Origin of the sequence: Luteimonas sp. TWI382, from assembly GCF_039674545.1 — a bacterium.
Taxonomy (GTDB): domain Bacteria; phylum Pseudomonadota; class Gammaproteobacteria; order Xanthomonadales; family Xanthomonadaceae; genus Luteimonas.
Genome location: NZ_JBDJNS010000006.1, coordinates 112775 through 169666 on the forward strand (window position 1 = coordinate 112775; position 56892 = coordinate 169666).

48 protein-coding genes (2 of these 48 only partly in view) are annotated in these 56892 nt (G+C 66.7%); 15 read left to right on the top strand and 33 right to left on the bottom strand.

The genetic code is table 11. The annotated features are described in order from the left end of the window. The 4 genes from ABE505_RS06105 to ABE505_RS06120 form a co-directional block, all read right to left on the bottom strand. Window positions 1–184, bottom strand: partial view of an alpha/beta fold hydrolase gene (locus ABE505_RS06105; RefSeq protein WP_346442451.1) — the 5' portion only. The gene continues 815 nt to the left of window position 1, outside the view; 184 of the gene's 999 nt are visible here — the first part of the coding sequence; it begins with the start codon at window positions 182–184; its stop codon lies beyond the left edge, outside the window. Further along, the gene (locus ABE505_RS06110; protein ID WP_346442450.1) at window positions 184–1581 is read right to left on the bottom strand and encodes a serine hydrolase domain-containing protein; all 1398 of its coding nucleotides are present in this window, start codon (window positions 1579–1581) and stop codon (window positions 184–186) included. Before ABE505_RS06110 ends, ABE505_RS06105 begins: the two co-directional genes overlap by 1 nt. Before the next feature lie 4 nt (window positions 1582–1585). Further along, window positions 1586–3811: a TonB-dependent receptor gene (locus ABE505_RS06115; protein WP_346442449.1), complete on the bottom strand. Its 2226-nt coding sequence runs from the start codon at window positions 3809–3811 to the stop codon at window positions 1586–1588. Window positions 3812–4213: 402 nt separating this feature from the next. Further along, entirely contained in the window at window positions 4214–5125 is a 912-nt protein-coding gene (locus tag ABE505_RS06120) for a LysR family transcriptional regulator (protein ID WP_346442448.1), read from the bottom strand. Window positions 5126–5439: 314 nt separating this feature from the next. Here ABE505_RS06120 and ABE505_RS06125 point away from each other — a divergent pair, with 314 nt between their 5' ends. Genes ABE505_RS06125 through ABE505_RS06145 form a run of 5 tightly spaced genes read left to right on the top strand, consistent with a single transcriptional unit; the run spans window position 5440 to window position 11593 of the window. After that, window positions 5440–6690: a 3-methyl-2-oxobutanoate dehydrogenase (2-methylpropanoyl-transferring) subunit alpha gene (locus tag ABE505_RS06125; RefSeq protein WP_346442447.1), complete on the top strand. Its 1251-nt coding sequence runs from the start codon at window positions 5440–5442 to the stop codon at window positions 6688–6690. Window position 6691: 1 nt separating this feature from the next. Then, window positions 6692–7735 carry an alpha-ketoacid dehydrogenase subunit beta gene (locus tag ABE505_RS06130; protein ID WP_346442446.1) on the top strand — a complete coding sequence of 348 codons (1044 nt, stop codon included), beginning with the start codon at window positions 6692–6694 and terminating at the stop codon, window positions 7733–7735. A 3-nt stretch (window positions 7736–7738) separates the two neighbouring features. Further along, window positions 7739–9073, top strand: coding sequence for a dihydrolipoamide acetyltransferase family protein (locus tag ABE505_RS06135; RefSeq protein WP_346442445.1), 1335 nt, complete (start codon window positions 7739–7741; stop codon window positions 9071–9073). A gap of 7 nt (window positions 9074–9080) precedes the next feature. Continuing rightward, entirely contained in the window at window positions 9081–10487 is a 1407-nt protein-coding gene (gene lpdA, locus ABE505_RS06140) for a dihydrolipoyl dehydrogenase (RefSeq protein WP_346442444.1), read from the top strand. A gap of 8 nt (window positions 10488–10495) precedes the next feature. Continuing rightward, entirely contained in the window at window positions 10496–11593 is a 1098-nt protein-coding gene (locus tag ABE505_RS06145; RefSeq protein WP_346442443.1) for a branched-chain amino acid aminotransferase, read from the top strand. Window positions 11594–11792: 199 nt separating this feature from the next. On the opposite strand, the gene ABE505_RS06150 is transcribed toward ABE505_RS06145, so the two are convergent. The 6 genes from ABE505_RS06150 to ABE505_RS06175 form a co-directional block, all read right to left on the bottom strand. Continuing rightward, the gene (locus ABE505_RS06150; RefSeq protein WP_346442442.1) at window positions 11793–14231 is read right to left on the bottom strand and encodes a M20/M25/M40 family metallo-hydrolase; all 2439 of its coding nucleotides are present in this window, start codon (window positions 14229–14231) and stop codon (window positions 11793–11795) included. A 243-nt stretch (window positions 14232–14474) separates the two neighbouring features. Next, window positions 14475–15380 carry a hydroxymethylglutaryl-CoA lyase gene (locus tag ABE505_RS06155; RefSeq protein ID WP_346442441.1) on the bottom strand — a complete coding sequence of 302 codons (906 nt, stop codon included), beginning with the start codon at window positions 15378–15380 and terminating at the stop codon, window positions 14475–14477. Then, window positions 15380–17419, bottom strand: a complete 2040-nt coding sequence (locus ABE505_RS06160) for an acetyl/propionyl/methylcrotonyl-CoA carboxylase subunit alpha (protein ID WP_346442440.1) — start codon at window positions 17417–17419, stop codon at window positions 15380–15382. The genes ABE505_RS06155 and ABE505_RS06160 overlap by 1 nt, the downstream gene beginning before the upstream one ends. Beyond that, window positions 17416–18204 (bottom strand): enoyl-CoA hydratase-related protein, encoded by a 789-nt coding sequence (locus ABE505_RS06165; protein ID WP_346442439.1) that lies wholly within the window; start codon window positions 18202–18204, stop codon window positions 17416–17418. The genes ABE505_RS06160 and ABE505_RS06165 overlap by 4 nt, the downstream gene beginning before the upstream one ends. A gap of 22 nt (window positions 18205–18226) precedes the next feature. Then, the gene (locus ABE505_RS06170) at window positions 18227–19834 is read right to left on the bottom strand and encodes a carboxyl transferase domain-containing protein (RefSeq protein ID WP_346442438.1); all 1608 of its coding nucleotides are present in this window, start codon (window positions 19832–19834) and stop codon (window positions 18227–18229) included. Between the two features lie 13 nt (window positions 19835–19847). Further along, window positions 19848–21011, bottom strand: coding sequence for an isovaleryl-CoA dehydrogenase (locus ABE505_RS06175; RefSeq protein WP_346442437.1), 1164 nt, complete (start codon window positions 21009–21011; stop codon window positions 19848–19850). 131 nt (window positions 21012–21142) lie between these two features. On the opposite strand from ABE505_RS06175, the gene ABE505_RS06180 reads away from it, so the two are divergent. After that, window positions 21143–21778: a TetR/AcrR family transcriptional regulator gene (locus tag ABE505_RS06180; protein WP_346442436.1), complete on the top strand. Its 636-nt coding sequence runs from the start codon at window positions 21143–21145 to the stop codon at window positions 21776–21778. A gap of 60 nt (window positions 21779–21838) precedes the next feature. On the opposite strand, the gene ABE505_RS06185 is transcribed toward ABE505_RS06180, so the two are convergent. The 7 genes from ABE505_RS06185 to ABE505_RS06215 all read right to left on the bottom strand — a co-directional run bounded on the left by ABE505_RS06185 (window position 21839) and on the right by ABE505_RS06215 (window position 27643). Next, complete coding sequence (locus ABE505_RS06185) at window positions 21839–22027, bottom strand: hypothetical protein (RefSeq protein WP_346442435.1); 189 nt, start codon at window positions 22025–22027, stop codon at window positions 21839–21841. 102 nt (window positions 22028–22129) lie between these two features. Next, on the bottom strand, window positions 22130–22561 hold the full coding sequence (locus ABE505_RS06190; RefSeq protein ID WP_346442434.1) for a carboxymuconolactone decarboxylase family protein: 432 nt from the start codon (window positions 22559–22561) through the stop codon (window positions 22130–22132). Window positions 22562–22630: 69 nt separating this feature from the next. Further along, window positions 22631–23902, bottom strand: a complete 1272-nt coding sequence (gene glyA / locus ABE505_RS06195; RefSeq protein WP_346442433.1) for a serine hydroxymethyltransferase — start codon at window positions 23900–23902, stop codon at window positions 22631–22633. Window positions 23903–23911: 9 nt separating this feature from the next. Then, window positions 23912–24871 (bottom strand): pyridoxine/pyridoxal/pyridoxamine kinase, encoded by a 960-nt coding sequence (gene pdxK, locus ABE505_RS06200; protein ID WP_346442432.1) that lies wholly within the window; start codon window positions 24869–24871, stop codon window positions 23912–23914. Next, a complete protein-coding gene (locus tag ABE505_RS06205; protein WP_346442431.1) occupies window positions 24868–25590 on the bottom strand; it encodes a glutamine amidotransferase in 723 nt (240 codons plus the stop codon). Before ABE505_RS06205 ends, pdxK begins: the two co-directional genes overlap by 4 nt. Further along, window positions 25587–26402, bottom strand: coding sequence for a YggS family pyridoxal phosphate-dependent enzyme (locus ABE505_RS06210; protein WP_346442430.1), 816 nt, complete (start codon window positions 26400–26402; stop codon window positions 25587–25589). Before ABE505_RS06210 ends, ABE505_RS06205 begins: the two co-directional genes overlap by 4 nt. Beyond that, complete coding sequence (locus ABE505_RS06215) at window positions 26402–27643, bottom strand: benzoate/H(+) symporter BenE family transporter (protein ID WP_346442429.1); 1242 nt, start codon at window positions 27641–27643, stop codon at window positions 26402–26404. The genes ABE505_RS06210 and ABE505_RS06215 overlap by 1 nt, the downstream gene beginning before the upstream one ends. Before the next feature lie 103 nt (window positions 27644–27746). On the opposite strand from ABE505_RS06215, the gene ABE505_RS06220 reads away from it, so the two are divergent. After that, entirely contained in the window at window positions 27747–29243 is a 1497-nt protein-coding gene (locus ABE505_RS06220; protein ID WP_346442428.1) for a PLP-dependent aminotransferase family protein, read from the top strand. A 230-nt stretch (window positions 29244–29473) separates the two neighbouring features. On the opposite strand, the gene ABE505_RS06225 is transcribed toward ABE505_RS06220, so the two are convergent. Together ABE505_RS06225 and ABE505_RS06230 are read right to left on the bottom strand one after the other, a co-directional pair. Next, a complete protein-coding gene (locus ABE505_RS06225) occupies window positions 29474–29848 on the bottom strand; it encodes a GFA family protein (protein ID WP_346442427.1) in 375 nt (124 codons plus the stop codon). Between the two features lie 133 nt (window positions 29849–29981). Beyond that, window positions 29982–30695, bottom strand: a complete 714-nt coding sequence (locus tag ABE505_RS06230) for a methyltransferase domain-containing protein (protein ID WP_346458268.1) — start codon at window positions 30693–30695, stop codon at window positions 29982–29984. 22 nt (window positions 30696–30717) lie between these two features. On the opposite strand from ABE505_RS06230, the gene ABE505_RS06235 reads away from it, so the two are divergent. Next, window positions 30718–31140, top strand: coding sequence for an Rrf2 family transcriptional regulator (locus ABE505_RS06235; RefSeq protein ID WP_346442425.1), 423 nt, complete (start codon window positions 30718–30720; stop codon window positions 31138–31140). Between the two features lie 125 nt (window positions 31141–31265). Here the strand turns inward: ABE505_RS06235 and ABE505_RS06240 are convergent, their stop codons facing one another. Beyond that, on the bottom strand, window positions 31266–32216 hold the full coding sequence (locus ABE505_RS06240; RefSeq protein ID WP_346442424.1) for an IS481 family transposase: 951 nt from the start codon (window positions 32214–32216) through the stop codon (window positions 31266–31268). Between the two features lie 246 nt (window positions 32217–32462). On the opposite strand from ABE505_RS06240, the gene ABE505_RS06245 reads away from it, so the two are divergent. From ABE505_RS06245 to ABE505_RS06255, 3 genes are read left to right on the top strand one after another with little or no spacing between them, the layout of a single operon-like run. Then, window positions 32463–33647, top strand: coding sequence for an efflux RND transporter periplasmic adaptor subunit (locus ABE505_RS06245; RefSeq protein ID WP_346442423.1), 1185 nt, complete (start codon window positions 32463–32465; stop codon window positions 33645–33647). Window positions 33648–33649: 2 nt separating this feature from the next. Further along, entirely contained in the window at window positions 33650–35596 is a 1947-nt protein-coding gene (locus tag ABE505_RS06250) for a MacB family efflux pump subunit (RefSeq protein WP_346442422.1), read from the top strand. A 2-nt stretch (window positions 35597–35598) separates the two neighbouring features. Next, a complete protein-coding gene (locus ABE505_RS06255; RefSeq protein ID WP_346442421.1) occupies window positions 35599–36969 on the top strand; it encodes an efflux transporter outer membrane subunit in 1371 nt (456 codons plus the stop codon). A 44-nt stretch (window positions 36970–37013) separates the two neighbouring features. On the opposite strand, the gene ABE505_RS06260 is transcribed toward ABE505_RS06255, so the two are convergent. Continuing rightward, window positions 37014–38813 (bottom strand): ABC transporter ATP-binding protein, encoded by a 1800-nt coding sequence (locus tag ABE505_RS06260; protein WP_346442420.1) that lies wholly within the window; start codon window positions 38811–38813, stop codon window positions 37014–37016. Between the two features lie 463 nt (window positions 38814–39276). Here ABE505_RS06260 and ABE505_RS06265 point away from each other — a divergent pair, with 463 nt between their 5' ends. From ABE505_RS06265 to ABE505_RS06280, 4 genes are all read left to right on the top strand, one after another. Then, window positions 39277–39900 (top strand): GntR family transcriptional regulator, encoded by a 624-nt coding sequence (locus ABE505_RS06265; protein WP_346442419.1) that lies wholly within the window; start codon window positions 39277–39279, stop codon window positions 39898–39900. A 154-nt stretch (window positions 39901–40054) separates the two neighbouring features. Continuing rightward, on the top strand, window positions 40055–40195 hold the full coding sequence (locus tag ABE505_RS06270; protein ID WP_346442418.1) for a hypothetical protein: 141 nt from the start codon (window positions 40055–40057) through the stop codon (window positions 40193–40195). 50 nt (window positions 40196–40245) lie between these two features. Beyond that, entirely contained in the window at window positions 40246–40911 is a 666-nt protein-coding gene (locus ABE505_RS06275; protein ID WP_346442417.1) for a lasso peptide biosynthesis B2 protein, read from the top strand. Beyond that, entirely contained in the window at window positions 40911–42653 is a 1743-nt protein-coding gene (locus ABE505_RS06280) for an asparagine synthase-related protein (protein ID WP_346442416.1), read from the top strand. The genes ABE505_RS06275 and ABE505_RS06280 overlap by 1 nt, the downstream gene beginning before the upstream one ends. A 17-nt stretch (window positions 42654–42670) precedes the next feature. Here ABE505_RS06280 and ABE505_RS06285 read toward each other — a convergent pair whose 3' ends face one another. The 12 genes from ABE505_RS06285 to ABE505_RS06340 form a co-directional block, all read right to left on the bottom strand. Then, the gene (locus tag ABE505_RS06285) at window positions 42671–44719 is read right to left on the bottom strand and encodes an Atxe2 family lasso peptide isopeptidase (RefSeq protein WP_346442415.1); all 2049 of its coding nucleotides are present in this window, start codon (window positions 44717–44719) and stop codon (window positions 42671–42673) included. Between the two features lie 5 nt (window positions 44720–44724). Continuing rightward, the gene (locus ABE505_RS06290; protein WP_346442414.1) at window positions 44725–47043 is read right to left on the bottom strand and encodes a TonB-dependent receptor; all 2319 of its coding nucleotides are present in this window, start codon (window positions 47041–47043) and stop codon (window positions 44725–44727) included. Between the two features lie 237 nt (window positions 47044–47280). Continuing rightward, window positions 47281–47523 (bottom strand): hypothetical protein, encoded by a 243-nt coding sequence (locus tag ABE505_RS06295; protein ID WP_346442413.1) that lies wholly within the window; start codon window positions 47521–47523, stop codon window positions 47281–47283. Between the two features lie 89 nt (window positions 47524–47612). Next, window positions 47613–47837, bottom strand: coding sequence for a DUF4880 domain-containing protein (locus ABE505_RS06300; RefSeq protein ID WP_346442412.1), 225 nt, complete (start codon window positions 47835–47837; stop codon window positions 47613–47615). Between the two features lie 89 nt (window positions 47838–47926). Beyond that, a complete protein-coding gene (locus tag ABE505_RS06305; RefSeq protein WP_346442411.1) occupies window positions 47927–48496 on the bottom strand; it encodes an RNA polymerase sigma factor in 570 nt (189 codons plus the stop codon). A 270-nt stretch (window positions 48497–48766) separates the two neighbouring features. Then, the gene (locus tag ABE505_RS06310; RefSeq protein WP_346442410.1) at window positions 48767–49483 is read right to left on the bottom strand and encodes a SprT family zinc-dependent metalloprotease; all 717 of its coding nucleotides are present in this window, start codon (window positions 49481–49483) and stop codon (window positions 48767–48769) included. Continuing rightward, complete coding sequence (locus tag ABE505_RS06315; protein ID WP_346442409.1) at window positions 49480–52695, bottom strand: HsdR family type I site-specific deoxyribonuclease; 3216 nt, start codon at window positions 52693–52695, stop codon at window positions 49480–49482. The genes ABE505_RS06310 and ABE505_RS06315 overlap by 4 nt, the downstream gene beginning before the upstream one ends. Next, window positions 52692–53531 (bottom strand): DUF3800 domain-containing protein, encoded by an 840-nt coding sequence (locus ABE505_RS06320; RefSeq protein WP_346442408.1) that lies wholly within the window; start codon window positions 53529–53531, stop codon window positions 52692–52694. The genes ABE505_RS06315 and ABE505_RS06320 overlap by 4 nt, the downstream gene beginning before the upstream one ends. Continuing rightward, window positions 53528–54739 (bottom strand): restriction endonuclease subunit S, encoded by a 1212-nt coding sequence (locus ABE505_RS06325; protein WP_346442407.1) that lies wholly within the window; start codon window positions 54737–54739, stop codon window positions 53528–53530. The genes ABE505_RS06320 and ABE505_RS06325 overlap by 4 nt, the downstream gene beginning before the upstream one ends. Then, window positions 54729–55154 (bottom strand): hypothetical protein, encoded by a 426-nt coding sequence (locus ABE505_RS06330; protein WP_346442406.1) that lies wholly within the window; start codon window positions 55152–55154, stop codon window positions 54729–54731. Before ABE505_RS06330 ends, ABE505_RS06325 begins: the two co-directional genes overlap by 11 nt. Next, entirely contained in the window at window positions 55147–56664 is a 1518-nt protein-coding gene (locus ABE505_RS06335) for a type I restriction-modification system subunit M (protein ID WP_346442405.1), read from the bottom strand. Before ABE505_RS06335 ends, ABE505_RS06330 begins: the two co-directional genes overlap by 8 nt. Next, window positions 56661–56892: the 3' portion of a restriction endonuclease subunit S gene (locus ABE505_RS06340; protein ID WP_346442404.1), read on the bottom strand. Its footprint extends 359 nt past the window's final position; the window shows 232 of its 591 coding nt (coding positions 360–591); its start codon lies beyond the right edge, outside the window; it ends in the stop codon at window positions 56661–56663. The genes ABE505_RS06335 and ABE505_RS06340 overlap by 4 nt, the downstream gene beginning before the upstream one ends.

Genomic DNA, 56892 nt, shown 5'->3' on the forward strand with positions numbered 1-56892 from the left:
TGCGCAGACCATCGACATCGGCGTTGCGCAACGTCGCCGCGAACGGCAGCGAGGCACTGCAGCTGCCTTTGCGGATCTGCAGGTGCAAGGTGAGCACCGCGCCGACCAGCAGCAAGGCCCCGACCGCCAGCAGGATCCGCAGCCAACGCCGGCGACGGCGCGGGGACTTGGGGGGATTGGTCATCAGTGAGGACTCCGCTGCAGGGACAGTGTGCTGCTGTTGATCGAGACCTCGAGCGTGGCGCCGCCAGGCGGGATGCGCAGGCGGATCGGCCGCACCGGGTCCTCGGCGATGAAGCCGCCACTGCTGTCGCGCCGGAACATCTGCATCGTGCCGTCGGCAGGCGTCAGCGCCGAGAAGATCCGCACCGCAAGCCGATCGCCTTCGGGTGCGGGCACGCGGTAGCGCAGGCCGAGCGCAGCATCGACGTACTCGCCCGGATGCACCGCGGCCACTGCCGGTTCGGTCCACAGACCGGCGGGCACAAGCGCCGCAGCAATCGCATCGGCACGCGGAATCGGGTCTTGGTCGCCGCGGTTGCACAGCACCGCGACGCCCAGCCTGTGCTCGGGCAGCCGCAGGTACTGCAGGCGGAAGGCTTCAGCCGCGCCCGCGTGCTCAATGACGCGCTGGCCGTTGCGCTCGCCCACGCGCAGCCCCCCCGCATAGCCCAGCCCGTCCGGGACGCCGGCAAAGCCACCGTCGGACAGCTGCGCCGGCGTCCACATGATCTCGCGCACCGCATCGGTCCACACTCGATGGCCGACCTCGATGTCGTACTCGTAGCGGGCCAGATCCTTCGCAGTGAGCATCAGCCCGCCCGAGCCGCCGATCAGCGGATAGGTGTCGCGCACCTGGAAACCGCCCTTGGCAGGCACGTATCCGTGGGCGACGGCGGCACCCGTCGGGCGTTGCCCGGCGAGGAAGAACGCATCGCGCATGCCCAGCGGCTCGAAGATGTGCCTGCGGACATACTCGGCGAAGGGCAAGCCGGTGGTGCGCGCCACGATCTCGGCCAGCAGCAGGTAGCCGCCGTTGGAGTACTCGAAGCGTGTCCCCGGCGCGAACGCGGTGTCCGGGCGCGCGGTCACCAGCCCGACCGCGCCTGCCTGGTCGAGAACGCCCCAGTCCGAGACGCCGGCCATCGCCGCGAGCATCAGCCAGTCCGGCAGGCCGGACGTGTGATGCATCAGCATCCGCGGCGTGATCGTGCCCGACTGGCCCGGAAGTTCGGGGATGTACTGCCGCACATCCCCGTCCAACTCGATCGTGCCGGCCGCCGCCAGTTGCGCGACCGCCAGTGCGGTGAACTGCTTGGACACCGAGGCCGCGTAGAACAGCGTGTCACCGTCGATCGGGCGACCGCGATCGAGATCGGCCAGACCCGCGGACGCCGCCAGGATCACCTGCCCTGCGCGCGAGGCGGTGATCGCACACCCGGGCCCGTCCGCCGCGATGCCGTCGACGGCCACTGCCGTCGCCGGCGATGGCTCGGCCGACTGCACCTGGCATGCCAACAGCAGCCAGGGCAGCGACCACGACAAGGACTTCAGGACCCGCGCGCGCGATGGAACGGGCATGGCATCAGAACCGGTAATCGAAGGACACGCCGATGGTACGCGGTTGCAGCATCACGCCATTCCAGCGCGTCAGACGCGCCGATCCCAACAGGGTCCGACTGGCCGCGGTGAAGGTATCTTCGTTGGTCACGTTGTTGACGAAGAAGCGGAACGAGGCGTCGGTGCTGCCCAGTTCGGCGCTCAGATCGAGCAGGCTGTAGCTGGACAGATCGATCGACTGCGACGCCGCCACCGACAGCGGACGGCTGCCGTAGTAACGCAAGGCGCCGGCCAGGCTCCAGGCCCACTCGCCCCGGGTCGGGAACTGGTAGTGCGCCTGCACGCTGCCGCTCCACTCGGGGACCTGCGGCAGCGGCGTGCCCGCCGGCGCCTGACCCGGAATCGACGCCGTCAGTTCGGCATCGGTATAGGTCAGCGTCCCGCTCAGGCGCAGGCCGTCGCTCGCCGCGATCGAGCCGCTGAACTCGACACCCTGGCTGCGTGCGCTGCCACCGTTGAGGCCATAGGAAATGCCGCTGGGCGTTGCCAGGTTGAGACGGATGTCGTCCCAGTCGATGCGAAACACCGCAGCCTCGACCAGGGCACGCCGGTCCCACAGATGACTTTTGATCCCCAGTTCGTAGTTGACCAGCGTATCGGCGTCGACCTGTCGCGGCACATCGGGCGCATTGGCGATCAGCGGGTTGGGACTGCCGGCGCGATAGCCGCTGGCGGCCCGCAGATAGGCCATGCTGTCCTCGCCAAAGAACAGGCGCGGACTGACGCTCCAGGTGGTCACACTTTCCGAGGAGGTGCCGTTGTAAGCCTGTCCGCCGCCCAGCAGGCCGCCCAGGCTCTGGTCGAACACCTGGTCGTTCTGTGCATGGCGCAGGCCCAGGGCCAGGTCGAAGCGGTCGCTGAACTTCCAGGTCGTATTGCCGAACAGCGCCTTCTCGCGATACGTGGTCAGCACATCCGCGGTGAACAGCGAGGCCACCGGCGTCATGGTCGCGCTCATGACGTCGCCGAACTCGATGTAGTCGGCGTCCTCGTCGGTGTAGAACGCGCCGATCTGCCACGCCAGCCTGCTGGTGTCCTTGGAAGTCAGGCGGACTTCCTGGGTGAACTTGCGCAGACCGATCTTGGTGTCGAGCGCCGCGTAGGCCAGCGGGCCACGACCGGGCGTGCCCCCGAGCAGCGGCACGTACTCGGCCGACAGGTCCTGCACGCGCCAGGTGCGCGAGTCGAGCCAACTGCTCGATGCATTGAAATCGGCCCAGCCCAGATCCCAGTCGACGCTCAGCCCGTAGACATCGGCATCGATGGTGCTCGGCTGCAGCAGCAGATAGTCGCTGGCGTAGCCCGGCAGCGAGCGCTCGAGCGTCACCGGATCGAGCGAGACCACGCCAAGGTTGTCGGCCCGGTTCTGCTGGGTGATCGCGCTGAGCACCACCTCGAGCGTGTCGATCGGCTGCCACAGCAGCGACAGGCGCCCGGCCTTCTGGCGCACGTCGTTGGTGTCGCGGCGCTGGAGCACGGTGTTGTCGATCCAGCCCGGCGTCGCCTGCTCGGCGTAGCTGGCGCGCATTGCCAGCTTGCCCTCGGCCAGTGGCGCGTTGATCGAGACGCGTCCGGCGTAGCCCACGTGCCCCCCGTCGTCGATGACGCTGACCGTGCCACCGGCCCGGCCTTCGAAGTAGTCCAGTTCGGGGCGACGGGTGACGTACTTGACCAGACCGCCCAGCGCACTGGCGCCATACAGCGTGCCCTGCGGACCACGCAGCACTTCGACATGCTGCAGGTCATAGGGCAGCAGATCGAACATGCCCGACGTGCCGCCCGACAGCGACCCGTTGGGGGTCAGCGGGATGTCGTCGACGTAGATCGCGGTCGATGCCGTGTTGCCCATCGGCACGATGCCGCGCAACGACACCTGCGCGCGGCCGGGCCAGCCCAGGTTGTTGACCTGCAGGCCGGGAATCACACCGGCCAGGTTGTTGACGTTGTTGATCTGCAGGCGGTCGAGGGCTTCCTCGCCCAGTACGCTGATCGACATCGGGATTTCAGTGGGCGATTCCACACGCTTTTGTGCGGTGACCTGGATCACATCGAGCGTGCGCGGGGCCGACGGGGACGCCTCGGCGTCTTCGGGCGCGTCCTGCGCCAATGTCTGGAACGTGGTGCCGGATGCCAAGAGCCCGCAGAGGCAGGCCAGTGTCAGCAGGGAGGGACGGAGTGTGTGGTTGCGCATCGTGTTCAGTCTCGACAAGTGGGGAGGCCCCTGAAAGGACGGACAGAACCCGGTTCTTGGGGGAGGAGCGCGGTGGGAAACACACAGTGAGGGGGTCCATCCCGCGGCGGCCGGTTTCACGGCGGACATCTCGATCCGATCGCGCGAAGAATTGGCCTGATCCGAGAAAATGCAATGAAATTCTCTGATGGGAACTTAACCGGGCCCGATGGCCCGGCTCCATTGCGAATACTTGGGTCATGCATAACCCAAAGCTATGGGCCGATCGGCGTGGCGTCGCAGCCACGTGTCGTTCCCATCCAACCCGCCCCCACACGTGGGAAGGGCCTGGTCCTGCCCGACCTGACGCAAGCCGCCGACGCGCGGGCGGAGGGCTTGATCAACGCGCACGCAGCAGTGCGCTCAGCCGTCGCAGGCGAAGACCAGGAACTGGTGCAGCGCATGGGCGGGCGCCGACAACGGGGCGTCGGGGCGCCAGACCAGCCCCACTTCCATCGGCGGCACGGCCACCTCGAGCGTACGCACGTCGATCCGGCGGCCGTCCAGCGACCAGGGCCGGTAGACCATGTCCGACAGGATGCTGACGCCGAATCCGTAGGCGACCAGGCCGCGCAGGGCTTCGAGCGACGAGGTACGAAACGCCACGTTCGGCGCATGGCCCACCGAGTGCCAATAGCGCATCGCCGAGGCCTCGCCCTCGTCCACTTTCAGCATGATGTAGGGATACGGCGCCACATCGGCCGGCCCGATGGTCGGCAACTGCGCCAGCGGATGCGATTCGGCGATCCACAACTGGCGGCGCGAGCGGATCAGCGCCTGGCGCCGGAGCACATAGGGCTCGACCATGTTGGAGATGATGCACAGTCCCAGATCGAGCGCGCCGTCGGTCACGCCGCGTTCGATCTCGGCGCGGTCCATGTCGATCAGATCGATCTCCACCAGTGGGTAGGAGCGCTTGAAACGCGCCAGCAGGCTGGGCAGGAAGTAGCCCAGCACCGTGTACGACGCGCCGACCCGCACTGTCCCGGTGAGCGCATTGGCCAGCAGCGTCGGCTCGCTGAGCGCGTCCTGCAGCGTGTCCAGCACGTGGCGCACGTGCTGGTGGAAGCGATGGCCTTCCGCGGTCAGCGCGACCCCGTGCGGCATCCGGTCGAACAGACGCAGGCCCAGCATCGTCTCGAGCTGGGCGACCGCAGTGGTGATCACCGATTGCGAGACGTGCAGCTTGCGGGCCGCCTGCGAGAACTGGCCCAACTCGGCCGCTTCGGCGAAGTAGCGCAGTTGCCGCAACGACAGGTTGGCCGGAATCTGCATGTCACACTCCGAACAGCGGCAGGCATCGGATTTTACGATACCTCGTAAAGAATTAAACAAATTTACGATAGCCGGCCGGCGCCGTAGACTTCACGCCTGGCGGAATGCGGCGCGCCGCGCCCGCCTGAGTGCCGCGGGCCGAGCCCGCCCCGACCGGGAGAAGCGTTTCTTGTCCTGTGCCCCGTCCCGGCACGCGCCCCGCGCGTGCCCCCTCGCGTCGATCGCCCGTCCGGGCATCGGCCGCGCCCTCGCCGACGCCCCCCGCCGCCGGCATGTCCGTTCTTCCATGTCCCATGTCCAGCGAGGCTCCTGACATGTCCACGTCCCAGACCCCGGCCACGACCGCCCCCTTGCGGCTGCACGTGCCCGAACCCAGTGCCCGCCCGGGCCAGGCCACCGATTTCTCCTATCTGCAGCTCAGCCCGGCCGGCGCGGTCGACAAGCCCGCGCTCGATGTAACCGCCGGCCAGACCGCGCCGCTGACCACGCAACTGGTCCGCGTGCTCGACGACAACGGCGACGCGGTCGGCCCGTGGGCGGCCGACATCGACGACGCCGTGCTGCTGCGCGCGATGCACGCGATGCTCAAGACCCGCGCCTTCGACGCCCGCATGTTGATCGCCCAGCGCCAGAAGAAGACCTCGTTCTACATCCAGTGCCTGGGCGAGGAAGCGATCGCGGTCGGCCAGACCCTGGCGCTGCGCGACGGCGACATGCAGTTCCCGACCTACCGCCAGCAAGGCATCCTGATCACCAAAGAGGTCTCGCTGGTCGAGATGATGTGCCAGGTGCTGTCGAACGCAGCCGACCCGCTCAAGGGCCGCCAGTTGCCGATCATGTACTCGTACAAGGACGCGGGCTTCTTCTCGATTTCCGGCAACCTGACCACGCAGTACATCCAGGCCGTGGGCTGGGCGATGGCCTCGGCGATCAAGGGCGACACCAAGATCGCGACCGCCTGGGTCGGCGACGGCGCGACCGCCGAAGGCGATTTCCACGCCGCCCTGGTGTTCGCCCACGTCTACCGCGCGCCGGTGATCCTCAACGTCGTCAACAACCAGTGGGCGATCTCGACGTTCCAGGCGATCGCCGGCGGCGAGAACACCACCTTCGCCGCACGCGGTGCCGCCTACGGCATTCCGTCGCTGCGCGTGGATGGCAACGACCTGCTGGCCGTCTACGCCGCCTCGCGCTGGGCCGCCGAGCGCGCGCGCAGCAATCTGGGCGCGACGCTGATCGAATGGGTCACCTATCGCGCCGGTCCGCATTCGACCTCCGACGATCCCTCCAAGTACCGCCCCGCCGACGACGCGCAGCATTTCCCGCTCGGCGATCCGATCGAGCGCCTGAAGCGGCATCTGATCAAGCGCGGACTGTGGAGCGACGAACAGCACGAACAGGTGCGCAGCGAACTCGATGCCGAGATCTCGCGCGCACTCAAGGAAGCCGAGTCCCATGGGTTGCTCGGCAGCGACAACCGTCCCGGCGCGGCCGACATGTTCAACGACGTCTACAAGGACATGCCCGACCACCTTCGCCGCCAGCGCCAGCAGTTGGGAGTGTGAGATGAGCGAAACCGAACTCCAGACCACCGGCAGCGCGCCGATGACGATGATCCAGGCGCTGCGTTCGGCGATGGACGTCATGCTCGAGCGCGACGACACCGTGGTGATCTTCGGCGAGGACGTCGGCTACTTCGGCGGCGTGTTCCGCTGCACCGACGGCCTGCAGGCCAAGTACGGCAAGCAGCGCGTGTTCGACGCGCCGATTTCCGAAAGCGGCATCGCCGGGGCGGCGATCGGCATGGCCGCCTATGGCCTGCGCCCGGTCGCCGAGATCCAGTTCGCCGACTACATCTACCCGGCCTACGACCAGATCGTCTCCGAAGCGGCGCGCCTGCGCTACCGCTCCAACGGCATGTTCACCTCGCCGCTGGTGTTCCGCACGCCCTGCGGCGGCGGTATCTACGGCGGCCAGACCCACAGCCAGAGCCCGGAGGCGATCTTCGCCCACGTCGCCGGCCTGCGCACCGTGATGCCGTCCAACCCCTATGACGCCAAGGGCCTGCTGATCGCCTCGATCGAGAACGACGACCCGGTGATCTTCCTCGAGCCCAAGCGCCTGTACAACGGGCCATTCGACGGCCATCACGACCGCCCGGTCGTGGCCTGGTCCAAGCATGCCGACAACCAGGTGCCCGAAGGCTACTACTCGGTGCCGCTGGACAAGGCCGCCGTCGTGCGCGAAGGCCAGGCGGTCACCATCCTGACCTACGGCACCACGGTGTGGGTGGCGCAGGCCGCGGCCGAAGACGCCGGCATCGACGCCGAGGTCATCGACCTGCGCAGCCTGTGGCCGCTGGATCTCGACACGATCGTCGCCTCGGTCAAGAAGACCGGTCGCTGCATCGTGCTGCACGAGGCCACCCGCACCTGCGGCTTCGGCGCCGAACTCGTCGCGCTGGTCCAGGAGCACTGCTTCTACCACCTGCAGGCGCCGGTGGAGCGCGTCACCGGTTGGGACACGCCCTACCCGCACGCGCAGGAATGGGACTACTTCCCGGGCCCGGCCCGGGTCATCGACGCGATGCATCGCGTGCTGGAGGACTGAGCGATGGGACACCACGTCATCAAGATGCCGGACATCGGCGAAGGCATCGCCGAAGTCGAACTGATCGCCTGGAAGGTCGAGGTCGGCGGCACCGTCGCCGAAGACGAAGTCGTGGCCGAGGTCATGACCGACAAGGCGATGGTCGAGATCCCCTCGCCTGTCGCCGGCACCGTGGTCTCGCTGGGCGGCCAGCCCGGCGAGATGATGGCCGTCGGCAGCGAGCTGATCCGGCTCGAAGTCGAAGGCGCCGGCAATGTGAAGGCCGGCGCCGCGGCGCCGGAGGCAGCGGCCGCCAAGCCGGCCGAACCGAAGGTCGACACGCCGAAGGTCGAGGCCGCCAAGCCCGCGCCGGCGGTCGAGACACCGCGCGCGCAGGCCCCTGCCAAGCGTGCCGCGCCGGCGACGACGTCCGATGCGCGCGGCCCGGTGACCAACGGCGTGCTCGCCGCCGGCGAGCAACCGCTGGCCTCGCCGGCCGTGCGCCGCCGCGCGTGGGACCTGGGCATCGAGCTGCGCTTTGTGCCGGCCAGCGGCCCGGGTGGTCGCATCCTGCAGGCCGACCTCGACGCCTACGCCGCGGCCGGCGGCAAGGCCCAGCCGGTCGGCGGCGCCGCCTCCGGTGGCGGCTATGCGCGCCGCACCGGCGAGCAGCAGATCCCGATCATCGGCCTGCGCCGCAAGATCGCGCAGAAGATGCAGCAGTCGTGGTCGACCATTCCGCATATCACCTATGTCGAGGAAATCGACGTCACCGAGGTCGAGGCCTTGCGCGCCCAGCTCAACACGCGCTGGGGCAAGGAACGCGGCAAGCTGACCCTGCTGCCGCTGCTGGCCCGCGCGGTGATCCTCGCCGCACGTGACTACCCGCAGATGAACGCCCGCTTCGACGACGATGCCAACGTCGTCACGCGCTACGAAGGCGTGCAACTGGGCATCGCCACGCAAAGCGCAGTGGGCCTGTCGGTGCCGGTGGTCGCGCATGCCGAGTCGTTGGACCTGTGGCAGACCGCGGGCGAGATCGCGCGCCTGGCCACGGCCGTGCGCGAAGGCAAGGCCACCCGCGAGGAGCTGTCGGGCTCGACGATCACCATCAGCAGCCTCGGCCCGGTGGGCGGCGTGGTCTCCACGCCGATCATCAACCATCCGGAAGTGGCGATCGTCGGCGTCAACCGCATCATCGAGCGGCCGATGTTCAAGGAGGGCCAGGTGGTCGCGCGCAAGCTGATGAACCTGTCCTCGTCGTTCGACCATCGCATCGTCGACGGCATGGACGCGGCCGAGTTCGTGCAGGCGATCCGGCGTCGCCTGGAAACCCCTGCCCTGCTGTTCGTGGAGTGAGCCCTTGATGTCGAAGACCATCGAAACCCAGCTGCTGGTCATCGGCGGCGGCCCGGGCGGCTACGTCGCCGGCATCCGCGCCGGCCAGCTCGGCGTCAAGACCGTTGTCGTCGAAGGCGTGAACCCGGGCGGCACCTGCCTCAACATCGGCTGCATTCCGTCCAAGGCGCTGATCCATGCCGCCGAGGAATTCGCCAAGGTCGCCGCCTTCGCCGCCGGCAACTCGCCGCTCGGCATCACCGTGCAGGCGCCGACGATCGACCTGGCCAAGACCGTCGAATGGAAGGCCGGTATCGTCAAGAAGCTCACCGGCGGTGTCGGCGCGCTGCTGAAGAAGAACGGCGCGCAGCTCATCAAGGGCTGGGCGACGATCGTCGACGGCAAGACCGTCGATGTCGCTGGCGCCGGTGACGACGGCGGCAATCTGCGCATCAAGTGCGAGCACCTGCTGCTGGCGACCGGCTCGGTGCCGGTGGAACTGCCGTTCCTGCCGTTCGGCGGCAAGGTGATCTCCTCGACCGAAGCGCTGTCGCCGACCGCGCTGCCCAAGCACCTGATCGTCGTCGGCGGCGGCTACATCGGACTGGAGCTGGGCACCGTCTATCGCAAGCTCGGCTGCGAAGTCACCGTGGTCGAGGCGCAGGACCGCATCCTGCCCGCCTACGACAATGAGCTGACCAAGCCGGTCGCCACCCACCTGCAGAAGTCCGGCGTCCAGGTGCTGACCGGCCACAGCGTGCTGGGACTGTCGGACGACGGCGCACTGCGCGTCCGCGACCCGGACGGCACCGAGCGCACGCTCGACGGCGATCAGATCCTGGTCGCGGTCGGCCGGCGTCCGAAGACCGACGGCTTCAACCTCGAATCGCTGGGCCTCGACCTCGCCGGCAAGGCCATCAAGATCGACGACCAGTGCCGCACCTCGATGCGTCATGTCTGGGCGATCGGCGATGTCGCCGGCGAACCCATGCTCGCGCACCGCGCGATGGCCCAGGGCGAACTGGTGGCCGAGATCGTCAGCGGCAAGAAGCGCCGGTTCGTGCCGGCCGCGATCCCGGCGGTGTGCTTCACCGATCCGGAAGTCGTCGTCGTCGGCCTGTCGCCGGACGAGGCCAAGGCCCAGGGCATCGACGCCAAGACCGCGCTGTTCCCGTTCGCCGCCAACGGCCGGGCGATGTCGCTTGAGTCCACCGACGGCTTCGTGCGCGTGGTCGCACGGGCAAGCGATCACCGCATCGTCGGCTGGCAGGCCGTCGGCGTGCAGGTCTCGGAACTGTCGATCGCCTTCGTGCAGTCCATCGAGATGGGCGCCACGCTCGAGGACATCGCCGGCACCATCCATCCCCACCCGACGCTGGGCGAAGCCGTGCAGGAAGCGGCGCTGCGCGCACTCGGCCACGCTTTGCACATCTGAGTTCGCGCATGACCACCGAGTCGATCCACACCTTCCGCATCGTCCCCTCGCAACAGGTCCGCCAGCAGGCCGACCGCGAAGCGATCCTCGCCGACCCGGGGTTCGGGACCCATTTCACCGACCACATGGTCGCGATCGACTGGACCGTCGAGGACGGCTGGCACGACGCGCATGTGCGGCCCTATGGCCCGCTCACGTTCTCGCCGGCCGCCGCGGTGCTGCACTACGGCCAGGAAATCTTCGAAGGCATGAAGGCGTTCCGTCATGCCGACGGCTCGATCTGGACGTTCCGGCCCGAGGCCAACGGCCGCCGCCTGCAGCACTCGGCGCGCCGCATGGCCCTGCCCGAACTGCCGGTGGACCTGTTCGTCGAGTCGATCCGCCAGCTGGTGCGTACCGACCAGGTCTGGGTGCCAGGCGGCGGCGAGTCGAGCCTGTACATCCGGCCCTTCATGATCGCCAATGAGGATTTCCTCGGCGTGCGCCCTGCCCGTCGCGTGGCCTACTACGTGATCGCCAGCCCCGCCGGCGCCTACTTCAAGGGCGGCATCAAGCCGGTCTCGATCTGGCTGTCGCGCGACTACGCCCGCGCCGGCCGCGGCGGCACCGGCTCTGCCAAGTGCGGCGGCAACTACGCCGCCTCGCTGCTGCCCCAGCGCGAGGCCTACGACAACGGCTGCGCGCAGGTGCTGTTCCTGGACGCGGAGACCAACACCTTCGTCGAGGAACTCGGCGGCATGAACGTGTTCCTGGTGCAGCGCGACGGCAGCGTGGTGACGCCGTCGCTGACCGGCAGCATCCTGGAAGGCATCACCCGCGACAGCGTGATCCAGTTGCTGCGCGACCACGGCCACACCGTGACCGAACGCCGGGTCGAGATCGCCGAATGGATCGACGGCGTGCGCTCGGGCGAGATCGCCGAGGTGTTCGCCTGCGGCACCGCCGCCAGCATCTCCCCGATCGGCGTGCTCAAGGGCGCCGACTTCAGCGTCGGCGATGCCGATGCCGGGCCTGGCGCGGTCACGATGGCGATCCGCAAGGACCTGCTCGACATCCAGTACGGCCGTACGCCCGACCGCCACGGTTGGCTGACCCGCCTGGTCTGACCGCGTGTCGCGGCACAGCGGGCCTGCGCCGCAGGCCCGCCCGTATCGCCGGCATCCTTCGCGTCGGCATCCTTCGCGTCGGCAAGCGAAGTCCGCATGATCCGCCGGCCCCGTGGCCGGCGTTCGCATGCCCGCGCACTGCCATGGTGGCCGGCGGGTGGGCGCCGCGGGGGCCGACGCGCCCGCGGCCGCGCTGCCCTCAGGGCTCGACGCGCGTCTGTCCGAGCACCCAGGTCATGTCCGAGGTGGACCAGGGCATCACGTCCGGCGCGCGCGGCGGCAGCGGCTCGGCATCGTGCGGCCAGCCATCGATACCCGCGGCGGCCTGGATCTCGACCGGCCCGGCATCGTCCGGCCAGCGCAATTCGATCCCCTGGGCCCCCGGCGCATGCCAGCGCAGCCGCGACCAGGTATCGGGCGTGTCGAGCAACGGGGCCGGCTCGCCCTGCAGGGTCACGCCGGGCACGGCCGCCGCGCTCTTGAGCAGCACTCGCAGGTCGCGAGTCGCAGCCGGCGCCTGCACGCGCAGCACCGCCTCGCCGGTCGCCGCATCGCGCGACTGCTCGAACCGGATCGGCTCGGCCACCGCGATCGGCGCCGCGGGCGTCGCCCAGACGCTGGCCAGGTCCACCGCCAGCAACGGACGCGGGACCGGCGCTTCGCGATCGGCGTGCAGCGCTGCGCGACTCCACGCCGACGACGGTGGCAGTGCGCTGACACGGTGGTACTCGCCCTGCCCCGGATCGGCGACGAACATCACCTGGGACAGCGCCGGGTAGCGTTGCCGGTCCAGCCGGGGAAACGCCGCGGCGACCAACACGCCGCTGGCCAGCAGCACGACGGCGAGCGGCGCAATTGCGGGCGCACGCCTGCCGTGGGCGACCCGCAGCCAAGGCAGCGCCAGCGCCGTCAGCCATACCGCGGGGACGGCCAGCACCTCGGGCGTGCCGAAGCCGACGGCGTCGAAGACCTGCAGCGCCAGACCGAAGACATGCGCCAGCCCATAGACCGTCGCCAGCCCAGCCACGGCCACGCGCACCGCCTGCAGCGGTGCGTTGGCCGGCAGGCACCACGCGACCACACCCACGCCCAGCAGCGGCCACAGCAGCAACGGCGCCAGTTCCGGCGCGAGCGCCTGCACCACCGCGCCCAGCAGGCCGAAGAAGGCCAGGGTGCCCAGGCGCACCGTCTCGCCACGGCGCAGGGTGCCAGCCACGGTCCAGCCCAGACCGGCCACGACGACGCCGAGCACCAACGCGACCGGATCGAAGCCGCCGCGCAGCGACGCGGCCACAGCCACGACCAGCGCGACCAGCGCGAACGTCCGCCGGCCCAGGCTGCCGGCGACCAAGCCGCCCACCGCCAGCACCGTGCCGATCGACAGCAGGCCCAGGCCGGCGGCCAGGATCGGAAACACGGCCAATAGATCGCGGTTGAGCAGCAGTGATGCGTCGCCGCCGCCGAGCAGCCGATAGGCCAGCCGGACCGCCAGTGCGACCGACAGCAGCGTCAGCGGCACGAGCGCCAGGCCGCTGAGGGCGCCGCGCCAACCGCCGTCGGCCCACGACGCGCGGTGCGCGACGACGCCCATCGGCAACAGGGCCAGCAGCCAGACGACCCAGCCCGACCACGCCGGCAGCGCGATCATCCACCCGCCCGGCAAATCGCTGTAGACCAGGTCGGCATCGGCGGCCGGCAAGGTGGGCGACACGGCCAGGGTGCGCACCAGCGGCAGCACCTGCGCGCCCATGTGCTGGACGCTGCCCGGGTCGAGATTGTCGACCGTGGAACTCGCGGCGTGGTAGTCGAACAGGCCGCCGAGGATCGCAAAGTTGAGGCCGGGAATGCCCCGCTCGGCCGGCACCGTGAAATCGGTGCCGTTGGGCATGTAGCGATAGACGAAGCCGGTCAGCGAGTTGCCGGCCGGCAGCGGTGCACAGGCCGCGAACGTGCGGATCAGGCCGGCGTTGCCCGGCCCGGTCTCGAACAACAGGGCACGACCGCGGCTGCCGCGCGCCTCGAGATTGACCACGGTGCCGATCCGCTGCGCCAGCGGGTGTTCGGCAAAGAACGCCCGCGCGCCAAGCAGCCCGGCTTCCTCGGCATCGGTGAACAGGAACACCACGTCGCGCTGCCGCGCGTCGCGCGCGATCGCACGCGAGACCTCCAGCATCACCGCCACGCCCAGGCCGTCGTCGGCCGCGCCCGGCGAATTGGCGACGCTGTCATAGTGCGCCATCATCATCACCGCGGGCAGGCTGCGGTCGCGCCCCGGCAGCACGGCGACGACGTTCTCGACATTGCCGCCGCGCAGGTTGCGCAGCCGCGGGTTGCGGTACTCGGCGAACGCATGCGTGCGTTGCACCTCGACCTCCAGGCCGGCCTGCGCGAGTTGCGCGACCAATCGGTCGCGGACCCGCGCCGCCGCCGCCGAGCCGGTAGGATGGGGTTCGGCGGCGATCCAGCGCAGGTCCACCAGCGCACGCGCTGCAGAGAACTCAGCGACCGGGATGTCGGCCGGCCGCGGCGCCGGCGTCTGCGTCGCGCGCCAGGCCGCAACCCCCGCCACCGCGATGCACAACAGCAGCAACGGCAGCGAGCAACGGGCGAGGCCCGGCATCAGCGCGGGCGCGCTCATGCCACATCCCGCCCGCATTGCGCGCGCGTCGTTCCAGGCGGTGCGGACGCCGACATGCGGCAGACAGCGATCATAGACATGAGGACGCTCCTGGCGGACAAGGCCTGCAGGATTGCAAGCCATTCTCCGATATGTCAAATAATTTTCCGATCAGACAATCAGGCATTGCCGTTCGGTGGCGTACGCCGCGACGAGGGGCTGCCCATTGAGGCCGCGCCGGTCGCGATACGCATCGCGAATCGCTCAGTCGGCGGCGCGGTTGGCCAGTGCGACTGCCGCGAGCTTGCTCGCCGGCCGCCGCCCCAAGGCCTCGCCGATCCACAGTGCGGTCCGGGTCACCGCGTCGAGATCGACGCCGGTCTGCAGACCCAGCCCATCGAGCATGTACAGCAGGTCCTCGGTCGCCAGGTTGCCGCTGGCGCCCTTGGCATACGGGCAACCGCCCAGGCCGCCGACCGCGCTGTCGACCACGCGCACGCCGGCCTCGAGGCAGGCGTGGACGTTGGCCAGCGCCTGTCCGTAAGTGTCGTGGAAATGCACGGCCAACTGCGCCATGGGGACGTCCTGCGCGCAGGCCAGCAGCATCTCGCGGGCCTTGGCCGGCGTGCCGACCCCAATGGTGTCGCCGAGCGAGATTTCGTCGCAGCCCATCGCGTGCAGCGCAGCGGCCACGCGCACGACGTCGCGCACCGGCACCGCGCCTTGATAGGGACAGCCGAGCACCGTCGACACATAGCCGCGCACCGACACCCCTGCCGCGCGTGCCTGCTCGACCACGGGCGCCAGGCGCGCCAGCGAGCCGTCGACATCGATGTTGGTGTTCTTGAGATTGAAGGCGTCCGAGGCCGCGGTGAACACCGCGATGTGGCGCTCGCCCGTCGCCAGCGCCCGGGCCAGGCCTTTGTCGTTGGGCACCAGCACCGGATAGGCGACGTCTTCGCGCCGGGTGATCCCGGCCAGCACGTCCTCGGCGTCGGCCAGCTGCGGCACCCACTTCGGGCTGACGAAGCTGGTGGCCTCGACGACCGGGAAGCCACAGGCCGACAAGCGATCGATCAACGCGATCTTGGTCGCCGTCGGCACCATCGCCTTCTCGTTCTGCAGCCCATCGCGCGGGCCCACCTCGACGACACGGACAACATCGCGCATTAGGGCTTCTCTTCGTCAGCGGTCACGAAATCTACCAGCACCGCGCCATCGGCGACCAGATCGCCCGGCTTGGCGAGAAACGCCTCGACCACACCGTCGTGCGGTGCCTGCAGCGTGTGCTCCATCTTCATGGCTTCCATCACCAGCAGCGGCGTGCCCTTGGCGATCGGCGCCCCGACGGGCGCCAGCAGTTCGACGATACGTCCGGGCATCGGCGCGACCACCGCGCCCGCATGGGTCTCGGCGCCGGTGTGCCGATGCAGCGGATCGACGTGCTCGAACACGAACCGCTCGGCGCCGCGGTACAGCACGACCTGCGCCCCCGCCATCCACACATCGACGGCCCCGCGCACGCCGTCCAGGGTGGCGGTGAGCGTCGGCGCAGCCCAGTCGACCGTGGCCGTTAGCATCGGGCCCCCGTCGACGCCGATGTCGACGTGGTCGGCATGCGAGCGCAGTGCAAGCCGGCGGGTCCGGCCGCCTGCCGACAGCTCGATCCACTGCGGCGCGGACGCGCCGAGACGCCAACCGTCGCACGCCCAGGGCGAGGCGTCTGCGTCCGTCGACGCCGCGCGGCGCTGCGCCCAGACGCCGAGCGCGGCATGCATCCACGCCGCATCGTCGGCTTCGGGCAATGGCGCCAGCAGGCTGTCGATCTCGCGCGCGACCAGGCCGGTCTCCAGGCGTGCCGCAGAGAAATCCGCTTGCCGCGCCAGTCGCCCGAGAAACACCGCATTGGTGGTCACGCCGACGACGCGTACCGCGTCGATCGCCTGGCGCAGGCGCTGCAGCGCTCGCGGCCGATCCTCGTCCCAGACGATCAGCTTGGCGATCATCGGGTCGTACCACGGACTGATGGCGTCGCCCTGCTCCACCCCGGTGTCGATGCGCACGTGGGCGCTGGCCTCCGGGAACTGCATCACCTGCAGGGTCCCGGTCGAGGGCAGGAACCCCTTCAGTGCGTCCTCGGCATAGAGCCGGGCCTCGATCGCATGGCCGCGGTGCCGGATCTGGTCCTGGCGCAGCGGCAGCGGCTGACCGGCCGCCACCCGCAACTGCCATTCGACCAGATCGATGCCGGTGACCAGCTCGGTGACCGGGTGCTCGACCTGCAGACGGGTGTTCATTTCCATGAAATGGAACTCGCCCGTGCCGTCGCCCGACCCGCGGCTCTCGCCGACGATGAATTCGATCGTGCCGGCGCCGACGTAGTCGACCGCACGCGCGGCGGCGATCGCGGCCTGCGCCATCGCCTCGCGCTGCGCCTCGCCCAGCGCCGGTGCGGGGGCTTCTTCCAGCACCTTCTGGTGACGGCGCTGCACCGAGCAGTCGCGCTCGAACAGATGCACGACGTTGCCGTGACGGTCGCCGAACACCTGGATCTCCACGTGGCGCGGCCGCACGATGTAGCGCTCGATCAGCACGCGCGCGTCGCCGAAGGCACTCTCGGCCTCGCGCTGGCACGACAGCAATGCCGCCGCGAAGTCCTCGGGCTTTTCGACCAGGCGCATGCCCTTGCCGCCACCGCCGGCGCTGGCCTTGATCAGCACCGGATAGCCGATACCGTCGGCCTGTCGCTGCAGCAACGCCGGGTCCTGGTCCGCGCCGTGATAGCCCGGCGTCACCGGCACGCCGGCCGCCTGCATCAGCGCCTTGGCTTCGCGCTTGTCGCCCATCGCCTGGATCGAGGCGGGGCTGGGGCCGATGAACACCACGCCGGCATCGGCGCAGGCCTGGGCGAACGCGGCGTTCTCGGACAGAAACCCGTAGCCGGGATGGATGGCCTGGGCGCCGGTCCGGCGCGCGGCGTCCAGCAACCGGTCGCCACGCAGATAGCTCTCGCGCGCGGCCGCCGGCCCGATGTGCACGGCCTCGTCGGCCAGGCGCACGTGGCGCGCGGTTCGGTCGGCATCGGAGTACACCGCGACCGTGCGGATCCCCAGACGGCGACAGGTGGCGATGATCCGGCAGGCGATCTCGCCGCGATTGGCGATCAGCACCTTGTCGAACAGCGTGCCTTCGGAGATCTCAGTGCTCATCGAGCGTCCTTTGCGCGGCGTGCAGACAGAAACGCGTCCAAACGGGTGCGCGCTTCGTCGGTGGCACGGATATCGGCGATGCGTGTTGCGGTGTCGGCGATCAAGGCATCGCCGATGGTCTGGCCGTCGAGGTCGCGGATCAGCCGTTTGGATTCGGCCTGCGCCTTCGGGCCACCCTGGGCCAGCGCCTGCACCAGCGTGTCGACCGCGGCATCGAGCGCATCGTCGGCGACGACATCGTGCACCAGCCCGATGTCGCGGGCCTTGGCCGGCTGGATCAGTTCGGCGGTCAGGAAGTAGCGAGCCGCCTGCCGCGGGCCGATCGCGCGCAGCACGTACGGCCCGATCGTGGCCGGGATCAGGCCGAACTTGACCTCCGAGGTCGCGAACACGGCCTTGTCGCTGGCGATCGCGATGTCGCAGGCAGCGACCAGGCCCAGCCCGCCGCCGATCGCCGCGCCGTGCACACGTGCGATGGTCGGCTTGGGCAGTTCGGCCAGGCGTCGCAGCATGCGCGCCAGCGCCTCGGCCTCATCGCGGTTGCGGGCGACGTCGTAGTCGGCAGCGCGGCGCATCCAGTCGAGGTCTGCGCCTGCGGAAAAACTGCGGCCCCGGCCGGCCAGCACGACGACGCGCACGTCATCGTCGGCCCCCAGCGTCTGCAGGCCACGATCGATCGCGTCGATCAGGTGTTCGTCGAAGGCGTTGTGGCGCTCGGGGCGATCCATCCACAGGGTCGCCACGGCGCCCTGACGCGCGATCGCGATGTTCGGTGTGTCGGTCATTGCGTGTCCTCGTCGCGCCTGGTCACATCCGGAAGATGCCGAACGTCGTGTCTTCGTTCGGGGCGTTCATGGCCGCCGACAGCGCCAGCGCCAGCGCGCGACGGGTCTTGGCCGGATCGATGATGCCGTCGTCCCACAGTCGGGCGCTGGCGTAGTACGGATGCCCCTGCTGCTCGAACTGCGCGCGGATCGGCGCCTTGAACGACTCTTCGTCCTCGGCCGACCAACTGCCCCCCTTGGCCTCGATGCCGTCGCGGCGCACGGTCGCCAGCACGCCGGCAGCCTGCTCGCCGCCCATCACGCCGATCCGCGCGTTGGGCCACATCCACAGAAAGCGCGGCGAATACGCGCGCCCGCTCATGCCGTAGTTGCCGGCGCCGAAGCTGCCGCCGATCACCACGGTGAACTTGGGCACCTTCGCGCAGGCAACCGCAGTCACCAGCTTGGCGCCGTCGCGGGCGATGCCGCCATTCTCGTACTTCTTGCCGACCATGAAGCCGGTGATGTTCTGCAGGAACAGCAGCGGGATGCCGCGCTTGGCGCACAGTTCGACGAAGTGCGCGCCCTTGAGCGCGCTCTCGGAGAACAGGATGCCGTTGTTGGCGACGATGCCGATCGGGTGGCCGTGCAGGTGCGCGAAACCGGTCACCAGCGTGGTGCCGTAGCGCGCCTTGAACTCATCGAAGCGCGAGCCGTCGACCAGCCGCGCGATGACCTCGCGCACGTCGTAGGGCTTGCGGGTGTCGGCCGGGATGACGCCGTAGAGCTCCTCGGCCGGATACAGCGGATCCTCGGGCGGCTGCATCCGCAGCTCGCCCTGCTTGTGCCAGTTGAGCGAGGCGACGATGTCGCGCACGCGTGCCAGCGCATCGAGGTCGTCCTCGGCGAAATGATCGGCCACGCCCGACACGCGCGTGTGCACGTCGGCACCCCCCAGCGACTCGGCATCCACTTCCTCGCCGGTCGCGGCCTTCACCAGCGGCGGGCCGCCGAGGAAGATCGTCCCCTGCGCCTTGACGATCACCGTCTCGTCGCTCATCGCCGGCACGTAGGCGCCTCCGGCGGTGCACGAGCCCATGACACAGGCGATCTGCGGGATGCCCTGCGCTGACAGATTGGCCTGGTTGTAGAAGATCCGGCCGAAGTGGTCGCGGTCGGGGAAGACCTCGTCCTGCATCGGCAGGAACGCGCCGCCCGAATCGACCAGATAGATGCACGGCAGGCGGTTCTGCTGCGCGATCTCCTGCGCCCGCAGATGCTTCTTCACCGTGACCGGGTAGTAGGTGCCGCCCTTCACCGTCGCATCGTTGGCGACGATCATGCATTCCACGCCGCTGACCAGGCCGATCCCGGCCACGACACCCGCGCACGGCACGTCGTCGCCGTACATGCCCAGCGCCGCCAGCGGCGCGACCTCCAGGAACGGCGCGCCCGGATCGATCAGCGCATCGATACGGTCGCGCACCAGGAGCTTGCCGCGCTTGCGGTGCTTCTCGCGTGCCGCCTCGCTGCCGCCTTGCGCGATGCGGGCCTGGGTCGCCCGCAGGTCGTCGAGCGCCGCCTGCATCGCGGCCGCATTGGTCTGGAAATTCTCGCTGGCCGGATCGATCCGGCTCTGCAGGACAGCCATCGACGCGCTCCTCTTAGCAGGTCTGGCGGAACAGTTCGCGGCCGATCAGCATGCGCCGGATCTCCGAGGTGCCGGCACCGATCTCGTAGAGCTTGGCGTCGCGCCACAGCCGGCCGACCGGGTACTCGTTGATATAGCCGTTGCCGCCCAGCACCTGGATCGCCTGACCGGCCAGCCAGGTGGCCTTCTCGGCGGCGTACAGGATCACGCCCGCGGCGTCCTGGCGGGTGATGCGCCCGGCGTCGGCGGCCTTGGCCACCGCGTAGACATAGGCGCGGCAGGCATTGAAGGCCACGTACATGTCGGCGATCTTGCCCTGCATCAGCTGGAAGTTGCCGATCGCCTCGCCGAACTGGTGGCGCTCGTGCACGTACGGCAGCACGACATCGAGCCCGGCGGCCATCAGCCCGAGCGGACCGCCCGACAACACCAGGCGCTCGTAATCCAGGCCCGACATCAGCACCTTGGCGCCGCCGCCGACCTCGCCGAGCACGTTCTCGACCGGCACTTCGCAGTCCTCGAACACCAGCTCGCAGGTGTCGGAGGCGCGCATGCCGAGCTTGTCGAGCTTCTGCGCGGTCGAAAACCCCTTGAAGCCCTTCTCGACGATGAAGGCGGTGATGCCCTTCGGGCCGGCCGCAGGGTCGGTCTTGGCGTAGACCACCAACACGTCGGCGGTCGGCCCGTTGGTGATCCACATCTTGTTGCCGTTGAGCACGTAGCGGTCGCCGCGCAGCTCGGCGCGCAACTTCATCGCGACCACGTCCGAGCCCGCGCCCGGCTCGCTCATCGCCAGCGCGCCGACATGCTCGCCGCTGCACAGCTTCGGCAGGTACTGGTGCTTCTGTGCCTCGCTGGCGTTCTTGCGCAGCTGGTTGAGGCACAGGTTGGAGTGCGCGCCGTAGGACAGGCCGATGCCGCCCGAGGCCCGCGAGATTTCCTCCATCGCGACCACATGGGCCAGGTAGCCCAGGCCGGTGCCGCCGTAGGCGTCGTCGACGGTGATGCCCAGCAGCCCCTGCCCACCGAGCTTGCGCCACAGCGCGTGGGGAAACTGATTGGTCTCGTCGGCGAGGGCGGCGAGCGGCGCGATCTCCTGCGCGGCGAAGTCCTGGACGGACTCACGGATCATCTCGATCTCTTCGCCGAGTTGGAAATCGATGGACGGAATACGCATGCTGGACTCCAAGGTTCCCCGGGGCGCGGACCGTGCGGCGAAGCGTCGCAGTTGGGGTCCGAACGCACAGCCTAGCGGGTTCCGGACAAGAATTGAACTAGGATTCACAAATTGAACCAAGGATCACAATTTTGAGCTACCGACGCTCCGATCTGATGGAAGAACGGATGGCCCGCAACCGCGAGCGGATCGTCCAGGCTGCGCGCACCCTGGTGTCGGTCGGCGGCTTCCGCGAGGCGCAGGTCGCCGCAGTCGCGGCCGAGGCCGGGGTCTCGACCGGCCTGATCTATCGCTACTTCCCGTCCAAGGCCGAACTGTTCGTCGAAGTGCTCACCGCCGCGATCGATGCCGAAATCGTGGTCCTGCGCGCGGCGGCCGACGGCCACGCCGACGCCCGCGATCAGTTGGGCGCGGCGATCGAGGCCTTCGTGCGTCGTGCCCTCGCCGGCCCCGCCCTGGCCTACGCCTTCATCGCCGAACCGGTCGATCCGGAAGTCGATGCCGAGCGTATCCGCGGCCGCCGGCGCTTCGGCGACGTGTTCCGCGACATCCTGCGCGCCGGCATCGAACGCCGCGAGTTCCCGGCCCAGGACGCCGACGTCACCGCGGCCTGCATCGTCGGTGCGTTCACCGAGGCGCTAGTCGGGCCGGTCGCGCCGATCCTGCGCGAGAAGACCGCGGGCCCGTCGCAACTGGTCGCCTCGATCCGCCAAGTGTGCCTGCGCGCGGCGGGCGTCTCGGACCCGGCGCCGTCCCCGCGCGCCTGAGCGCAGGGCCAACAGCGCGCGCCCGATCGCACGACCGGGCCACGCGCAGCGCCCGCGGCCTCAACGCGACGCGGCGGCCGATCGCAACGTCAACGCCCAGACCGCCAGGGCCAGCCCGCTGACCGCCGCGCCGAGCCCGCACACACCGTTCCAGCCGGCACGCGCGTAGGTCCACGTCGTGGCGATTGCGCCCAGCCCACTGCCGCCAGCGGCCACCGAGGTCCGCAAAGTGCGCTGAACGGAGGCCATGAGCCCAACCTCGAACTCGGCCTATGTGCCAGATGGCACCCTGGCCCACAGCTGCCAGCGCACCCATGAGCGGTCGGTGCCGGCGCTGCGGTCAGCCCCCCGCTACTGCCGCATGCCGATCGCCAGGCGGTTGAACGCACTCATCAGCGCGACCGCGAAGCTGAGGTCGGAGATTTCGGCGTCGCTGAAGACGGACGTGAGCGGCAGGAAATCGTCATCTGGCGCATGGCTGCGCGCCACGTCCACCAAGGCCTCGGTCCAGGCCAGCGCCAGGCGCTCGCGTTCGCTGAAATGGGCACTGACCCGCCATCCCGCCAGCGCGTCCAGCTTGGCCTGCGGCATGCCGTCCGCGCGCAGCGCCGCGGCGTGCATCTCCAGGCAGAACGCGCAGCCATTGATCTGCGAGACGCGCAGATAGACCAGCTCGACCAGGGGCTTGCCCAAGGGGCTCTTGTCCAGGGCCAGTTTCGCGATACCGAGTCCGCGATAGGCCTCGGGCGAAAGCGTCTGGTAGGGCAAACGGAGAGAAGGCATGGAGGAACTCCTGACAGAAAGAGGGCACGTGCGGCGCCGCGCAGCGCACGCGTGAGGCGCTGGAACGGCTTAGCCGTACACCGGATATCGCCGGCACAGCGTCACCACCTGCGTGCGCACGTGATCACGAATGCTCGTTGACGCATCGTCACCGATCTCGAGCGCATCGAGCACATCGCACAGCCAACCGGCCAGCTGCTCGCATTCGGGCACACCGAAGCCGCGCGTGGTCACTGCGGGCGTGCCGATGCGCAGCCCCGAGGTGACGAAGGGCGAGCGCGGATCGTTGGGCACCGAGTTCTTGTTGGTGGTGATGTAGGCATCGGCCAGCGCCGCGTCCGCGTCCTTGCCGGTATACGGCTTGCTGGACAGGTCGATCAGCATCAGATGGTTGTCGGTGCCGCCCGAGACGATCGTATAGCCGCGTTGCTGCAGCACCGCGGCCATGGCGCGGGCATTGGTCACCACCTGGCGTTGATAGGTCTTGAACTCGGGGCGCAGCGCTTCCTTGAACGCGACCGCCTTGGCCGCGATGCCATGCATCAACGGCCCGCCCTGGGTGCCGGGGAACACCGCCGAGTCGAGCTTTTTGTAGAGCTCGCTGCCCCGCCCCTTGGCCAGGATGAGGCCGCCACGCGGCCCGCGCAGCGTCTTGTGGGTCGTGCTGGTCACCACATGGGCGTGCGGCAGCGGGTCGGGATACTCGCCCGCGGCGACCAGGCCGGCGACATGCGCCATGTCCACCCAGAAGATCGCCCCCACCTCGTCGGCGATCGCCCGCATCCGCGCCCAATCCTTGTGGCGCGAATACGCAGAGAAGCCGCCGATCAGCATCTTCGGCCGCGTCTCGTGCGCGATGCGTGCCATCTCGTCGTAGTCGATCAGCCCGGTCTCAGGATCCAGCCCGTACGGCACGATGTTGTAGTGCCGGCCGGAGAAGTTGGCCGGATTGCCGTGCGTCAGGTGACCGCCCTGGGCTAGGTTCATGCCCATGACCGTATCGCCCGGCTGGGCGAGCGCCAGGAACACCGCCGCGTTCGCCTGCGCGCCTGCGTGTGGCTGGACATTGGCGTAGTCGCAATCGAACAGCGCCTTGACGCGCTCGATCGCCAGACGCTCGGCGACGTCCACGTAGCCGCAGCCGCTGTAGTAGCGCTTGCCCGGATACCCTTCTGCGTACTTGTTGGTGAGCACCGAGTTCTGGACGGCCATCACCAGCGGGCTGGCGTAGTTTTCGGAGGCGATCAGCTCGACATGGTCTTCCTGCCGGCGCGCTTCGTGCTGGATGGACTGGGCGAGCTCCGGGTCGAACTCGGTCAAGGTCAGGGTGGCGTCGTACATGGCAATGGCCTATGGCGTGGAGAATGAGGAGGCGCGCGCGGGCGCGCGGGTGTCCGTGGGCTGGCGCGCCTGCTGCGCGACCGCGGTCGTGTGCCGACGTGGCGAGAGCGTGGCGTCGCCACGCAAATGGCCCGGCAACGGCAGCAACAGTTCGGCGCATTGCGCCTGCTCGGTCCGGCGCAGCGCCTCGACGACATGCCGGCAAGCCCGCGTCGTCGCGTCCCGCAGGCCCCGCCCGCGCAGCCAGTGCCCGGTCAGCGCCGCGCAGAACAGGTCGCCGGTGCCCTTGGGGGTGATGCCGATGCGCGGATGTGCGATCACCTCGGCCCGGGTGCGCGTGACCAGCACCACCTGGGTTTCGTTCTCCGCCCAGGTGTCGGGGGCGGCACTGGTCACCGCCACCCATTGCGTGTGGCCGGTCAGCAGCGCCCGTGCAGCGGCGATCACGCTGTCGACGTCGTGCACGGACCGTCCGGTCAGCTGCGCCAACTCGAACCCGTTCGGGGTCACGCCGTCAGCCAAGGGCAGCAGATCCCGGCGGTAGGCCTCGACCAGACCGGCGTCGACATAGACGCCGTGGTCGTGATCGCCGATCACCGGGTCGATCACGACACCCAGGGCCGCGCGTTCTGCCAGACGCGCCCGGACCCAGCGCGCCACGACCGCAGCCTGCTGCGGATTGCCCAAGTAGCCCAGCAGCACCGCCCGCAGGCCGGCCAGCGCGCCGCGCGCCGTCAGATCCTGCAAGTAGCCCTCGACCCAGTCCGCCGGCAGCGCGCCGCCGTGCATCGTCGGGTAATGCGGCGTATTGCTGAAGACCACGGTCGGCACCGCGGCCACGGCCAGCCCGAGTGCGTCCAGCGTCGGCACCGCGACGGCGTTCCCCACCCGCCCGTAGACCACCTGCGACTGCACCGAGACCACGTCCAGGGCGAGCGGCCGAAGGCCTGGCGAACCGGCTGCGGTCATCGTGCCGCGTCCGCCGCGTCATCGGTCTCGAGCGCATCGAGCCAGGCCGCGAACACCGCCCGCGCCGCCGACGGCAACGCGCTCTGCAAGGCGTGCGCCTCGGCGCGCAAGGCGCGTGGATCGAGACCGGCCTGCGCCAGTTCGCAGGCATGACCGATCAACCAGGATTCGATGCGCTGCGGCTCGGCCTCCAGATGGCATTGCAGCGCCAGCACATGCCGCCCGATGGCGAAGGCCTGATGGGCGCACGCCTCGGTACCCGCCAGGCGGACAGCGCCGACCGGGATCTCGAAGCGGTCGCCATGCCAATGCAGCACCGGCACATCGCCCAGCGCCGCCAGCGGCGACGCCTCGCCCGCAGGCGTCAGCATCAACGGCGCAAAACCGATCTCCTTGTCGCCCATGCTGACGACATCGGCGCCGAGTGCGCGGGCGATCAACTGCGCGCCCAGGCAGATGCCCAGCAGCGGCCGAGCGTACTGCAGCCGCTGGGCAACGACGTTGAGCTCGTCAGCGAGGAATGGATACGTCGCCTCGTCGAAGGCGCCGATCGGGCCGCCCAGCACCACCAGCAGGTCGGCCGCGGCCACGGCATCGACGCAGATGCAGTCGCTGCCGGCATCCACATAGCGCACGCTGTAGCCGCGGGCGATGAGCAGCGGCGCCAGCGTGCCCAGGTCCTCGAAGCCCAGATGGCGGATGGCCAACGCCGTCTTCATGCCGGCGTCGCCTCGGTGCCTGCGGCATCGGGCCAGTAGTAGCTGTCGGGCATCGGGCGCGCACCGAAGATCGCCTGCCCCACCCGCACCACGGTCGCGCCTTCCTCGATGGCGATCTCGAAATCGCCGGACATACCCATCGACAGGTCGTCGAGCGCGATGCCGGCAGGCGTGTCCTGCCGCAGCCGCTCGCGCAGCCCCCGCAGCAGCACGAAGCACCGGCGCACGCGTTCGGCGTCGCTGGAGAACAGCGCCAAGGTCATCAGCCCGCGCACGCGCAGCGCCGGGAACGCCGGCAGCGCCTGGAGGAAGGCCGGTACGTCTTCGGGCGCGAGCCCGTACTTGCTGGCCTCGCCCGAGGTGTTGACCTGCACGTAGACATCCAGCGAGCGGCCCTCGATCTGCAGGCGCCGTTCCAGCGCCTCGGCCACGCGCAGGCTGTCGAGCGCCTGGAACTCGCTGGCGAACCGCGCCACCAGCTTGGCCTTGTTGGTCTGCAAGTGGCCGATGACCGACCACTGCAGGTCGCGCAGATCCTGCATCGCGTCCCATTTGCGGTGCGCTTCCTGCACCTTGTTCTCGCCCAGCAACCGGCACCCGGCCGCATGCGCCAGACGCAGGCTGGCCTCGGGCTTGGTCTTGCTGACCGGGAGCAGGTGCACCGTGGCCGGGTCGCGTCCGACGCGGCGGCAGGCGGCCTCGATGCGCGCATGCACCGTCGCCAAGTTGCGGCGGAAGTCCTCGACGCTGGTCGCTTCGGGATAGCGGCCGTGCTGGTCGTGGCCGGTGGGCGTGTCGAACGTGGACGACATCAGGGGGACCTCCCATTCAAAGGCATCGACGTGGGGGCGGCCGTCGGCTCGGCCCGCGGCAAGCGGCCGTTGAGCAGCGCGTAGGCCACCAGCCCGATCACCAGGCCCCAGAACGCCCCGCCGATGCCCAGCAGCTTGATGTTGGCCGCCGCGGCCAGGAACGTGATCAGCGCCGCTTCGCGGGTCCTGGCCTCGGCCATCGCGCTGGCCAGGCTGCCGCCGATGGTGCCCAGCAAGGCCAGACCGGCGAGCGTCGCGATGAAGGTCGCCGGAAACGCCATGAACAGCGTCGCCAATGTCACCCCGAACACCCCGACCAGGAGATAGAACACGCCTGCGGCCACCCCGGCGATCCAGCGCTTGGACGGCTGTTCGTGGGCCTCACGGCCCGTGCAGATCGCCGCGGTGATGGCGGCGATGTTGAAGGCGTGCGAGCCGAACGGCGCCATCAGCAACGAGCCCAAGCCCGTCAACGTCACGATGGGATTGGCGCTGGTCTTGAAGCCGTCGTTGCGCAGCACGAGCATGCCCGGCATGTACTGGCCGGTCAGCGTGATCAAGAACAGCGGCAAGGCGACGCTCAACAAGGCGTTGAACGAGAACACCGGCATCGTGAACACCGGCGCGGCCAACGCCAGACGCAGCCCGGAGACATCGACCCGATCCTGCAACAGCAGGACCATCAGCCCCAACACCAGGATGCCCACCACCGCATAGCGTGGCGACACCCGCTTGAGCACCAGGTAGGCGACGATCAGCACGCCCGCCAGCAGCGGGTCCAGGCTCACACCGGCAAAGGCGCCGATGCCGAACTGCAGCAGGATGCCGGCCAGCAAGCCGGCGGTCACGCCCGGCGGAATCAGCCGGATCACACGCTCGAACCACCCCGACACGCCCAGCAGCACGAAGGCAGCGGCCGAGATCAGGTAGGCGCCCACGGCTTCGGCGTACGGCGTCGTGGCCAAGGCGGTGACCAAGAACGCCGCGGCCGGCGTCGACCAGGCGGTGATGATCGGCTCGCGGGTCGTCCAGCTCAGCACGATGCCGGTGACGCCCACCCCGATGGAGACCGCCCAGACCCACGAGGCTGTGAGCTCGGGACTCAGTCCAGCGCTCTTGGCCGCCTGGAACACCAGGATGAAGGTGCCGCCGTAGTTGACGATCACGGAAATCAGCCCGGCGATGACCGGGTGCGGGAGGTCCTTCCAGCGAACGGACGCAGACGTGGGGGCATGGGCCATGTGGAACGGACGACTCCTGAAACGACAGACACTTGCGGCCTGCATTTATAGGCGCAGAATGGCCCGATTGGCCCCGCCACTTTCTGGCGATGGAGCAGACCATTTGTTCAAGCACGCCCAGCTCGAGTCGGTGAAGGCCGCGATCGGCGACCCCGCGCAGAGCGCCTTGCCACTGCACCTGCGCGTGCAACGCGCGGTGCGCCAACTGATCCTCGACGGCATGCTCGATGTGGGCAGGCCGCTGCCGGCATCACGGGCCTTGGCGACATCGCTCGGGGTCTCGCGCGACACCGTCGAGACTGCCTACGGCCAACTGCACGCCGAAGGCTTCATCGAACGGCGCGTGGGCAGCGGCAGCTTCGTGTCCGAACGCGCGCAGCGCCTGCCCGGCCGTGGCCAGGCGCGCCGCGCGCGCACCGACCGCACCGCCCCGCGCCTGAGCCAACGCGGCAGCGCCTTGTTCCAGTGCGGCGGCGTGCGCGATTTCCCGGCGCCACGCGCATTCGCACCCGGCGTGCCGGAAACGCGCAACTTCCCTCTGCAGACCTGGGAGCGGCTGGAGCGCCAGGTCTTGAAGGCGTACGGCACCCGCGCCCTGCTGCACAGCCCGGCCCAGGGCATGGCACCGCTGCGGCAGGCCATCGCCGACTACGTCAACCTCGAACGCGGCGCGCGCGCCACGCCCGATCGCGTGCTGGTGCTGACCAGCTCCCAGCAAGCCCTGACCCTGTGCGCCACGCTGCTGCTCGATGCCGGCGAGCGGATCCTGCTCGAAGACCCCGGCTACCACGGTGCCCGCAAGGCATTCGAGGCCGCGGGCCTGCAATGCGTGCCCGTGCCGGTCGATGCGCACGGCCTGCAGGTCGCCCCCCTGCTCGACGCCAGCCAACAGCCCGGCGCCCCCGCGCGGGCGGTGTTCCTGACGCCCTCGCATCAGTTCCCGACCGGCGCGACGCTGGCCTTGGACCGCCGCCTGGCGATCATCGACTGGGCCCGCGACCAACAAGGCTGGATCATCGAGGACGACTACGACAGCGAATTCCATTACGCGGGCAAGCCGACCGCCTGTGTGCAGGGGCTCGATCCGCACGAACGCACGCTCTACATCGGTACCTTCACCAAATCGCTGTTCCCTGGCCTTCGCATCGGCTACATGGTGCTGCCTCCGTCACTGGTCGCACCGATGACGGCGGCCCGCACCCTGCTCGACGGCCACAGCGCCCCGATTCCTCAGCTCACGCTGGCCCGCTTCATCGAAGGCGGCCACTTCGGCGCGCATGTGCGCACCATGCGCGCCGTCTATGCCGAGCGGCGGGACCGCCTGGCCGCGCTGGTCCGCAAACACCTGTCCGACAACCTGGAACCCCGGGTCCCGGCCGGCGGCATGCAGATGCCGTGCGTGTTCGCCCGCGCCCTGTCCGAGCCTGAGGCCGTGGACGCCGCCCAACGCGCAGGCATCGACCTGCTCGGCCTGAGCACGCTGTCCATGTCGCAGGCGCCGACACCCGGCTTTCTGATGGGCTTTGCCGCCCATGCTCCGCAGGAGCTCGAAGCCGGGGTCAAGACATTGGCGAAGGTATTGCGGTCGCTGCGTCGTTGACAGGTAAGCGGCTGGATAGCGCTCGATCGGGCGTGGCCGCGGCCGCTGCGTCACTGCCGCCGCATCGAACGAAAAGCGTCACGCGCTGTCGTGCGCGCAAATCGCTGCACCCGGCGCGACTTCTTCGGCCAGCCCGGCGCTTCACAGGTGCCATCGGTCACGCCCGCCCAATGCAATGACCGGAGCCGGCATGCCCAAGGCCGCGCGCCGCCCCTCGCCGCGATCGAGCATCAGTCCAGGTACTTCCCCGAGCCCGCCCCATCCTTATGGCGCACGCGCAACTGCGCCAGGATCTCGGGCGCCAGCAGTCGGGCATTGATGCCATGTCGCGTACGGCTGGTGGCACGCGGCACCCAATGGGTGACGCACCCGCAGGTCCGACACCGGTGGAAGTCGACATGGCGCCCGTTCCAGGCATAAGTGTCGGTGCCCTCGCCCGCCGGCAGCCCGGTGATGTCGGCGGCCTCGTAGTAGACCCACAGCACGCCGTAGCGCCGGCACAGGCTGCAGTTGCAGTCGATGACCTCGACGGGTGCGTGGTTGAACTGCATCACCACCGCACCGCAGTGACAGCTGGCGCGCACGCCGGGATCGGAGTCGGTCATTGCGGTGTCCTTGGGAATGTCGTCAATGCAATCGCGTGTGGGGCGACGCCGGCGCGAACCCGAACAGCGAGGCCAGGACAACGCGCGCGAAGTTGATGGATCCGGCATCGACGCGACGCCGGTTCGAATCTGCTCAGCGACGCTCAATCGCCACGATCGTGTCGAGCACGCTCGCCTGCTCGCCGGACGGGCCGAACGCCGTACGCGAAAGCGAACCGACGAACACCTCCCGCCACTGCGCTGGCGCCAGTGCCAGTGCGGCCAGTTCGTCGGCGGCGCTCGGGTACACCGTGTCCGGCGCACGCCACGACCACGGCGCGCGCGAGCCATGGGTGACGAGCAGCAGCAAGCCCCCTGCCCCGACCGCCTGCGCGGCGCGGCGCAACACCTGGGTGCGGCCAAAGGGCATCGGCGACTGCAGGAACAGCGCCGTCACCAGATCGAACGTGCCTGGCAGGAAGCGTTCGCCCAGGTCGTGACGTTCGAACTGGACATGGCCGGCCACCCCCGCGGCGCTGGCCGCCACTCGCGCCGCTTCGAGGGCCGTCTCGGAGATATCGACCCCGGTGACCATCCAGCCGCGCTGCGCCAGCCAGATCGCATCGTCGCCGCGGGCGCAGCCCAGTTCCAAGGCGCGCCCCGGTGTGCGCCCTTCGGCAAAGCGCGTCAACACTTTGGACGGCCGCCCACTCGGCGGTGTGGTCCTGCCAGCGTAGATGCGCTCCCAAAAAGCGCGTGCGGTGTCTTCGGCGTGTCCCCCCTCGGGGGGCGCTGCATGTCGGCTTGAGGATGTCATGTAACATACGATGTACCGTAAGTGTGCGAACGTCAACCCTCGTGCGTTCATTTGTTACAGAAGGAGTCACACCGTGCGTCGAGACAGCCGTCTGCCCCGGGTCCTGCACGCGCTGCTGCATCTCGAGCACATGCAGGGCCCGGCGACCTCGGAGCTGATTGCCCAGATGCTGGGCACCAATCCGTCCGTGGTCCGCCGCACGATGGGGGGCCTGCGCGAGGCCGGCATCGTGGTCTCGGTGAAAGGGCATGGCGGCGGCTGGTCGCTCGCCAAGCCACTGACCGACGTCTCGCTGCTCGAGATCTACCGCGCGCTCGGTGCACCCACGCTGTTCGCCATCGGCAGCGATGACGAGCAGACCACCTGCCTGCTGGCCCGCGCCGCGAACGCGGCCACCGCCCATGCGCTGGCCCATGCGCAACAGCAGTTCGAGGCCCATCTGGGCAGCGTGTCCGTCGCGGACCTGGCCGCCGATTTTCGCGCCTGGCAGGGTTGAGCCTGCAGTGGGACGTTAAGGCGCCAACGCGCGCGGAACGGTGCAGCGCGGTCGCCCAACATCGGACGGCCGAGATCGGAAGATGGAGCGCCAGCGTCTGCGCCGATGGGCACCGGAACGCCGCCCTAGCTGTGTAAAGCCAGTACGTTGTTCACGGGTATGGAGATTCTGGAGATAGGCGGGTTGTAGCCGAGGCTGGCATGGGGTCGATGCCAGTTGTAGGTGTGCAACCAGTTAATGAGCTCAGCGGCCCGCTGGTCGGAAGTGTCGTAGCTGCGGGCGTAGGCCCATTCGCGTAGGCTGGTCTGGATGAAGCGCTCGGCTTTGCCATTGGTTCGCGGTGTGTAGGGGCGCGTTCGGTGGTGTTTCAAGCCAAGTCGCCGGACGGCCCGGACAAACAGCGCAGAGCGATAGCAGGCACCGTTGTCGGTAAGGATCCGGTCGAAGGACGCGCCCAGAGTCCGGTAGTAGCGCAGGGCCGCCATCAGTGCGTGAACCGCGCTGATGGCCCGCTCATCTCTCTGTATGCAGGAGAAAGCGACCCGAGAGTTGTCATCGATCGCGACATGGACGTACTCCCAGCCGGCGCCGTCACTGGACTGGGTGCGATCCCCCGTGACCCGGTGTCCGGGACGCCGGAAGCGTCCAAGCTTCTTGATGTCCAGGTGCAGCATGTCGCCGGGGTTGGGATGCTCGTAGCGGTTCTGGGGACGCGGTGGCTCCAGGGCCGAGAGCCGGTTGAGACCGGCCCGTCGAACGATCCGGGCGACGGTGCTCTGACTCAACCCGAGCGCATCGCCGATCTGACGATAGGTCTGGCGCTCGCGCCGCCGCGCCAGCACTTGCACCGTCACCGATGCGGGCGTCGCATGGGGGCACCGCGCGGGCTGGGAGTTGCGATCCACCAGCCCAGCCACCCCTTCGCAGCGGAAGCGATCGAGCCACTTGTAGGCGGTGCGCGGACTGACACCGCACGCCTGCGCGGCCTCTGCTACCCGCAATCCTTCTTGCAGAACCCAGCGCACCAGAAGCGCTCGACCATGGGGCGTCAATCGGGCATGTTTATGCAGGTTCATCCGGGGCTCCTGGGGCTGGGTTGGCTTCGTAACCCCCATCTTCCAGAGACGCCCCGGATGAACAACCTACTGAAAGATCACACCTAGCCCGGCGGCGCGCTGGCGGCATCCAGCCGTCCCCATCCAATCTCCACACGATCGCCAATGCTTCGCCACTCGGCGCTGTCAGCCTTCCGTGCTTCGAGCATCGGGCGCTGCCGTGTGCGCCAAGTTGGGCCACGGCACAGCGCCTCCACGAGAGGACACATGATCTTGAATCGCAAATGGGCCGTCAGCGCCGCGGTCGCTGCCTGCGTCATCGCGGGCATCGTGTTGTGGCGAATCTATGCCCAGCCGGCCGTCGAGCACGCCACGGCCGCGGTCACTGTGGGCGACCTGGAGCAGACGGTGCTGGCGGTCGGCCGCCTGCGCGCCAAGGAGCTGGTCGCCGTCGGCGCCCAGGTGTCGGGCCAGGTCCAGCGGCTACACGTGGCGCTGGGCCAGAAAGTGAAGGCCGGAGATCTGATCGCCGAAGTCGATGCCCAGCCGCAGCGGATCGCATTGCGCAACGCCGAGGCGTCGGTGAACGCGCTGCAAGCCCAGCTCGCCGCGCGGCGAGCGGCGCTGATGCAAGCGCAACTCACCTTCCAGCGTCAGCAGGAACTGCTGGCGGCCGATGCGACTTCGCGCGCTGACCATGAGGCCGCCAAGGCCGCGTTGGATACCGCCGGTGCGGAGATCGCCTCGCTACAGGCGCAGCTCGAACAAGCGCGTACCCAGGTCGAGACCGCAGGCATCAACCTGGGCTATACCCGCATCGTCGCGCCGATGGACGGCGTCATCGTGGCGGTGGTCACCAAGCAGGGCCAGACCCTCAACTCGTTCCAGTCCACGCCGACCATCGTCATGCTGGCCAAGCTGGACGTGATGACGGTGCGCGCCCAGATCGCCGAGGCCGACGTGGACAAGATTCAGCCCGGCCAGACGGTGTGGTTCACCACGCTGGGCAATCGCCGTCAACGCTACCAGGCACGCATCCAGCAGATCGAGCCCGCCCCCGAGTCCATCGTCAACGAGGTGGGAGGTGCGGCATCCGCGGCAGGCACGGCCAATACCGCCAAGGCCATCTATTACGACGCGCTGTTCGACGTGCCCAACCCGGAGGGCACGCTGCGGCCTTCGATGACCGCGCAGGTCTCGGTGCAGATCGCCGCGGTCAAACGGGCGGTGCTGATGCCGACCGCTGCGCTGGGTGAGCAGGTGGCGGAGAACACCCATCGCGTCCGGGTGATGGACCCGCGCGGCCAGGTCTCCGAGCGGCAGGTCCGAATCGGCCTGCGCACCAACGCCCAAGCGCAGGTCCTGGCCGGGCTGGAACCGGGCGAGCAAGTGATCATCGGCGAGGCAAAGCCCGAGACCGTGACGGCCGACCCCGGCCTGATGGGCTTTTGAGCATGAACGCTGCGCTACTGGAAATGCGTGCCCTGCGCCGGGAGTTTCCTGCCGGCGAAGGCGTGGTCACCGTGCTCAAGGACATCGACCTGCGCATCGACGCCGGCGAGATGGTGGCCATCGTCGGCGCCTCGGGCTCGGGCAAATCGACCCTGATGAACATCCTCGGTTGCCTGGATCGCCCGAGCGCAGGCAGTTACCGGATCGCCGGCCAGCAAACCGGTGACTTGGCGCCGGACGCACTGGCCGCGCTGCGCCGTGAGCGTTTCGGCTTCATCTTCCAGCGCTACCACTTGCTTGCCGACCTGTCCGCGCAGAGCAACGTCGAACTGCCGGCCGTCTATGTCGGCACCGATGCCGCAGCGCGCCACGCTCGTGCCCGGACCTTGCTCGAACGGCTCGGGCTGGGCGACCGGACGCAGCATCGCCCAGGTCAGCTGTCAGGCGGGCAGCAGCAGCGCGTGTCGATCGCCCGGGCGTTGATGAACGGTGGCGCGGTGATTCTTGCCGACGAACCCACGGGCGCACTGGACAGCGGCAGCGGCGAAGAAGTGATGCGCATCCTCAAGGAACTGCACGCCGAAGGGCACACCATCATTCTGGTGACCCATGACATGGCGGTGGCCCGCCATGCGCAACGGGTGATCGAAATCAGCGACGGGGCGATCATTGCCGACCGCCGCAACGCGGCGGCCGATGCGCCGCGCACGGTGCCGGCGCCGCCGCAAGTGCCGGCCAGTTCATGGCGGGTGTTCGTCGACCGGTTCGGCGAAGCCTTCGTCATGGCCCTGCGGGCCATGCACGCACACCGCCTGCGCACCTTCCTGACCATGCTCGGCATCATCATCGGCATTGCCGCCGTGGTCTCGGTGGTGGCCTTGGGCCGTGGCGCGCAGCAGCAGGTCATGGCGCAGATCAGCGACCTGGGCACCAACACCCTGGACATCTATCCGGGGCAGGACTTCGGCGACCTCCGCGCCGACGCAGTGGAAACACTGATTGCCGCCGACGCCCAGGCGCTGGCGGAGCAGCCCTATGTCGACAGCGCCACGCCCAATCTGTCGAGCAGCGTCACCGCGCTGTATCGCGCGCGCGCGGTGTCTGCACAGGTCACCGGGGTCGGCCCCAGTCACTTCCGGGTGCGCGGGCTGCGCCTGGCCGCAGGCCGCTTCTTCGATCAGCACGACGCCGAACAACACGCACAGGTCGCGGTCATCGACCCGAAGGCCGCCGCAGCGCTGCTGCCTGATGGCGGCAGCCCGCTCGGCGAGGTGGTCCTGCTGAGCAACATGCCGGTGGAGATCATCGGCGTGCTGAAGCCGACCCAAAACAGTTTCGGCGGCTCGACGCCCACGTTCTATGTCCCCTACACGGCCGCCTCCACCCGCCTGGTCGGCAAGTACCACCTGGACAACATCACCGTGCGGGTCAGCGATGGCGTCTCCAGCAAGATCGCCCAGCAGGCCGCGACCGCGCTGCTGACCGAGCGCCATGGCGGTAAAGACTTCTTCGTCATGAACTCAGATCAGATCCGCCAGACCATTTCCCGCACCGGCAGCACCCTGACGCTGCTCATCTCCACCATCGCCATGATCGCCCTGCTGGTCGGCGGCATCGGCGTGATGAACATCATGCTGGTGTCGGTGACCGAGCGCACCCGCGAGATCGGCGTGCGCATGGCCATCGGCGCGCGACAGTCCGACATCCTGCAACAGTTCCTGATCGAGGCGGTCCTGGTGTGTTTGGTCGGCGGCGTTCTGGGCGTATCGCTGGCACTGGTGTTCGGTCTGGTCGCCAGCGTCGCCGGACTCGGCTTCCCGTTGTCCTTTTCCGCCTGGTCGATCGTGCTGGCAGTGGCCTGCTCGACGTTGATCGGCATCACGTTCGGCTTCCTGCCGGCACGCAACGCCGCCCGTCTCGATCCCGTCCAAGCGTTGGCGAGGGACTGATCATGCGCCCCCTGATTTCCTGCATCGCACTGGGCAGCGTGCTCCTGACCGGCTGCGCTGCGTTCACCCGAACGCCTTATCGGGCGCCGGACGTCCCCCTGCCGGTGTCCTACCAACATGCCCAGCCTGCCGGCGCCGGCGTTCGCGCCGACACCTGGTGGCGCGCCTACGGCGATCCACAGCTCGACGCCTGGGTGGGGCTTGCGCTGGCGCGCAACCCTGATCTGGCCGCCGCCGCCATTCGCGTGCGCCGCGCGACGCTGGAAGCCAGATTGGCAGGCAATGCCCTGCGCCCGACCGTCAACGGCGGTGTCGGTCACGGCCTGAGCCGCCCGCTGTCGGGCAACGCCCGCGCCACCACCGAGAGCGCCAACGCCACGCTGGGCGCCAGCTGGGAGCTGGATCTGTTCGATCGGCTGGGCGCGCAGCGCGACGCCGCCGTGTTCGAGGCGCAAGCCAGCGCCGAGGACCGCGATGCCGTGGCGTTGACGCTGATCGGCACCACGGCCAGCCTGTACTGGCAACTGGGCCTGGCCAACGAACGCATCGACTTGGCGGAACAAGGCCTGGCCTACGCCCGCCGTACCCGCGAGCTGGTGCAGGCGCAGTACCAGAGCGGCGCAGTTTCCGGACTGGAGCCGCGTGAGGCCGAACAGTCGCTGGCCCAGCAACAAGCGCAGCTAAGCCAATTGATCCAGGCGCGTGCCGACCTGCGCCAGGCGCTGGGCGTGTTGTTCGATGGCGCCGCCACGCCCGGTAGCGAACCCCAGCGCTTGCCGGTCAGCGTCCTGCCGAGCATCGCTGCCGGGCTGCCCGCCGACCTGCTCGGCCGCCGGCCGGACCTGCGCGCCGCCGAACTGCGACTACGCGCCACCCTGGCCGCCAGCGACGCGGCGAAAGCCCGCTACTACCCGTCCCTCTCGCTGACCGGCGCCCTGGGCACATCCAGCAAGGAGTTGCTCAATGTACTGAGCAATCCGGTGGCCACGCTGGGCGCCAATCTGACCCTGCCATTCCTCAACGTCCGCGAGATGCGCCTGAACACCGCCATCGCGCGCACGCGCCATGAGGAGGCCGTGGTCCTGTTCCGCAAATCGCTGTACACGGCGCTGGCGGATGTGGAAAAAGCGCTGTCGGCGAGCACACAGCTTGCCGAACAGGAAGCCGCCCAGCAGCGCGTACGCGATCAGGCGATCGAGATCGAGCGCCTCTACCAAGCGCGTTACCGCGCCGGGCAGGTGCCCCTGCGGGCCTGGCTGGACGCGCAGGAGCGGCGCCGCAGCGCAGACTTGGGGTACGCCGCGCTGCATCTTGCGCGGCTGCAGAACCATGTCGCGCTGATCCAGGCGCTGGGCGGCACGGCGGCACCGTAACGCCGCCGCGCCTCAGGTCATGATGCCGTCGCCAGGCGATGCAACTAGTGCGAGAAAGACTGCACAAGCCCGGCGTAGCGGCCACCCTGGGCCAGCAGCTGCGCATGCGTGCCCTGCTCGACGATCCGCCCCCGTTGCAGCACGACGATCAGATCGGCACGGCGGATCGTCGACAGCCGATGCGCGATGGTGATGGTCGTGCGGTCTTTCGACAGAACCGCCAGCGCCTCGGTCAGGGCCTGCTCGGTCTGCGTATCGAGCGCACTGGTGGCCTCATCGAGCAACAGCACCGGCGGGTTGCGCAGGATGGTGCGAGCCAGCGCCAGACGCTGTTTCTCACCGCCGGAGAAGCGCTGGCCGCGTTCACCGACCAGCGTTTCATAACCCTCGGGGAGCGCATCGATAACGGCATCCAGCTGCGCTGCCCGGGCAGCGGCCAGCAGCTCGTCATCGGTGGCGTCCGGCTTGGCAAAGCGCAGGTTGTCGGCCACCGAGGCATGCAACAGGTACGGCTCCTGGGAGACCACGCCGAGCATATCGGTCAGTGACTGGAAGCTGAGATCGCGCACATCGACCCCGTCGTAGCGGATCGCCCCCCCATCCACGTCGTACAGCCGGGCCAGCAGATGGCCAAGCGTGGTCTTGCCCGATCCAGTGGCCCCGACGATGGCGACATGGGTGCCTGCCGGAATATCGATACTGATGTCCTCCAGCACCGGCCCGTTGTTCGGGTCATAGCGGAAGCTGACGCCGTCGACCGTCACCTGGCCACGCATCTGCGCACGCTCGAGCGTCACCGCACCAGTGCGCTCGGTGATCTCGACGGGCGTATCCAGATACTCGAAGATGCGCGCGAACAGTGCGCGCGTGGTACGCATGTCGCGCCCCAACTGAAGCAACTGCTCGAAAGGCCAGAGCAACTGTTCCTGCAGGGCGATCATGGCCACCAGCGTGCCGATGGTCAGCGGCGTGCTGCCGCCCATCAACCAACCGCCGAGCAGCAACGTCAGCGCAGGCAGGATCGACAGTGCCAACCCGATCAGCGCCCACTGCCATTCACCGGCAGTACGCGAGCGCACTTCCAGGGCCGCGACCTCCTGCGAGGTCCGGGAGAACCGGCGAACCAGGAACCCACTGCGGCCCATGGTCCGCGCGAGGATGATGCCCGAAAGCGACAGCGATTCCTGGACCGCCGCAGACAGATCCGCCTGCCTGGCCTGCTGCTCGTAGGTAATGGCCTCGCGCAGCTTGGCGACCCACTGGCTGATCACCACCGTCAGCGGAACGACCAGCAGCGAGAACAACGCCAGCCGCCAGTCGAGCAGGCACATGGCGAGGGCCGTCATCAGCACCGTGCTGAGGCTGCGCGCCAGCTCGTTGCCGGCATCGGTCACCAACGATTGCAGGCCGCCGATGTCATTGGCGATACGCGACTGGATCTCGCCGGTGCGGCTGCCGGCGAAGAATCGCAGCGACAGCGACTGCAGGTGCGCATACACACGCACGCGCAAATCGTGCAGGATCGCCTGCCCAATCCGGGCCGACAGAATGGTCTGCACCGTACTGATCGCCGCCCCCAGCACCGCCACCGCGACCAGCCCGCCGACCAGCCAGAGCAGCAGGGCAAAGTTGGCGCCTGGCAGTGCATCGTCGATGATGGCCCGCAGCAGGAACGGCGCGGCCATCCCGATCATGGAGCCAACGATCAACAGCGCCACGACCGAAAGAATGCGTAGCCGGTACGGCGCGAACAAGGCGAGCACACGCCGCATGGAAACGTGGGCGGCGGCGAGCGCTTCGTAATCCTGCCGCGCGTGTTCGGGTTGCTCTGCTGGTGTCTGCATCTCACTGTCATCCAAAGATGGCGATCCGGCCCACGGACATGTGGCCAGTCTGCTCGCCTGACCCCGGTATTCTGGCGCTCCCGGATGCATACGCGCTGCAGGCACCATGGAGATTGCGTGGAAACGACAGGTCGCTGCCCGGCCAGCGCGATCACCGGCGCGGAGAACGCAAAGCTGTCTAGGGACAAATTCGACCACATCCACCGCTGCATAATGCATCACGGCGATCGCTACGCAGGCACCTGTGAAGGCGACATTCCCAGCCGATACCCGGCCTGCCCGCGCCCGGAGGAAGCGGCGGCTGATCGTTGACCTGCACCAAGCAGCACCTTCGCGGCATGGGTGTCCGCGCGTTCACGCCCACTCACTCGAACAGGCGCCGTGGCCGCGCAGTTGCAGCGCGTTCCTCGAACAGTAAGATCGGCCCAAGGACAGGGGGAGCAAGCAGCCACGGAGGACAGCAATGATGATGGGGACCCTTCCGAAGGTCTGGGACGCGTGCGACAAGATCAGGCACGCGATCGTGCGTGGGCGATTCGTCCCAGGGCAGCGTCTGGAACCGGCCACATTGGCCGATGAGCTCACCACCAGCCTCACCCCGGTCCGGAACGCGCTGTATCGGCTGAGCGGCGAACGCCTGGTCGATGCGCATTCGCGAGACGGCTTCTACGTGCCCCTGCCTACCGAGGCCGCCCTGCGCGAGCTCTACGACTGCATGGAAGAGCGGCTGATGGCCTGCCTCGCCCGTGGCGCCTTGCCCGGTGACAGACCGTACAAGCGCCCCGCCCCACACGATGGCGCCGCCGAGGCGACGTGGCTGCTGTTCGACACCATTGCGCTCAAGACGCGCGTTGTCGAGACACGGTATATCACCCAGCAGGCCAACGACCGACTCGCGCCAATCCGTGTTGCCAAACGCAGCCTGTTTCCCGACGCACACGCCGAGCTGGACGAATTGATCACGGCTTGGGAGTGCGCCGACATCGCACGTCTGGCACGTGCGCTGCACGCCTACCACGCCCGTCGCCTCAACCGGGTGCCGGATATCGTGGCGCTGTTGAACGAAACGCGCCACGCGCCGCACTGAACGAAGCGCGCGATGCACCGCAATTTGCAGGTGCGCATCACACTTCCAGGGAATTCTGGAAGTACACAGCGAAAATCATTTGAGAACACAAGGCAGGCGCTTCAACACTGGCTGTGTCATGGGTGGTCCATGACATCACCTAGAGGAGACAGTGATGAACGCGAACGACAGCAACAGCCGCGAACTGCAGGCCGACGTGATCGAACTCGGCGTGGCCAGCACCGTGACCCTGGGCGGAGGTGCCGTTGGTGAGCCCAACGGTGATCCGATAGAGGCTGATATCTCGGAAGAGTGAGCGATCAAGGGTGCGCCGCATGGCGCACCCTTCTTTCGAGGAGGCGCGACATGCCTTGGCAAGTGAGCGAAAGCATCTCGTTCTGCGAACTAGACGATCGCCTTTTCTTCCTGGATCTGGGGCGAGATCGCTACTTCCAGCTTTCCGAGACGCTGGAGCGGAGATTCCGACAACATCTACATGCCCCTGACGACACGACCTCGCTCGAACGCTTGATTGAACAGGGGCTCTGCCCTGGGACTGCACCGGTGCGGAACGAGATCGTTGCAGTCGAGCAGAGCGTCCCCGAGCTTACCCAGTCGCCGGCAAGAGTCCGTCTTGACACGGCCCGCGACATCGGGCTGGCGGTACTCGCGACGTACCGACGGTTGACCACACAACCGCTGGGGCAAGTGCTAAACGACCTGACCAGCTACAGATGCGCGAAGGTAAGCCGGCCGTCCTCAGATTACCGCGACGCGGAGGAAGAGCGACGCCTGATCGAGGCCGCCGACGCCTTCAATCTTGTGAGACCTTACATCCCGATCGCGACAAGTTGCGTCATCGACTCGGTCTCGATGATCAGATTTCTCGCCAAGCGAGGTCTACACGCGCACTTGGTCATGGGGGTGGCTTGCGATCCCTTCTCCGCCCACGCATGGGTCCAATGCGGCTCGTTGGTTCTGAACGACAGCATCGGTTCCGTGCAGGGGCATGTCCCCATCCGAGTTCTCTGATGCATTACGCCTACATCGCACTGATCGCTAAGAACGACGGCACTCCTGGCGATGCCGAGCACCCGCCAGCGCATCAGCTTCAGGCGCTACACCTCGAAGCACGAGGGCGCGTGGGCTGCATGACAGTGTTCGCGCACGAGTGGACACCGACGCTATCGCTGCCAGACGGCAGCATGATCATCGGCGATCTGTATGGCCAGTACGGATCACCCATCTGGGAGTGGGACACGCACGGCCCCTGCCCTACGTCACGCGAACTTCGACAGCATCTTCTTGATCACTACTGGGGCGAGTACCTACTGCTACAGCCACCTGAGACGGGAGATGACCGCACGACTGTCATGCGGGACCCCACTGCAGGGGTCGCCTGCGCCTACTCGCTGCAGGGCGGCCAAGGCTTCATAACATCCGATTTGTCGATTGCATCGCGCCTTGGCTTGCACAAAGAGCAAGTCGACTGGGAGTTCGTACGCCACAGCCTCGTCTATCCGCACCTGAAGGTCACGCGTACCGGGCTTGCGGGCGTCAGCGAGTTGCTTCCCGGGTGCACACTGGCGACCAACGGCCAGACGATGTCCACCGAGATGGCCTGGTCGCCTTGGCGCTTCGTGGCCGCCCCCGAGCGCCTGCGAGACTTCGACACCGCAGCACAGACGGTTCGCGATGCGCTAGTGCTTGCGGTCGAAACTATGGCCGACACCGACGGGGATGTCCTGCTCGAGCTGTCAGGCGGCCTGGATTCGTCGATTGTCGGCGCATGCTTGGAGGCCGCGGACGGAAGACTGGTGTGCTGTACGGCGGTGACGCCGTTGCCAGGCGCCGACGAGCGACGGTATGCCGGCCAGGTCTCGACACAGCTCGGCGTCGCCCTGCAGGAGCAAATGCTCGATTTCAACGCAACGGATATCGACTTCCCGCTGCCAGCTCACTCTTTGCGTCCGGCCGTCTGGGTGCTCGGACACGCCGTCGGTCGTGCCATGGACGCCGTTGGCGACCGCATGCGCGCCGCCAGCCACTATTCAGGAAGCGGTGGTGACACCGTATTCGGATATCTCAAAACCGCCGCTCCCGCCGCCGACGCCGTCCGCGAACATGGTACGCGGGCCGGATGCCGTGCCATCACCGACCTGTCGAGGCTGCATGGGTGCACGCTCGCGAAAGCCGCCCGTCTGACCGCGCGCAAGCTCTATTCACGCCCCAAGCCTCCCTGCAAACCGAATGCCTCCCTGCTCTCCGGCATTGACGAAACACCGGCTCACGAGCGACACCCATGGCACGAAGCTCCAGAGACTGCGTTGCCAGGAGACCGCGAACGCATCTTCGACCTCGCCGGCAACCAGTTGTTCATGGATGCCACCTTGCGTGCGCGCGGTCGAAGGGTCCGCATGCCCCTGCTCTCGCAACCCGTCATGGAAGCCTGTCTCCGAGTGCCAACCTGGATGTGGATCGCCGGCGGACGCAACCGTGCGGTTGTACGCGCGGCCTTCTCGAAGCACCTGCCCGCAGACGTGCTCAACCGGCGGAGCAAAGGCAGTTTCCTCAACTACACGTTCGGGATCTACGTCAGAAACAAGCCGGCCATTCGCGAGTTCCTTCTGGGCGGTCATCTCCACGCCCAAGGCCTGATCGGCGCTCGGGCGCTCGACGAGTTCCTGGGCCGCCAGCTTGCGGCACGTGATCGCTCGTTCATGCGGGTGTTCGACTTGTGCATGATCGAAAACTGGGTGCGCAATCACGCGTAGGCGCAGACCTACTCCGATCAACGAGCAGACGCCCCGGTACGATCCCGCATCGCACGCCACGCAGCGTACTGGTCGACCTTCGCCGGATCGGTATCTTCAACGCCCTGCAGCCAGAAGCGAAACCACTCCATGTTCCGGGTATATACGGCCAGCTTGTGCCGCGGCTGGAACTTCTGGTGCGGTTCGTGTGGGAACACGTACAGGTCGGCAGTTCCCCGTCGCATGAGCGGGATCGCATAGTCGAGAGACTGCATGTACTCCTGCTCAGGTACCTGCATCAGCAGCGGAATGGTCAGCTTGTCCAGTTGGTAGACGGGTGACAGCGTCCGCCACGCCTCCGGCGTCTCATCTGGCGCGCCGAGCCCCCAGTACTGCTGCAGTCCATCGATGAAGACCCTGTCCCGCAACGAACCCAACAAGTAGTAAAGCGGCGATACCAGCACGGAGCTGACCGAGGCGGACGTCAAGAGCTGGGAGTGCATCGCCGTCCACATGGTGATCTCGGTGCCGAAGCTCAGCCCGCCCATCCCGACCCGGTTGCGATCGATCTCGCCCATGGAGGCCAGCAGGTCCACCGCGCTTTCGACCGCTGACAGCCCGGTGTTGAATCGAGACACGGGATCGAGTGAGAACGGGGCCGCATTGATGCAGAGCGCTGAGATCCCTTCGGACGCCAGACTCGCAAAGGGCCACTCATCGCCGACACCGCCCCGCAGGAAGCCCGGACACCGGTAGTAGTTCACGAACAACGGAGGCTTGCCGTCCACGCGTCTGTCTGCCGGGTAGAACTGACCCGTGAACGTCTGCCCTTTCGCATCCGTCCAGCGAAGAAGTCGCGCAGGTGGCTGCCGAGCAATGGCCTGCGCAAGCGCTGCGTTCGGCGCATACAGAACGCGGCGTGCACCTGTCTCGAGATCGACACGTTCCAGCCACGGCGGCTCGTTCGCCGAGGCACTCACGCACACCAGTGCCGCATACGAGGCCGCGCAATTGCTGGCAGGATCGCGGCCGCCGTTGAGCAGACCCGTCGACTCCGCCACCCGCCGCACAGCCCCAGACCGAACATTCCAGGCAAAGAGCGATTGCGCGAGACCTTCTGCAGGGTCGGTCACGGTGAACAGCACCTCGTCGCTGCCCGGTCGCCACTGCACCGATGTGATCGCTTGGCCGGTGCATGCCGTGTCTCGGCACACCACCTCGTCGCGAACGGCGTCTGACAACCTGGCCGACAGCATGACATCGGGTGCATAGCGCAGGTCGCCCCGCTCCCCCACCCGCGTCAGAACCGCCACCCGTCCATCCACCGGCGAGCGCGCCAAAATCCAGGCATCGGAATCCTGCTTCTGCTGCGGGCCATCCTCGGCGCGATGGTCCAAAAAATCCCGGCGTTCTAAGGTCTGGAGGTCCACCTCCTTCCAGCGGTCCGGCACGTCGGCGAGCAGCGGGACGCGGGCAAACCACACATCGCCGTAGCGCTGCGTCGCCAACCGTCCCTCCAGGTTGCCCGAGCGGAACAGCGTCTGGCCGACCGGTGTCGAACTGTCCACGCGCACGCCTGCGTTGTACTCGGCCTGCTCCGCGTTCTCGATCGCCTCGCGCGTGGCCCCGACGCGGTAGCGAAGCGTCCGACCATCGTCAGCCAACTCGAAGCCGCGGACGTCCGCAGCATCCAGCGTCAGCGGGATGGCCCCGGCGCCATCCGCCGCCGCGCGCCAGACATCGAGCCTGCCGTCGATCAACGCCAGGTAGTAGAGCCAGCGTCCGTCCGGCGACCACACCGCGGGCGCCAGCAACGCGATGCCCGCAGTGTCGCGGCGCACGAAGCCACCATCTGCGACGCGACGAGGCGGCGCGTCGCCGTCGATGTCCTGCACGTACCAGAACGCATCGTAGGTGTTTCGCTCGACGGACGCCTGCTCGAGGCGAAATGCGACCCGCTTCCCATCCGGGGACAGCACGGGGGCGCCAAAATCCACCACTTCCAGCAGGGCCCGAGGCGAGACGGCGAACGCGGCCTGCGGGCAGCAGAGTCCGGCCAGCAGCAGTGACAGAACGCCCAAACGCATAGCCGTTACCACCGCTTGGTGATGGAGACAGACAGGAACCGCCCCACTGCGGAGTAGTTCGCCGCGTCATACGGCGCATATGTGGGCGAGATGGACGCGTACAGCGGTGGCGCCCGGTCGAGCAGGTTCTGGCCCGCCAGCTCGAACGTCACCTCGGAGAACAGACCACCACGCGGACCGGTGTCGTAACGCAACGTGCCGTCGAACGTCGTAAAAGATGCGCCTGTGCTGCCGTCCCGCGGATTCTCCACGCCGCTGGCATAGTTGCCGAAGACCGATGCCGTCCAACCATCCCGATTCCAGACCGCCCCGAGGCGTGCATTGCGCCTGGCTGGGTTGAACAGCGTGCCCGAAAGGTCATGCGGCGGCTGGGTCGCGAGGGTCGCCTGGGTGCTGTCCAGCCAGCTGGCCGAGCCCCGCAACGAGAGCCGCCCGCCGGCCACATCCAGCCGATAGGTCCCCGCCAGATCCAGGCCCCGGATCCGCTGGCGCGAGGCGTTGACGTAGCGGTTGTCGACCACCGCCACGACCTTGCTGCCGTCATAGGGCGCACCGGCATAGTTGTAGAGGTTGCTGGCGCTGCCAATGAGCCTATCCAGCGTCGTCTGCGACGGATCGAGCGCGACAAATGCCGCATAGATCGGCGCGAAGGCACGGCCAGTATCGATGACCGGAGCGACGATACGATCGGTGTAGTCGATATCGAACCAGGTCAGTTCGGTCTCCAGCCCGGGCAGAGAGCTCGGGTGGAAGGACAACGACGTGCTCCAAGTGCGGGCCCGTTCGGGATCCAGATCGACACGGCCGCCCGACAGATACAGCGCGGTCGCATCCGGCGGAAAGCCCGTCCCGCCGAATGTCGTCGGCGCATACAGATAGGCATTCTGTTGCCAGTAGCGCTGCTGGAACGTCGGCGCCTTGAAGGACCTGCCCCAGGATGCTTTGAACGTGACATCAGGCAACGGCGAGTAGACGACGCCTAGCTTGGGCGTCGTGACCCGGCCGTAGCTGTCCGAATCCTCGGTGCGGACCGCACCGGTCAGCACAAGGCGCTCCACGCCACGGATGCGCTGCCCCGCCCCTATGATCGGGAGGTTCAACTCCGCATACGCGAACCGGCTGCGCTCGTCGCCCTCAGCATTGGTCCGGTTCCCGGTAAGACTGAGGCTCAAGAAGCGGTTGTAGCGATAGCCCGCGCCCACGGCGAGCCGGGACTCGCCCCCCGGCAGGTCGAACAGCGGCCCTTCCCCGCCCAGCTCATACGTAACGCTCTTGTTGCTGTAGGTGCCAGCACTGGTGGAGTTGACCGTTCCAGTCGTCGTGGCGATCACCTGCTGGGTCGTCGCCGTCTTGTCCCGCCCCAGCGCGGCGCCCAGTGTCAGCGTCCAGTCTTGCGGCAGATGCAGCTCCAGGCTGGGCGCCACCAGGGTCGTCGTCGTCTCGGGCGCATACCGGTGATAGACGCTGGCATAGGCCGTGTCCGCCACCATGATCCGCTCGCTTCTCAGCACGTCCAGGCGCAGTTCGGCCGCGTCGCCCAAGGCCTGGTGGGCGCTCGCCACCGCGCTGCGCAGACCGTTGCCGGACCAGAGTGTGGCGGGCTGGTACATCGATCGGGTGTAGTCGCGCTGGTCGGCGCGGATCGGGTCGCTGTCGGTCTTCTGGCCAGCGACGATCATGCCGCCCGTGGCCCAAGTGGTGCCCGTAGTCGCGGTGTACTCGCGGGTGGTCATGCCGCCATCGGTGGCGGCACCGAACCGCCACCCAGCGGCCACGCCATCGAAGTCGCGCTTGAGGATCACATTGCCCACACCGCCCACGGCATCGGAGCCATAAAGCGCCGAAGCGCCATCGGGCACGATCTCCAGCCGCTCGACGGCATCGACCGGAATCGCGCTGATATCCACCATCTGCATCAGACCGCCATAGGCCAGTCGCCGGCCGTTGAGCAGGGTCAGCGAGGCGTCCGGTCCGAGGCCGCGCAGGTTCAGGCCGGAGCCGCCCGTCACGTTCTGGTTGCTGACGCCGGCACTGGGATTGGCTTGCGCGCCCATGCCCGGGTTCTGCCCGCCCGAAAAGTTCTGCGGGATGCTCCGAATCACCTCCCCGAGGTCCTTGAAGCCTTCCTCCAGGATACGCTCGATGCCGATCGTGACCACCGGCGACGGCGTCCTGCCGCCGCGGATGCGGGTGCCGGTGACTTGGATGGTGTCGAGCTCGGTCGCGTCCGGATTGGCTTGGTCACCTTCTGCAGCCAGGAGGTGACCACTCGACTTTTCGGCAACCTGTGCAACAGCGCCTGCCAGTGGAAGCAGCGATGCCACCGCTGCCGCTAGAACATTCCTTGTCAACACCGTTCGGAAAAGCTTGTCCTGCCGATCCCGCATGTCGTTGCCCCGTTTGCGGCGCGGCTAGATCGCCAGCGCACCTGTAACGAGGTCTGATGTCGGTAGAGATAAAGCCCCCATCAACGACACGCAGAATGCAGTCCAACCTATTCCACGCGTAAAGCGAACGACGAGACGGGATGATGAGCAGACATCGCATCCCTTGCACGAGTACTAAGGGGGAAGAAGGTCCTGCTCAATGAGTGCGCGCAACTCGGGGTCGTCACGCAGGTGAGCGGCTTCCTCATCCAGCCGCTGAAGGTATCGATAGGCCCGCATGTTCCGCGCATCGGCGGCTAGCCATTTCTCGCGCCTCACTCGCTGCACTGGCGTCTCCGCACAGCTTCTGGCGAGAAAACTAGCCGCCTGCTGGACAATCCGTTCGTAGTCAGTGCTCATCGTCGACTCGACGCTCATGACGGCGTGTTTCCTGGCGAATGATCCTACCAGCAAGTCTCACGATCGATGGCACAAGCGTGTTGTCGTAGGCTCGGGACCGCCTGCTGTTACGAGAGCTTGGAATCCCGGTCCTTGAGTGCTTGAAGATCTGGATCGCCCAGGAGACGGGCTGCCTGCTCGTCGAGCCGCTTCAGAAGCAGATATGCACTCGCATGCCTAGGGTCTTGCGCAAGCCACGCCTCGCGTTCCAGGCGCTGTTCTGCTGTTTCCTCGCGGCTCCGAACCAGAAAATCGGCCGCCTGCTGAGCGATTCGCTCGTCTTCAATTGTCATCGCTGGCTACGCCCATGACCAGAGCCTCTGTTCACAAGAGTGAACGATGCTACCAGTAGCCAACCGAGACCGTCATCCCCTCCTACCCCCTACTCGTTAGGCTCGCGCACGGCAGCGCGAAATGCCAGCAAGGCCCTACTAATGTGCTTCTCTACCATCTTCACCGAGATTCCCATCCTCGCTGCGACCTGCGGATAGGTCAGCCCCTCAAATCGACTAAGCATGAAAGCAAGTCGGCACTTCGGCGGCAACTTGAGAAGGGCGCGCTTGAGCAGCTCCAGCGACAATCGGGCGTCTGCGATGTCCTCGACCGATGTCTCATCCGCTCGAATGGGCCCGACGACGCTAAGCGAGACGTGGTCAGACGCACGCCGACGATACTTGGCTCTCTGGTGCTCCAGCACTAGATTGTGGGCGACGCGGTACATCAGCAGTTCGTAGCTGTCGATGTTTGAACTCTCGCGATAGACCATCATGCGAGAAAGCGTCTCTTGAGTGAGGTCCGCTGCCAACTCGATGTCGCGGGTTCGTCGCTGCAGATACTTAAACAGCTCTTGGCGATGCGCGGTCATCGCCTCGTCGAACTGCGAGCGCAACCGCTCCGTTCTTTCAGCGCAGACCGACTCATCCAATGCCAGATGCCCGTCGCGCTTGTTCATGGCCGCCGCAGCTCCGACGAGACTTCGCGGCAACATGGCGGAAAGCTCCTCTCCACTTGCCACAGCGAGCGAGCAGCCCCAGTACCCGGTCTTTGGAGAATTCGGCTTGCCATGTCGGCGATGTGATCCCTCAGTAGTTGGAAATCACGGGCTCAATGTCTACCGCCAAAAAGCACGGAGCTACCCCGCTTCCCTGAATGATGGCAAGCCACTAGAACCCCCTACACAAAGCTCGCCGCCAATTTCTCGGGGTCACGCATCGCTCCGTACTCAGCTCATCGTTACTTCCAACTTATGCTTCCGCAGCCGCCAGTCGGGCATCACTTTGTCGAGAAGCTCGTAGAAGGCAGCGTCGTGATTCTGCTGCGCCATGTGGCACAGCTCGTGGGTGATCACGTAATCGATGGCGTGTACTGGCGCTTGTATGAGGCGCCGATTGAGGAGCAAGTGACCTGCCGACGACATGGAGCCCCAGCGCTTCTTCATCGTTCGCACTGTGAGCCGCTCGGGGCGGAAAAATTCAACGTTCGGGAAGAAGCCGAGGCAATGCGCGATCCGCTCCGGAAACTTGATCTGTGCTCTATGGCGGTACCAGTCTTCCACCAGCTCACGTGTCACTTCGGGATCGTTTGGCCGATCAGACTGCACCAAGATGAATCCGTGGATCATCCTGACGTGGCACTGCGCGTGAGGAACAACCTTGAGCCGGTACTGCCGACCCAGGTAGCGATGTGTCTCTCCAGAAATGAAACGGCGCTCGACCGTCCTTGGCAGGAACTGTGCGAAGTATCGCTGTTGCTTCAGCACCCATGTCGCTCGTTTCCGCAGTTTCGCTTCGATGACGTCATGCGTGGCCGCAGTCGGCGCTGCAATCGTGACCGACGCGTCGGGCGCGACCGTGATCTCCAGCGTTCTCCGGGAGCGGCGCACCACCCCGTAGCGGATTTCCCGCTCGCCATACTGCAGGCTGTACTGCTTTTGCGTCATACAACGAACCTGGCCCTAGCAAGGCTCATGATTGCCAGTTCGAGCTCGTCGAGCATTTCCACAGGCAGGTTGACGCCCTTCTCGTCGCGCAAGACATCGAAGAAGTAATCATCAATCGCGTTCCGCAGCTTGTTCTGCGCCACTTCGTTCGACCAGATGTCAACGATCAGATGCGATCTGATGATCTCGACGAGATCGAGGGCCACGGATGCAACCGCGGCAGAGGGCATGGGGCTGTCTTCAGCACTTCTCAGCTGGTCGCCCAGCACTCCGAACAGCGCTTGCGCGTCTTCGTCACCTCGAATCGCCTGCGGCACATTTCGACCCCGGTCCTTGCGCGCCACCTTGCTCGCCAGATCGACCACGTTGCGCAAGTAGTCGCGCTCGGAGAGGCGCTTCTCGCGATAGGCGCGTATGGTCTCCTCCAACAGTTCGGAGAACTGCTTGTAGAAGGTCGGATCCTCATCCATCTTCTCGGTGATGGCCCGGCTGGTCGCGCTGGCGATGCGGTCCGCCTTCGAGGCCTGGGAAACCCCCGCCTCCTCGACGACCGCATTCAACGCATCCGAGTCGTTGATGTTCACCATCTCGATGATGGTCTCGGCAGGCATCGCCACAACATGGTCGTCCAGAAGCTTCTGGATCTTCGGCTCGAACTCGCGAATGTCGACAGTCTCCTGATAACGGATCTGGACCGACCGCTTGAGCTCGGAGAACTGCTTCCAGTCGCGCTTCAACGCGCTGACCCTGGCGTCATCGAAGACATCGAACAACTTGTCGGACGAAAGCGAAATATGCAGGCACCTGGTAAAGGCGCGCAAACGGCCGTAGAACTCCTGTCGCAGCGCCTCGTCCGCGAGATGCTGCTCGAACTGCTCCATGTCCTTCTTGTTTCGGACCTGCTTGAAAAGATCCCAGAGCTGCTCGTGAAGCTGGGGCAGTTTGCGGATTTCCTCACGGACATCGTGCACCGTCCCCGCAAGGTCCGCAGCCTCGTATCCCTCGAAAGCCGTATACGTGGTCAGCGCGCTGTCGAGCTCGCCGAGCAGTCCTTCATAGTCAATGATGAAGCCGAACTTTTTCTCCGTGGACTCGTCCTCGTAGAGCCGGTTCACGCGCGCAATCGCCTGCAACAGATTGTGCTCACGCAAGGATCGGCAGATGTAAAGCACGGTGTTGCGAGGCGCGTCGAAGCCAGTCAACAGCTTGGAGACAACGATCAGAATCTCAGGCTCGCCGGAGCCCTTGAACGCATCGATGGTTTGGCGGTTATACGCATCCTCGGACTTGTACCGCTCCATCATCTTCGCCCAGAAGCCACGCACAAGGTCCTTCGATGCCTGATCGACGTCATCGTTGCCTTCGTTTTCATCCGGCGGCGAGATGATGATGGCGCTGGAGACGTGGCCGATCTCGTCTAGCACATTCTTGAAGCGCACTGCCGCCGCCTTGGACGGCGCAACGAGCTGTGCCTTGAAACCGGTGCCCTGCCAGTGCTGGCGGTAGTGCTCGGAGATGTCGAAGGCCTTGGCGTGGATGGCCTGCTCGGTCTTCGCCAACGCATCCATCCGGGAGTACTTCCGCATGAGGTCGGCTTTCTGACTTGCAGTCAGACCTTCGCTGATCTTCTCGAACCAGCGATCGATCACCTTGCCGGATACCTCCTGCTCCACCAGACGCCCTTCGTACAGGAGCGGCACCACGGCACCATCGGCCACGGCCTCATCGATTGCATAGCGGTGAATCAGCCGGCCGAACGTCGAAAGCGTGTTCTTCTCACCCTTCAGCAGAGGCGTGCCGGTGAAACCTAGGTAACAGGCCTTGGGCAGGAGGCGACGCATCTTGGCGGCGAACTGGCTGTGCCCGCCGTGGCGCCCCGTCTGTGTGCGATGGCTTTCGTCCACCAGCACGAAGAGATTCGAGTCCTCATCCACCCACTGGATACTCTTCACCGCCGTATCGAACTTGTTGACGATCGTCGTGATCAGCGGCGCCTTGTTGCGGACAAGATCCAGAAGATGCGCGCCAGTGGTCGCACGCACCGGGTCCAGATCGCATGACTTGAACGTTTCCTTGATCTGCTTGTCGAGGTCATCGCGATCCGTAACGATGATGATGCGCGGATTCTCGATGCTGCGTTCCAGGGCAAGTGAACGCCCCAGCATTACCATCGTCAGGGACTTGCCCGAGCCCTGTGTATGCCAGATCACGCCGCCCTTCCGGGCCCCGCTGGCATCGTGCTGCTTGACCGTCTCAACCGCGCGACGGATCCCGAAGAACTGCTGGTGCCGTGCGACCTTGCGGAGGCCGCCGTCGAACACGGTGAACCGTCGGATGAGATCAAGCAGCCGCTGGGGACGGCACAAGGCGTACAGAGCCCGGTCCTGGGCGGTAATCGCGCGATCGCCTTCGGCGGCCATTTCATCGAAGTAGGCGCGCGCGTTCGCGAAATCACCGGTGAAGATCGCATCCTTCTCAGCAGCGGATAAATCCCGGTTGGCAAAGGGTGCAATGGCCTCGTCTGTATCCTCCTCATCACGCCATTCGGCCCAAAATTTCGGCTTTGTGGCGACGGTCGCATAACGCGTACTGCTCCGGTTCATGGCAATCAGCAGCTGCGCAAAGTGAAAGAGCTGCGGAATGTTGTCTTCACTCTGATAGCCGATCAGCTGGCTGTCCGCCTTCCTGAGGTTTTCCGTCGGCCGCTTGCTTTCCATGACTAGGACAGGAATCCCGTTGACGAAGGCCACGATGTCGCAACGCTTCACCTGGTTCGACGCGGTGCGCTCCACCGAAAACTCGGCCGTAACGTGGAAGACATTGTTTTCAGGATGGTCCCAGTCGATGTAGCGCAGCGAATAGCTCTTGGAGTCGCCGTCGATGGCTTTGGTAATGGTCGTGCCGAGCAATAGCGTGTCGTAGATGTCCTGATTAGTGCCACGCAGCCCTTTCATCCGATCCGGTGTGGGCTTGAGCCGGCGCATCGCCTCATGCGCGTCTTCCAGGTCGAACGCGTATTCGCTTCCGCGATGCGTGAAGCGGTTGATGCGCATCAACTGCTCGGCCAGTACGTCGTCCAGCACGACATTACGGCGCTTTCCGCCGCGCAGGGTCAGGGCTTCGGCCTGCGATAGCGGCGTGAAGCCGAGGGCGACCAGCAGCTGAAGTGCTGGAAGCTGGGACTGATACTTTTCGGCGGCGTCGAAGGTCATGGCTTCCATCCCGCATGTTTCGCCGATTTGTAAAACTTCACGCAGGGAGCGTCCGGACAGCGACCGAGCGTCTCGCGCGCAGGCTCCAGAATGGCAACAAGCCCCGCGTAGTAGCCCTTCTCGCCTGCCCACGCCTCCGCGACGGCCTGTAATTCCAGATGCCGCCTATAGACGTAGGAGATGGCATCGGCGACCTGCACCATCGAGGAATGGTCGGACTTGATCGCGAAGGCGGTGTTGATGATGTGATCGAACCGATCCTTCTGGCTGCGCTCCAGCCAGACAGTTTTCCCGCGCTTATTACCCTGCGTCTGATAGAGACCGTCGAACCACGCGTGGCCCTGATACAGCCCATCTGACAGCTTCGGCATCTCGCTTTTGTTGTCGTCCATGATGGCGACGGTGAGGCCCTTGCTGTTCTTGATGCCTTGCATTTTCTTTTGCACGAGGCAGGCCGTGAACATGGCTGACGCCAGCCAATAGTTCGCGCCGAAAGGTTGCTCATGACCAGCGGCGGCGGCCGCATCGAATGCTTGGTAGGAAAGCGCGTATCCGAAGACTTTGCCGCCATTCTCGACTGTCAGCTCGCAGATCGTGTTGAGGAAAGCCTTGCGTTCGGCCGCATCAATCTCCCGCCATCCGCCCTTGCCGTTGATGAAACGGCTGGTCTTGAAGTCTGCACGGCTGCCGGGATGGAGCGCGAAGAGGGCCTCCAGTCTCCTGTCGAAATCCTCGGTTTTCTTGCGCAACTTGTAAGCGTCGACCATCAACCCCGCCATGACGAACACATCACCTTGACCGCGGTCTCCGCTTTCGTCGACGTAGATGAACTTCATGGGCTGACCCTCCATTCGCCTGTCAGCAGCTTCTGCATCAGGCCACGCTTCTGGCGGGTGAGGGCTTCGATTTCATCCTCGATAGCGGCAAGTTCCGCTTGCGATACTTCCACCACCGCGGTGATGGCCGATTGCTCTGCGGGGTCCATCGGCAGGGCTAGTTTGCCTTCTAGAAAACGGCGGTTAGTAATCGCGATGGTGTTCTTGGCGCCTTTCTGCACTAGCGGGCGCAGGTAGTTGCTAACGGCAATCGGAGACTCGAAAAGGGCATCGAGGATGACGCCGAGGGCGCGTGTTGTGGGGGTGAACACCCCGTAGAGCGGCGACACGATCACCTCTGCCGAGATTTTGCTCTGCTTGATGATGCCGAGCGGAAAGTCCCCCGTCGGGCTCTTGGTGTAAACAATGTCGCCAGGTAGGACGCGGTTGTAGTGGCTGGTTTCGGCGGCGGCAAAGGACCGGCCGAGGTGCACGATCTGATTTATCAGGCCCTTGTGAACCGAGACGGAGAAGACTTCCTCTGCGCCGGTGCCTTGCAAACCATGTTCGGTCAGCACCTCTCCCAGTGTTACCTCGCGCCATTCGCCCGCGTGGCCAGGCAGCCGCGTGCGCCCCGTGAGCAAATGAGTACGCATCCAGATGCGACGTTGAAGATTCGCCGCGCGCAGCGCCTTCAGTTTTTCGATGCCCTCGTCCCAAGTCCGCAGGATTTCAGCGATCTTGCGTTGTTCAGGGAGCGGGGGGAGAGAGAAACAGAACTCGGACAACGTATCCTGGCTAAGGTTGTTGATACTCGAGCCTCCACCCATTCGATGGAGATGCGCTTTGAACAGTGGTGACCGGACGAGCTTCGACGCAAATCTGTGATCGATCTCATCAGACTTGACACGCCCCCTGATCGTGAACCCTGAGAAGGAAATGGGCTCGGTTACCCCGCTTACTAGTACGCACCGACCGATCAACGCCTTGTTCCCGTTCGAGCGGACGAACAGTAGGTCATTGTCTTCGAGAAGATCATCTTGATTGACCTTGCCATTGAGTGTGACCGATGGCGTATCCGAGAAGTCGTTGAGCACTTCTTTGTCTTTGAAGTCGCCGACACCGATGACCTTGACCCGTTCACCTCGCGAGGCTTGCGTGAAGTTCATCCCATTCCGGAATTCAATGAGGTCGGCTAGGGATTTGCGTTTCCAACGGTCAAGCATCATCGCTACCCTTCTTCCGCCCACTCTTCGCGATCTCTTCCAGTTCCACGAGTTGGGCGATGTCAGCCTCATCCACCGACAGTGCGTCGGCAGCGCGGCAGTTGGTGGCGACCACATCGAACCGCTCAACGGCCAGCTTCTGCGCCACGTCCATCCGCAACCTCGAGTCACTGGTCGCCACGTCGCTAGACGCCTTTCCGTCCGCGGCAGTTGTCAAGGATTCCTTGACAACTGACTCTGCTGCCAGCACCCCCTCGGGCAGGAGGTTGTTGATGTGCAGACTGGTGTTCTGTTTGGAGGTTTCGAAAAGCTCGGCCATCTCCAACTGGATCAGCCAGACTATGCCGTCGATGGCCCGCAGGCCGATGGTCGCGGCGCCGTCCTCGGTGCTGTAAAGGATCGGTTCGCCCTCAGACATCGACGCCCAGCTCCTTCAGGTAGCCGGCCATCTTCCTGCGCACCTTGGTCAACTCGGACTCGATGGTGTTGATCCGCCTCTGCAGCGCGGCGACATCGATCTCCTCCTCCGGCTCGAAGGTGTCGACGTAGCGAGGGATATTGAGGTTGTAGCCGTTCTTGGCGATCTCCTTCGGGCTGGCGCGGTGCGAGTATTTCTTGACCTTCGCCCGCGCAGCGTATGTGTCCAGCACCTTGTTGATATGTGCATCAATCATCACGTTCTGCGTCTTGCCAGGCGTAAACGCCTTGCTGGCGTCGATGAACAACACGTCACGCCGATCCTCGTTCGCACCGCCTTCCTCTCGGGAACGGTCGAAGATCAGAATGGCGACCGGAATCCCCGTGGTGGTGAACAGGTTGGCCGGCAGTCCGACGACCGCGTCGAGCAGGTTCTCTTCAATCAGCTGTTGGCGAATTCGCCCCTCTGCGCCACCCCGGAACAGCACGCCATGCGGCACGATCACCGCCACTCGCCCGGACTGGCGTTTGGCGATCTCGATCATGTGGGTGATGAAGGCGTAGTCGCCCTTGGATTCGGGTGGCACCCCGCGCCAAAAGCGCGTGTACTGATCGCTACCGGCGTCTTCTGCACCCCACTTTTTCAACGAGAACGGAGGGTTGGCGAGCACCACATCGAAGCGCATCAGATGATCGCCCTCGACCAGCGCGGGGCTGTTGAGCGTGTCGCACCATTCGATTCGCGCGGCGTCCTTGGCGTGCAGGAACATGTTCATGCGCGCCAGCGCCCAGGTCGCGCCGTTTACCTCCTGCCCGTAAAGCGCGAAGTTCTCGGAGCCGACTTCCTGCGAGGCCTGGATCAGCAGGGAGCCCGATCCGCAGGCGGGGTCACAGATGGTGTTGCCCGGCTGTGGCGCGGCCAGTTTGGCTAACAGGCGTGACACGGCGGCGGGTGTGTAGAACTCCCCTGCCTTCTTGCCGGAGTCCGACGCGAATCGGGAGATCAGGTAGATGTAGCACTCGCCGATGATGTCCTCGGTGACCCGCGACGGGCGCAGGTCGAGGGCCGGCTTGGCGAAATCTTCGAGGAGGTTCTTCAGGCGACGGTTACGATCTTTCGGACGCCCAAGATTGGCCTCGGAGTTGAAATCGATGTTGCGGAAGACGCCTTCGAGCTTGGCGCGGTTCGCATCTTCGACCTGTTCGAGTGCGATATTGATCAGCTCGCCGATGTTGGGCTCGGTACGCTGCGCATAGAGATCGTAGAAGCTCGCGCCTTCCGGGAGAATGAATCGCTCACGCTCCAGGCGCCGACGGATGCGGGCTTTATCGCCGCCGTACTGCTTGCGGTAAGTCTCGACATGATCGTTCCAGAGGTCAGAGATGTACTTGAGGAACAACATCACCAGGATGTAGTCCTTGTACTGCGTGGCATCGATGGGACCTCGGAACGTGTCGCAGGCGTCCCAAGCGGCCTGGTTGATCTGTTGCTGTGTGATGTGGTCGGTCATGCGTGGGCTTCCTGATTGGCGGCGCGCTCAGCGGCTTCGCCTAGAAGAGTGGTCAAAAGACGGGTGCGGCTTTCGGCGAGCTGCTGGAGAAGTCGAGCTTCGAGGCGCCCCAGTGCATCGAGCTCGGCTATCTGTTCTTGAGTCGCTAGATCAGGCACAGCGATTTCGAGCTTCTGCAGCGTCGCCACAGAGATCATCCGCAGACCGGTGCCTTGCGCTTCGCTGCTC

What these genes read in the sequence shown, in the direction of transcription:
- ABE505_RS06110 (WP_346442450.1), bottom strand. Translation starts at nt 1,581, where the DNA reads ATGCCCGTTCCATCGCGCGCGCGGGTCCTGAAGTCCTTGTCGTGGTCG.
- ABE505_RS06115 (WP_346442449.1), bottom strand. Translation starts at nt 3,811, where the DNA reads ATGCGCAACCACACACTCCGTCCCTCCCTGCTGACACTGGCCTGCCTC.
- ABE505_RS06120 (WP_346442448.1), bottom strand. Translation starts at nt 5,125, where the DNA reads ATGCAGATTCCGGCCAACCTGTCGTTGCGGCAACTGCGCTACTTCGCC.
- ABE505_RS06125 (WP_346442447.1), top strand. Translation starts at nt 5,440, where the DNA reads ATGTCCACGTCCCAGACCCCGGCCACGACCGCCCCCTTGCGGCTGCAC.
- ABE505_RS06130 (WP_346442446.1), top strand. Translation starts at nt 6,692, where the DNA reads ATGAGCGAAACCGAACTCCAGACCACCGGCAGCGCGCCGATGACGATG.
- ABE505_RS06135 (WP_346442445.1), top strand. Translation starts at nt 7,739, where the DNA reads ATGGGACACCACGTCATCAAGATGCCGGACATCGGCGAAGGCATCGCC.
- lpdA (WP_346442444.1), top strand. Translation starts at nt 9,081, where the DNA reads ATGTCGAAGACCATCGAAACCCAGCTGCTGGTCATCGGCGGCGGCCCG.
- ABE505_RS06145 (WP_346442443.1), top strand. Translation starts at nt 10,496, where the DNA reads ATGACCACCGAGTCGATCCACACCTTCCGCATCGTCCCCTCGCAACAG.
- ABE505_RS06150 (WP_346442442.1), bottom strand. Translation starts at nt 14,231, where the DNA reads ATGAGCGCGCCCGCGCTGATGCCGGGCCTCGCCCGTTGCTCGCTGCCG.
- ABE505_RS06155 (WP_346442441.1), bottom strand. Translation starts at nt 15,380, where the DNA reads ATGCGCGATGTTGTCCGTGTCGTCGAGGTGGGCCCGCGCGATGGGCTG.
- ABE505_RS06160 (WP_346442440.1), bottom strand. Translation starts at nt 17,419, where the DNA reads ATGAGCACTGAGATCTCCGAAGGCACGCTGTTCGACAAGGTGCTGATC.
- ABE505_RS06165 (WP_346442439.1), bottom strand. Translation starts at nt 18,204, where the DNA reads ATGACCGACACACCGAACATCGCGATCGCGCGTCAGGGCGCCGTGGCG.
- ABE505_RS06170 (WP_346442438.1), bottom strand. Translation starts at nt 19,834, where the DNA reads ATGGCTGTCCTGCAGAGCCGGATCGATCCGGCCAGCGAGAATTTCCAG.
- ABE505_RS06175 (WP_346442437.1), bottom strand. Translation starts at nt 21,011, where the DNA reads ATGCGTATTCCGTCCATCGATTTCCAACTCGGCGAAGAGATCGAGATG.
- ABE505_RS06185 (WP_346442435.1), bottom strand. Translation starts at nt 22,027, where the DNA reads ATGGCCTCCGTTCAGCGCACTTTGCGGACCTCGGTGGCCGCTGGCGGC.
- ABE505_RS06190 (WP_346442434.1), bottom strand. Translation starts at nt 22,561, where the DNA reads ATGCCTTCTCTCCGTTTGCCCTACCAGACGCTTTCGCCCGAGGCCTAT.
- glyA (WP_346442433.1), bottom strand. Translation starts at nt 23,902, where the DNA reads ATGTACGACGCCACCCTGACCTTGACCGAGTTCGACCCGGAGCTCGCC.
- pdxK (WP_346442432.1), bottom strand. Translation starts at nt 24,871, where the DNA reads ATGACCGCAGCCGGTTCGCCAGGCCTTCGGCCGCTCGCCCTGGACGTG.
- ABE505_RS06205 (WP_346442431.1), bottom strand. Translation starts at nt 25,590, where the DNA reads ATGAAGACGGCGTTGGCCATCCGCCATCTGGGCTTCGAGGACCTGGGC.
- ABE505_RS06210 (WP_346442430.1), bottom strand. Translation starts at nt 26,402, where the DNA reads ATGTCGTCCACGTTCGACACGCCCACCGGCCACGACCAGCACGGCCGC.
- ABE505_RS06215 (WP_346442429.1), bottom strand. Translation starts at nt 27,643, where the DNA reads ATGGCCCATGCCCCCACGTCTGCGTCCGTTCGCTGGAAGGACCTCCCG.
- ABE505_RS06225 (WP_346442427.1), bottom strand. Translation starts at nt 29,848, where the DNA reads ATGACCGACTCCGATCCCGGCGTGCGCGCCAGCTGTCACTGCGGTGCG.
- ABE505_RS06230 (WP_346458268.1), bottom strand. Translation starts at nt 30,695, where the DNA reads ATGAACGCACGAGGGTTGACGTTCGCACACTTACGGTACATCGTATGT.
- ABE505_RS06240 (WP_346442424.1), bottom strand. Translation starts at nt 32,216, where the DNA reads ATGAACCTGCATAAACATGCCCGATTGACGCCCCATGGTCGAGCGCTT.
- ABE505_RS06245 (WP_346442423.1), top strand. Translation starts at nt 32,463, where the DNA reads ATGATCTTGAATCGCAAATGGGCCGTCAGCGCCGCGGTCGCTGCCTGC.
- ABE505_RS06250 (WP_346442422.1), top strand. Translation starts at nt 33,650, where the DNA reads ATGAACGCTGCGCTACTGGAAATGCGTGCCCTGCGCCGGGAGTTTCCT.
- ABE505_RS06255 (WP_346442421.1), top strand. Translation starts at nt 35,599, where the DNA reads ATGCGCCCCCTGATTTCCTGCATCGCACTGGGCAGCGTGCTCCTGACC.
- ABE505_RS06260 (WP_346442420.1), bottom strand. Translation starts at nt 38,813, where the DNA reads ATGCAGACACCAGCAGAGCAACCCGAACACGCGCGGCAGGATTACGAA.
- ABE505_RS06265 (WP_346442419.1), top strand. Translation starts at nt 39,277, where the DNA reads ATGATGATGGGGACCCTTCCGAAGGTCTGGGACGCGTGCGACAAGATC.
- ABE505_RS06270 (WP_346442418.1), top strand. Translation starts at nt 40,055, where the DNA reads ATGAACGCGAACGACAGCAACAGCCGCGAACTGCAGGCCGACGTGATC.
- ABE505_RS06275 (WP_346442417.1), top strand. Translation starts at nt 40,246, where the DNA reads ATGCCTTGGCAAGTGAGCGAAAGCATCTCGTTCTGCGAACTAGACGAT.
- ABE505_RS06280 (WP_346442416.1), top strand. Translation starts at nt 40,911, where the DNA reads ATGCATTACGCCTACATCGCACTGATCGCTAAGAACGACGGCACTCCT.
- ABE505_RS06285 (WP_346442415.1), bottom strand. Translation starts at nt 44,719, where the DNA reads ATGCGTTTGGGCGTTCTGTCACTGCTGCTGGCCGGACTCTGCTGCCCG.
- ABE505_RS06295 (WP_346442413.1), bottom strand. Translation starts at nt 47,523, where the DNA reads ATGAGCGTCGAGTCGACGATGAGCACTGACTACGAACGGATTGTCCAG.
- ABE505_RS06300 (WP_346442412.1), bottom strand. Translation starts at nt 47,837, where the DNA reads ATGACAATTGAAGACGAGCGAATCGCTCAGCAGGCGGCCGATTTTCTG.
- ABE505_RS06305 (WP_346442411.1), bottom strand. Translation starts at nt 48,496, where the DNA reads ATGAACAAGCGCGACGGGCATCTGGCATTGGATGAGTCGGTCTGCGCT.
- ABE505_RS06310 (WP_346442410.1), bottom strand. Translation starts at nt 49,483, where the DNA reads ATGACGCAAAAGCAGTACAGCCTGCAGTATGGCGAGCGGGAAATCCGC.
- ABE505_RS06315 (WP_346442409.1), bottom strand. Translation starts at nt 52,695, where the DNA reads ATGACCTTCGACGCCGCCGAAAAGTATCAGTCCCAGCTTCCAGCACTT.
- ABE505_RS06320 (WP_346442408.1), bottom strand. Translation starts at nt 53,531, where the DNA reads ATGAAGTTCATCTACGTCGACGAAAGCGGAGACCGCGGTCAAGGTGAT.
- ABE505_RS06325 (WP_346442407.1), bottom strand. Translation starts at nt 54,739, where the DNA reads ATGATGCTTGACCGTTGGAAACGCAAATCCCTAGCCGACCTCATTGAA.
- ABE505_RS06330 (WP_346442406.1), bottom strand. Translation starts at nt 55,154, where the DNA reads ATGTCTGAGGGCGAACCGATCCTTTACAGCACCGAGGACGGCGCCGCG.
- ABE505_RS06335 (WP_346442405.1), bottom strand. Translation starts at nt 56,664, where the DNA reads ATGACCGACCACATCACACAGCAACAGATCAACCAGGCCGCTTGGGAC.